A 49,440-nucleotide genomic window follows, 5' to 3' on the forward strand; every position below is an offset into this window, starting at 1 on the left:
GTTGCCGAAGTGGTCGAGGCTCCACTCCAGCCGGTTAGGCGAATACTGGTTGAAATACATCATGCTGCCGTCGCGCAGCGTCAGCAGGTAGCCGTGGCCGCGCGAGGTGCCCTGGGTGATGGTCGCACCGGCATACCCGGAGACCGAGCCGGTCTGCTGCCATTGCCCAGCTATGTATGAACCGTACACACGTGCAAACGTCACCGGCATGCCGCCAGGCAGCACCAGTTGCAAGTGGTTGTAATCCGTGGTAGAGCACTGACCGCCGCCAGGACACCCATGCTGCAAATTGGTCTGAGGCACGTAGAGCGTGTAACTGAAATTGGCCGCCGTGCCGATCCCGAAGTCCTGCTTGTAGGGGTCGCGCGGGCGATAGGAGCGCGTCACTACCAACGGTGACAGGCCCGGCACCACCGCGTCGGTCTCGGTATAGGAAAATTCTCCGGTGTACAGGTCGATCGGATCGCCCGCCGTCGCGCCGCCACCGCCAGCCTCCTTGCCGCAGCCATCGCTGCAGTGCGGCGTGTCCGGCTCCGGTGGCGGGATGCCGCTGCTGATGCTGTAGCTGGCGCCCATGGTCTTGTACAGCGCCACCCCGCCTTCCGGGGCGATACGCGTGCCGTCGCTGGTCACCCGTCCCTGCCCGTACACCCGCCAGCCATCGGACGGGTCGTAGATCCAGAAATTGGCCCGCGTGCCGGTAGCCAGCGTGTCGTAGTTCGGGTATAGGATCTTGATCCCCTGTGCCGCCTGCGGCGTCAGCGCCTGCACCGTGGCTCCGCCCGGTTCCAGGGTGAAGTACATCGGGTAGTTGCTCGCCACCGGGAACGGCGCCCGGTTGACCGGCGTGGGCACGATGGAGAGTTGGTGCACCAGCGCGCCCTTGCGGTCGCGGATCACCGTGCCGGCCGGAATGTGGATCTGCAGGCCCGGCATATCCGGATGGGTAAGCACCACATCCTGCTTCAGCGGCGAGGCGATGGCGGTGGTGTCGCGGGCGCTGATCCGTGGCAGGTACATCGTGTAGGGCAGCCGGGTGAGCTGCCCGGCCTGCAGATCGACGCCGACCACGAACTCGCCGTACTGACGCCCGGCGGCATTGGCCGCGCTGCCGTCCACGTACAGTTCCTGGTGGCCGGTGGGCAGGCCGGACAGGACGAACCGACCGGTAGGATCGGTGTGCGTGATTTGCTTGCCCACGCTGACCGCCACCCCGGCGATGGGCTGACCATCCACCAACAGCACCTGACCGCTGACGCTGGTGCGCTGGCTCGCCATCGCCACCGCCTCCAACGCGCTCAGCGCCGGCTGCGCCGGTTGTGCGCCGGGCGCCCGCCAGCGCGCATCGGTGTTGTCCTGGCCGGGACGCCAGGTGCCATCGGCCAGCAGCGCATGCGCGCGGCACGGCAACGGGTGCGATTGGCCGCAGCCCAACAGCGTCGCCGATGGCCGTGCGGCCACGCCAGGCGCCTGCACGGTAGGCGCCGCCGCGCTCGCTGCAGTCTTCCACTCGATCACCGACAGCGGCAGCGCCGCGCCATCCAGCCCATGTAGGCCGTCCACCATCACCGTGTAATCCGTGCCGGGGAACAGCAACGCATCGGGTTGCACGAACACCAGACGCCCGCCTTCGGCCGTCATCACCCGCGCCTCGACCGGACCCGCTGGACCCATCAGGGCCACGGTGGAGCCGTTCACCTCGCTGCTGCGTACCGGGCGCGTGAAGCGCAGCGCGATGCGCGTAGCTGGATCGACCTGCGCGTCCTGATCCTTCGGCGAGGCCGCGGCCACCGCCAGCGGCGTGCCGAACGCCGCGCCCACCGGGCCCGCCGAGGCGAAGATTCCCGTGGCCGGATCGAACACCACATCCTGCGACGCCGGTTGACCACGGCCATCCGTGCCACCCGACAGGCGCACCTTGCCATCGGCCTGGAGCGTGGCAGTCTGACCCACCCGCGCCGGCATGGCGATCTCCGTCACCTGCTGCGTGCGCGGGTCCCATAGCTGCGCATGATCGGGAGCGCCCTTGCCGCCTGCCACCAGCAGGCGGCCATCGCTCAACACCGTGGCGCTATGGGCGGCGCGCGGATGTACCCCGTCCAGTGCCGTCGGCACCCAGCCGTCCTGCTGCGGATCGATCAGCACGCCGGTCTTGCGCAGCGCTCCATCGGCGCCAGCGCCGCCCCACAGCAACACCCGACCATCGGCAAGGCGGGTCAGGCTGGCACCCTGGCGTGGTTCCAGCATCTGCCAGCTGCGCAGGGGATGCGGGCTATCCGCGGCCATCAAGACCAGTGTTTGACCCGTGGCATCAAGCCGCAGCAGCCGACCGCCTTCCAGCACCACGCGCGGTGGCGTGGACGCCATTACCGACGCAGCGGACGCCGACGTCGATACGGCACGCGGCGCGCCGGCACCCTGCTGCGCCCAGCCGGTGGGCACACTCGCCAAGGCCGCGACCATCCCCAGGCCGACGCTGCATATCCATCCTTTCAATGCGATCTTAGGGGTTGGCATGGGAGATTTCCTTGGCTTGAGAGCGACTGCCGGTTCCCACCAGCAGTTGTGAACTGACCGTCTCACCGTAGTGCGGATCGACGAGGACCGTGTACGTGCCGGTGGTCGGAAGTTTGGTCAGGTTCAACGACCCGCTCGCACTCACCGAGACCGTATTCAAGAGCGTTCCATCCGGCGCATAGACCGTGTAATCGACCGCGCGACTGGCCGGCACCGTGGTTTGCGCCGAGACCCGCAGCACCAACCCTTGCCCCGCCGTGCCGCTGAAACTCAGGCGGCTGTTCTGCCCGCGGCGCGTCAGGCTCACTGCCTTGGCCGTACCCAGCACCAAGCGATCGGTGAGATCCGTGGACAGCGTGGAAGTGAATTTCATGGTCTGGTCGCCGTCTGGCGGTGGCGACAGCACCACGCTGTAAGTCCCCGCCTTCAGGTTGGATAGGTTCACCTGGCAACCGTTATTGGCTGCCGCACAGGTCTGGCTGCCCACTGCGTTGCCAGTGGGATCGGCAATTTGCAGGGACATGGTCGACGTCGTGTTCGACGTCACCAGGTCGCTCAGTGCAAAGCCCAGGTTTTGCCCAGCAGTGGCGGTGAAACTCAAGTACACCTTCTGCCCGGGTACCGTGGTGGCGGAACTGCCCGGCGTGCCATTGACCGTCATCGTGCCGGTGACGGCCGACGCAAGCAGGACGCTGGCGCTGGCCGTCTCGCCATAATGCGGATCGACGAAGACGGTGTACGTGCCGGTCGTTGGCAACTTGGACAGGTTCAAGGTCCCGTTCGTCGCCACCGACTGGGTGTTCAATTGCGATCCATCCGGCGCGTAAACCGTGTAATCGACCGTGCGACTGGCCGGCACCGTACTCTGCCCCGAAACCCGCAGCGCCAGCCCCTGCTGACCCGCTGTGCCGCTGAAGCTCAGGCGGCTGTTCTGCCCGCGGCGCGTGAGACTCACTGCCTTGGCCGTGCCTGACACCAGACTATCGGTGAGGTCGGTGGACAGCGTGGCGGTGAACTTCATGGTCTGGTCACCGTTTGAAGGCGGCGACACCACCACGCTGTACGTCCCCGCCTTCAGGCTGGACAGATTCACCTGACAGCCGTTATTGGCTGCCGCGCAGGTCTGGCTACCCACCGCGTTGCCGGCGGAATCAGCGATTTGCAAGGACAGGTTCGACGTCGTGTTCGACGTGACGATATCGCTCAGTGCAAAGCCCAGGTTCTGCCCGGCGGTGGCGGTGAAACTCAACGCTACCTTCTGCCCAGGCACCGTGGTGGCATAGCTCCCCGGCGTGCCATTGACCGGCACCGTGCCGGTGATGGCCGAGGAGGAAGAGGAGAGCAACAGGCTGGCGCTGGCCGTTTCGCCGTAACCAGGATCGACAAAGACCATATACGTGCCGGTCGTAGGCAGCTTGGACAGGTTCAAACTGCCACTGCCAGTGATCGACGCGCTGTTCAATTGCGATCCGTCCGGTGCATAGACCGTGTAATAGACACCGCGCCCCGTCGGCACCGTGGTTTGCCCGGAAATACCGAGCACCAGCGACTGCTGCCCTGCCGTGCCGCTGAAGCTCAGACGGGCGTTTTGGCCGCGCCGCGTCAGGCTCACCGATTTGGCCGTGCCAAGCACCAGACTGTCGGTGAGATCGCTGGAGAGCATGGCGGTGAACTTCATCGTTTGGTCACCGGTTGTCGGCGGCGACACCACGGCGCTGTACGTGCCCGCCTTCAGGCTGGACAGATTCACCTGACAGCCGTTATTGGCCGCCGCACAGGTCTGACTGCCCACCACGTTGCCGGCGGAATCGGCGATTTGCAGGGACAGATTCGACGTGGTGTTCGGCGTGACGATATCGCTCAGCGCAAACCCCAGGTTCTGCCCGGCAGTGGCGGTGAAACTCAGCGCCACCTTCTGCCCGGACATGGTGGTGGTGTAGCTCCCCGACGTACCGTCGACCGGCACCGTGCCGGTGATGGCCGAGGAGGACGAGAGCAACAGGCTGGCGCTGGCGGTTTCGCCATAACCAGGATCGACAAAGACCATATACGTGCCGGTGGCCGGCAACTTGGGCAGGCTCACGCTGCCACTGGCCGTAATCGACGCACTGTTCAATTGCGACCCATCCGGCGCATAGACCGTGTAATAGACACCGCGCGCCGTCGGCACCGTGCTTTGCCCGGACACATTGAGCGCCAGCGACTGCTGTCCCGCCGTGCCGTTGAAGCTCAGACGCGCATTCTGGCCGCGCCGTGTCAAGCTCACCGATTTGGCTGTGCCAAGCACCAGACTGCCGGTGAGATCCGTGGACAGCGTGGAGGTGAACTTCATGGTTTGGTCGCCATCCGATGGTGGCGACACCACCACGCTATACGTACCCCCAATCAGGTTAGGCAAATTCACTTGGCAGCCGTTATTGGCTGCGAAGCAGGATTGGCTGATCATCGTATTACCGATGAAATCGAAGACTTGCAGTGACATGCTCGACGTCGTATTCGGCGTCACGATGTCACTCAGCGCGAACCCCAGGTTCTGCCCGTTGCTGGTGACGTCAAAACTCAGATAGACGCTCTGTCCAGGCACCGTGGTGGAATAGCTGCCTGGCGTACCATCGACCGACGCCGTGCCGGTGATCACCGACGAGAGCAGCACCGTCGCGTTGGCTGTCTCACCGTAAAAAGGATCGACGAAGAGCATGTACGTCCCGTCCGACGGCAGCGCGGGCAGGCTCATGGCGCCACTGCCACTCGTACTACTGACCCACAGGCTGTTCACTTGCGATCCATCAGGTGCGTAGACGGTGTATTGGACATCGCGCCCGACTGGCACAGTGGTCTCCCCCGAAACGCGCAACGCCAATGTCTGGCCTACCTTGCCATTGAAGCTCAAACGAGCATTTTGGCCACGACGCGTCAGGCTCACCGCTTTGGCGGTGCCAGGCGTCAAGCTGTCGGTGAGATCCGTAGACAGCGTGGCGGTGAATTTCATTTTCCGATCACCGTCTAACGGCGGCGACACCACCACCGTATAGGTTCCTCCCACCATACTGCGGAGATTCAATGCACAACCGTCCTTGGCTGTACATCCTTCGCTGTTCACGCTGTTGCCGGAGGGATCGAACAAATTCAATCCCAAATTTGACGTCACATCCGACGTCACGATGTCGCTCAGCGCAAACCCCAGGTTCTGCCCGGCCGTCGCGTTGAAACTGAGATACACCTTCTGCCCCGGCACCGTGGTGACATAACTACCCGGCGTACCGTCGACCGGCAACGTACCAGTGATCGCCGACGAGAGCAGTAGCGTCGCGCTGGCCGTCTCACCGTAGCTAGGATCGACAAACACCGTATACGTCCCTGTGGCAGGCAGCGTGCCCAGATTCAACGTCCCATCCGTTCGCAACGCTATGCTATTCAATTGCGACCCATCTGGACCGTAGACAACATAGTAAACAACACTATTGGCCGGCCCTGTGGTCTGCCCCGAGATGCCAAGCGTCACTGCCGGCTGTCCCGCCGTACCATTAAAACTCAGACGAGCGTTCTGGCCAAGACGCGTAATACTCACAGACTTGGCTGTACCCGGCGTCAGTTGATCGGTGAGATCGGTCGAGAGCGTGGCCTTGAACTGCATCGTTTTGTCGCCATCAAATGGCGGTGACACTAACGCTGTATAGGTGCCTCCCGCCAAGTTGGATAGGTTCACCTGACAACCATTATCGGTTGCATAGCAGTATTGGCTGTTTAGCACCTTGCCCGCGGGATCGAAGACTTGCAGAGAGATATTCGTCACCGCGTTCGGCGTCACGATATCGCTCAACCCCAATCCCAGGTTCTGTCCAGCCGTGGCGGTAAAACTCAAGTAGACGTTCTGCCCAGGCACGGTGGTGGCGTATATGCCAGTCGTCCCGTCGACGGGTATGGTGCCGGTCATCGGCGAGGATATCTGCACGGTCGCATTGGCCGTCTCACCGGAGGCAGGATCGACGAAAACCGTGTACGTGCCTGTCATCTGCAGCTTTGGCAGATTCAAGATGCCACTCGTAGTGATCTGCGTGTTGTTCACCGTGCTGTTCACTTGCGACCCATCCGGCGCGTAAACGGTGTAGTCGACATACCCATTGGCTGGCACCGTACTCTGCCCCAAGACGCTCAACGCAAGCCCCTGCTGTCCTGCTGTGCCGCTGAAGCTCAAGCGGGCATTCTGGCCCCGACGTGTCAGGCTTATCGTCTTGGCCGTGTTCAACGGCAGGCTGTCAGCGAGATCGGCCGAGAGCGTGGCCGTGAACTGCATCGTCTGGTCGCCATCCGACGGCGGCGACACCACCACGGTATACGTCCCGCCCGCCAGGTTGGGCAGGTTCACCTGACAGCCGTTTTTCATCACATAGCAATACTTGCCGACCACAAAAGTGCCGGCGGAATCGCTCACTTGCAAAAGGATGGACGACGCCGCATTCGGTGTCACGATGTCGCTCAGTGCAAAGCCGAGGTTCTGCCCCGCCGTGGCGGTGAAACTCAGATAGACGTTCTGCCCAGGCAGTGTCGTGGCATAGCTGCCCGGCTTGCCGTCAGCCGGCGTGGTGCCGTTGATCGGCGCCAAGAGCAGCACGGTCACATTCGCCGTCTCGCCGTAATACGGGTCGACAAAAACCGTGTACGTCCCATCCGAAGGCAACTTGGACAGGTTCAAGGTTCCGCCCCCACTCAATCCCACCAGCATGCTAGTCAATATCGACCCATCCGGCGCATAGATGGTGTAATAGACATAGGCATTGGCTGGCACCGTGCTCTGCCCCGAGACTTGCAGTGCCAGTCCCTGTTGCCCAGCTTTACCGCTGAAGCGCAGGCGAGCGTTTTGGCCACGCCGTGTCAGGCTCATCGGCTTGGCTGCGTTCAACGGCAGGCTGTCGACGAAATCGGCCGATAGGGTGGCCTTGAATTGCATCGTTTGGTCCCCGTCCGACGGCGGCGACACCTCCACGGTATACTTGCCTCCCGCCAAGTTGGACAGGTTCGCCTGGCAGCCGTTATTCGCAACGTCGCATTCACTGCTTGCCACAACTATGCCAGCAGAATCGCTCACTTGCATATAGATTGGTGACGTCGCATTCGGCGTCACAATGTCGCTCAGCGCAAATCCAAGGTTCTGCCCTGCCGTGGCGGTGAAACTCAGATATACGTACTGCCCAGGCTCGGTGGTGGCGTAACTCCGCGGTGTGCCATCAACCGGCGCTCTGTCTGCAAGATCGGCCGAGAGCGTGGCCGTGAACTGCATGGTCTGGTCGCCGTCTGACGGCGGCGACACCACCGCAGTATAAGTGTAAGGGCATTTCACCGTATTATACGTGCAAGGGCGTTTCGTTATGTCGGGCAGGGTGGACAGGTTCACCTCACAGCCTTGCTTATGCGCATAGCAATGATTTAAGGCCACAAAACTGCCGTCAGAATCGAACACTTGCAAATATATGCTCGATTTCGCGTTCGGCGTCACGACCTCACTCAGGCCAGCGCATAGATGGTGTAATAGACATAGGCATTGGCTGGCACCGTGCTCTGCCCCGAGACTTGCAGTGCCAGTCCCTGTTGCCCAGCTTTACCGCTGAAGCGCAGGCGAGCGTTTTGGCCACGCCGTGTCAGGCTCATCGGCTTGGCTGCGTTCAACGGCAGGCTGTCGACGAAATCGGCCGATAGGGTGGCCTTGAATTGCATCGTTTGGTCCCCGTCCGACGGCGGCGACACCTCCACGGTATACTTGCCTCCCGCCAAGTTGGACAGGTTCGCCTGGCAGCCGTTATTCGCAACGTCGCATTCACTGCTTGCCACAACTATGCCAGCAGAATCGCTCACTTGCATATAGATTGGTGACGTCGCATTCGGCGTCACAATGTCGCTCAGCGCAAATCCAAGGTTCTGCCCTGCCGTGGCGGTGAAACTCAGATATACGTACTGCCCAGGCTCGGTGGTGGCGTAACTCCGCGGTGTGCCATCAACCGGCGCTCTGTCTGCAAGATCGGCCGAGAGCGTGGCCGTGAACTGCATGGTCTGGTCGCCGTCTGACGGCGGCGACACCACCGCAGTATAAGTGTAAGGGCATTTCACCGTATTATACGTGCAAGGGCGTTTCGTTATGTCGGGCAGGGTGGACAGGTTCACCTCACAGCCTTGCTTATGCGCATAGCAATGATTTAAGGCCACAAAACTGCCGTCAGAATCGAACACTTGCAAATATATGCTCGATTTCGCGTTCGGCGTCACGACCTCACTCAGGCCAAGGTCAAGATTCTGGCCTGATGGCTGCATTGAAGACGAATCGTTTACTTTGCGCGGTGCCGATGATGGGTTGCGTCAACGGCGCGCCGTTGACATTCAGTGGCGTGGCCTTCTCGACGGCAAGTTGCCACGTCGCAGGCGCCTGGGACGGCGTCAAAAGCACCAGATAAGTGCCGCTGGTGGTCGCTCTGGGCAGATGCGCGCTCGCAGCGCTGGCGCTTACCGAGTCAGAGGCAAGCTTGGCATTCGTCGGACCGTAAAGGGTGTAGCTGACCGACACCGCACCGAGCCCACTGAACTGCAGGCTTGGATAATCGCCAGCCGTCAGATCGTAGAGCACCGCCAGCGAATTTCCCGCTGCAGTGACACTCATGGCTTGCGGCGCGGCACCAATGGTCAGGCGTTTGATCGATTCGATCTGCGTCTTGTCGATCCCCGCAGGAACAACCACCACATCCTGCGCGCTTGTCGCAGAACCGTATGGCGTGGTGACGGTGACCTTGCCGCTGCCAACGTTGGCTGGTGCCGGGAAGACAATCGTGGTGTTCGACAATGTCGTCGGCGATACCGCGCGTGCATTGAGAAACGTCGAGGTCTGCCCCTGCGCAGGCAAAAATCCTTTACCCGTGCTGGTGACCGATTCGCCGATCGCCAGCAAGTTGGGCGCGACCGTGTCGATGGTCGGACTCGTCGCAGCTGGGTCCACAATGAAGTTCACGGCACTGCTGGCCGTGGCGCTGCCAACGGTGATCGCAATGGGGCCGGTGGTGGCGCCGGAGGGCACGACCACGGTCAGTTGGGTGCTGCTGGCAGCCGATACCGTCGCCGCCACCCCGTTGAACTGGACCGCGTTCTGGCTGGCGGTCGCGCTGAAGCCCTGACCCTTGATCGTGACCGGTGTGCCTGGCGCGCCACGCCCTGGACTGAACGCGAAGATCGCCAGTTGGCCAGCGATCGTATCGACCGCAACCAAGTTGCCGATATTGTCGTAACTGTAGCGAGCGCTACCGCCAGTATCGTTGCTGGTCGCAACCAGCCGCCCGCTCGCGTCGTACACGTAGGACGTCGCCAACGCGCACAGCGAACACAGTAATAAGCCGATCAATACACCCAGCGGACCTGCGACACGCCACCGAATACGCTGGGCCCCCTTACCAACCGATAGAACACGCTCCCTCAATCGCCTTTCCATGCGACATCTTCCCCTATGAACTATCAATTGGCAGCCGCTCGCAAGCGGAATGATTCTGGCCCCCCGGCTCCTTTATACTAGATAACTCCCGAGAACATTTCCACCTCTATATGCGACGGATCGTCTGGCTCGGCCTGCTTGCAGGGACCGCACTCACCATCGGGGCTGCGGCCTATGCGCTCACCTCCCTGCAGCAGCGGGAAAAACATCAGGCCGCTGTGGCCACCTCCGCGCTGGGCAGTGCGCTGTTCCATGACACCTCGTTGAGTGCGACCGGCACACTGGCCTGCGCAACGTGCCATCGTGCGGATTATGCTTTCACCCAACCCGAGGCGGTTCCGCATCTGGACGGCGGCCGTGTCGGCACACGTAATGCGCCCAGCCTGCTGGACTTGCCGTATTTCCAGCATTACTTCTGGGATGGGCGGGAAAATCATATTGAGCGCGTGGCGGTCGCCGCTTTCACCAACCGGGCGGAAATGGCGCAGCCGAACATGACCGCAGTAGTCGACCTACTGCGCCGCCAACCAGCCTATCGGCAGCGCTTCCAAGCATCCTTCGGCGATGACAATATCGATGAGGCGCGCATTTCGCGCGCGATCCTGGCCTATCTCCATTCTGTCGGCAACGGGCATAGTCGCTACGATGCCTATGCCGCCGGCGACACCAGCGCGCTGACAGAATCAGAACGTCGCGGCCTGGCGATCTTCCGTGATAAAGCCGACTGCGCGGCGTGCCATCGGCTCGACGGCACGCCAGCAAGTTTCACCGATAATCGCTTTCATCACTCCAATGTCGGCTTGGAACAACTGGCAGGCCACGTAAAAACCACCATCGCGACCTTTCAAGCCAAACGGCAGCAGGGAATTCCGCTTGCAGAATTGGTGCTCTCGGATCCGGAGATGGCGGCGCTAGGGCGTTTCGCCGTGGACGGCCAAGGCGAAAACCTGTCGGCCTACCGCACACCCACGCTGCGCAATGTCACCCGCACCGCGCCTTATATGCACGATGGCAGTGTGCCGTCGCTGGATGCGGCAATACAACGGGAAATCTATTACCGCAGCCTCACGCGCGGCACCCCGATCACGCTGACGACGCAGGAGCAAAGCGACCTGCGCGCCTTCCTATCCGCACTTGAGGACGCTACAGCGCGGAGCGCTCACACACCCGGCGCGGAGTGACCACCCGCCATTTCCGGCACGACATCGAATTCCCGCTGAAAGACTTTGCCTGCCTGGCCCAGGCGAGCCTCCAGCAGATGTCGGCCCGACGTCCAGGATTGCGCTGGTTTGAACTCGAAACGCGCCGACTCCGCCCCTGCCGCGATGACGGCATGTTGTTCGCCAACCGTCTTGCCGTTGGACACATCAATCAGGCGCAGCGAGAGAGGCTGAGGCTCGCGCGCGGCAGCATTCAACGCGACAGTGGCGACAACCGTGGTCTGCGGCGTAACCGGCTTGGGTGGCTGACCCGCGTTGAGCGTGCCGCTTTCCCCGCCCAGCAGGATCTGCCGAATTGCCACCGGTCCCTGCGTCTGCGCGGCAGACGCCTGCGCCGCAGCGCCAGCGCCCGAACCTGCGCCCGTGCAACCGCACAACGCGACGGCCACCATCAGCATACTTGCATACAACGGCTTACTCATTTTCCACTCCTTATTTATGTATCAGGTTCGGCGCGATTCTATCAATAATCCGCCGTCCAAATGGCATCGTGCTTGCCGTTGCATCGCGTTTGCACCGCGCCACCGTCTGGCTTTCCCGCAAGCGAATCGAAATGCCCTACTGCAACGCATACTTCTATCCGGACTTTAATCGCATCCATACCAGTCGCTCGCGAACTCACGGTGCGCACTTTGACATGGCCTGCTTCGAGGGAGCCATCGTCATTGGATTCAACGCGCGATAGCAGTGCCGAGACGTTGCGGCTCGAACAGATACCACTTGCCGCTCAAAGTGCAAGTCCACTGCAACACCAGCGGATCGTCGCCCAGCTTTCGGGAAATCTATTACCGCAGCCTCACGCGCGGCACCCCGATCACGCTGACGACGCAGGAGCAAAGCGACCTGCGCGCCTTCCTATCCGCACTTGAGGACGCTACAGCGCGGAGCGCTCACACACCCGGCGCGGAGTGACCACCCGCCATTTCCGGCACGACATCGAATTCCCGCTGAAAGACTTTGCCTGCCTGGCCCAGGCGAGCCTCCAGCAGATGTCGGCCCGACGTCCAGGATTGCGCTGGTTTGAACTCGAAACGCGCCGACTCCGCCCCTGCCGCGATGACGGCATGTTGTTCGCCAACCGTCTTGCCGTTGGACACATCAATCAGGCGCAGCGAGAGAGGCTGAGGCTCGCGCGCGGCAGCATTCAACGCGACAGTGGCGACAACCGTGGTCTGCGGCGTAACCGGCTTGGGTGGCTGACCCGCGTTGAGCGTGCCGCTTTCCCCGCCCAGCAGGATCTGCCGAATTGCCACCGGTCCCTGCGTCTGCGCGGCAGACGCCTGCGCCGCAGCGCCAGCGCCCGAACCTGCGCCCGTGCAACCGCACAACGCGACGGCCACCATCAGCATACTTGCATACAACGGCTTACTCATTTTCCACTCCTTATTTATGTATCAGGTTCGGCGCGATTCTATCAATAATCCGCCGTCCAAATGGCATCGTGCTTGCCGTTGCATCGCGTTTGCACCGCGCCACCGTCTGGCTTTCCCGCAAGCGAATCGAAATGCCCTACTGCAACGCATACTTCTATCCGGACTTTAATCGCATCCATACCAGTCGCTCGCGAACTCACGGTGCGCACTTTGACATGGCCTGCTTCGAGGGAGCCATCGTCATTGGATTCAACGCGCGATAGCAGTGCCGAGACGTTGCGGCTCGAACAGATACCACTTGCCGCTCAAAGTGCAAGTCCACTGCAACACCAGCGGATCGTCGCCCAGCTTTTGCCGTCGCCACGACAACGTTAGATCGATACCACGCCATCCATGGGCCACAGCGTTTTCATTGCACGCAGCCAATCACCACCTTTTATTCGTGGCTCCGTCATATTCCGCTGCACAGCGCCAGCATGGACATATTCAGCTTCAGCGCCACAAGCACAGCACAACCGTGCCTGACGTCAGGCCGCAGACGCGGTGAGCGGCTCGATCCGAATGGCCAGGACTTCTCCACCGCCGCTCAAAGCAAAGCGTTGTCGCGCATCGGCAGCCAACCATGCGCTGTCGCCAGCTTCTAGCGGCGGCAATCCACTGGCATCGTCGAAGTGTGCCTGCCCTGCCAGTAAGTAAACGGCCCAGGCAACTCCTGGTTCGGCAAAGAACAGCATTGACCCAACCAGAGGCCGGTGCAGCACCTGCGTGCGCACGCGGTCGCGACGCCACATGACGTTGAAATCGTGGGTCGGGCCTGCGAGTAGTTCGCCACGCAATGGACGCTCGCCTGCAAAGCGCAAGCGTGCGCAAGGTTGCTGCAACACGTGCTGGACACCATCCTCGAAACACAGGCGCACACCTTCGCCGTGCAGTAGGACCAGCTCGCGATCGATTCCTGGAAAAACCGAAAACGCGGCGTCCTGCTCGATCTCGGCGATCGACAGGCGCAACACCCACTGCTCGCCGGACATCGGTAAGCGGAGGATTTCCCGGGTCCAACCGAGTCCGTTGCGCCAGCGTTCGCGGCGATAACTGTTGGCGGGAATCACCCGCGCAGGGAGGTTGCACCAATCCATGAGTGCATTCTGCACGATTCCAAGCGCCATACCTGCATCGTGCCGCGCATGCACGAATTGCACCACACCGTCTTTCATCGCAGCGCCCACATCATTTTGGTGATGGGGATTCACAACGTCGGCAAACCACTCGCCAAAAAACATCGCCCGGCTGCACGTCAATGTGCACCACCGGGCGATGATGTACTTCCATGTCGGCGTCCTGCCATCCCCCAAGCATCCTGCTCAGCAAGGTCGTGGCCGCGCATCCAGCGCCAACCCTATCCTCTCTTTGAAATCCCTTTACTGCCTTTTCACCGGCTTGGCGGCTACCGTCTTGGCTGCCGTCGGCGTAGCGGCCTTCATGGCCCCCACATCAATCCGGTCGTGGTTCCGTTCGACCGTTTTGAGCCCGATCCCCTTCACATGCGCCAGTTCCTCGGCACTTTTGAAGGGCCCGTGTGCCTGTCGGTAATCGACGATCGCCTGGGCCTTGGAAGCCCCAACGTTCATCAATACGCGGTCGATTTCCGCCGCACCAGCGGAGTTGATGTTGACTTTTTCCGCAGCAAATGCGGAACCGGACAACAACAAAGCAACGACCAGAGACTTCAGCACTACGATAAAAGACTGCATGGCAACACTCCTTGTGACTTAGATGAGGACTTCGCCGGGGCGTTCCTTACCGGCGTGATCAGCATCGCTCTCCACATGGGGACATCCTATCGCGACAACACTCAGGAAAAAGCAGGTAAACGACGCGTCGTAGTGTAGGAAAACCCCTACACGCAACTCCAAGCGTAGAATGGATGGATATCTGGATAAAAACTGCTGGAGTACTCCCATGGACAACGCCAAGATAGAGCGTTTCCTCAGCGAAAAATGGGACGACGACATCGTCCCGCAGTTGGTCGAGTACATCCGCATTCCCAACAAATCGCCCATGTTCGACCCCGACTGGGTCGCGCACGGCTATATGGCCGATGCAGTGGAACTGATGCAACGGTGGGCGAAGGCGCAAGCGATCCCCGGATTGCAGGTGGAGGTCGTGCAACTACAGGGACGCACGCCGTTGCTCTACCTGGAGGTGCCGGCAAGCCGCGACGCCACCGGCCACGATACCGTGCTGTTGTATGGCCACCTGGACAAGCAGCCGGAAATGACCGGGTGGGATGCGGACCTGGGGCCGTGGACCCCCGTGCTCAAGGGCGAGCGCCTGTACGGCCGTGGCGGCGCCGACGATGGCTATGCGCTGTTCGGTTCGCTGGCGGCGATCCAGGCGTTGCAGGATCAGGGCATCGCGCATGCGCGATGCGTCGTGTTGATCGAGGCGTGCGAGGAATCGGGCAGCTACGATACGACCTGCCTGCCTATGTCGATCACTTGGCGGGGCGCATCGGCAATCCATCGCTGGTGGTGTGCCTGGACTCGGGCTGCGGTAACTACGAGCAACTGTGGTGCACTACCTCCCTGCGCGGTTTGGCCAGCGGCAATCTCAGCGTCAAGGTGCTGAGTGAGGGCGTGCATTCGGGCGATGCCTCCGGGGTGGTGCCGTCCAGCTTCCGGATCCTGCGCCATTTACTGTCGCGACTGGAGGACGAGGCCACCGGCCAGATCCAGATCGCGGGCCTGCACGTGGACATTCCTGCCGAGCGGCGGCGGCAGGCACGCAAGGCCGCCGAGGTGCTCGGCGATACGGTCTACGACAAGTTCCCATTTCTGGCGGGCATGCAGCCCATGCACGAAGACCTGGCCGAGTTGGTGCTCAACCGCACGTGGCGCCCGGCACTGTCGGTCACCGGTGTCGATGGGATGCCAACACTTGCATCGGCGGGCAATGTGCTGCGCCCGCAGACGGCGGTCAAACTATCGCTGCGGCTGCCGCCAACGCTGAGCGGCAAGCACGCCGGCACGTTGCTCGAGGACGTGTTGCTGCGCGATCCACCCTGCGGCGCGCAAGTGTCGCTGGCGTTGGAAAAGTCCTCCTCCGGCTGGAACGCGCCGACGCAGGCGCCGTGGCTGAGCGAAGCAATCGCATCCGCCTCGCAGGCCACATTCGGCAAGCCGGCGATGTACATGGGCGAAGGCGGCTCGATCCCGTTCATGGGCATGCTCGGCGAGAAGTTCCCCGATGCGCAGTTCATGATCACCGGCGTGCTCGGCCCGCATTCCAACGCGCACGGACCGAACGAGTTCCTGGATATTCCGATGGGCAAGCGGGTGACCGCCTGTGTCTCACGAGTGATCGCCGCCCATCACGCCGCCAGCCTGCGCGGTGAGACCACCGGCAGCGCGGTGATGGCCGGTGGCGAACAACATGGCGGACACGGCTGCTGCTGAGGCTCACCAGCAAGGCCGGGCGAGCGGCAGCGCAACTGCACCGTTCCTGAAAGACCTGACGCCCGGCCACCCGGCATCGACGCCGTCAGCGCACCCGATCTGGCAGGATCCGGCCTCACTTCCCATGTTCGGAACGCTTCCATGCACACGTTGTTCGACAGCGATAGCTGGCTCTACATCATCCTGGCCGGCTTCGTGGTCGGCCTACTGGCACGTATCCTCGGCCCCAGCAGCGGTCGCTCCGGCTGTCTGTTCACCATCCTGCTCGGCATCGCCGGCGCCTTGCTGGCGGGCTGGTTCGGACACTACATGGGCTGGTACAGACGCGGCGAGCCGGCGGGTTTCCTTGGCGCGGTGCTCGGTGCCATCGCCGTGCTCGCACTGCTGCGGCTGTTTTCGAGCAAACGCTGAGCGGCGGGTAGCGCTCGCCAGGCCGGTGCCGCGCGTTTACGCTGTGCCACCGATGTCCACCACAGCCCGCCGATGAGTGCCAATTCCGCTGTTCCCGACGCCACCGCGACACGTGCCGCGCACCGCCTGAGCTGGGCACGGGCGGTATTGCACGATCCGCAGGCAACGCTGCAACGCGCTTCGGTCGATGCCGGCCAGCGTAGCTACTGGCGCAGCGAAGGCGCGGGGGAAAGCCGCATCGTGATGGACTCACCGCCGGATCTGGAAGACGTGCGGCCGTGGTTGCGGATGCACACGCTGTTGCACAGCGGCGACGTCCGCGTGCCCGCGATCCTGGCGCAGGAGATCGATGCCGGCTTCCTGCTGCTGGAAGACCTGGGCCAGCCGACCCTGGCGCAGATCCTCGATGCAAGCACCGCCGATGCGCAATTCGATGCCGCATTGGGCCAGTTACTCCGCTTGCAGGCCATCGCACCACCGACGGATCTGGGTGTCTTCGGCGAAGCGCTGTTGCAGCGCGACGCTGGCCTGTTCGAGGAATGGTTCCTGCAACGTCACCTGCAACTGACCCTGGACGCCGCAGACAGCGCCGCCTTGCGCGGCGTGCAACGGCAACTGATGGACAACGCGCTGGCGCAACCGCAGGTGCTGGTACATCGCGACTTCATGCCGCGCAACCTGATGCCGGCGATTGACGGTCCGGCGGTACTGGACTTCCAGGACTGTGTGCGTGGGCCGGTGGCCTACGATCCGATCAGTCTGTTCAAGGACACCACGGTGAGCTGGCCACTGGCGCAGGTGGACGCATGGCTGACGCGCTATCACGCGCGCGCCTTGCACGTTGGAATTACGCTGCCGCCGCTGGCGCAGTTCCTGCGCGACGCGGACTGGATGGGCGTGCAGCGTCATTTGAAGAATCTCGGCATCTTCGCGCGACTGAACTACCGCGACGGCAAAGCCTGGTACCTGGACAACGTACCGCGCTTCATCGGCTATCTCGACGAGGTGCTACCACGACATCCCACGCTGCAGCCGCTGCAGGAGTTGTTGGATACGCGGATCAAGCCCGCACTGGCACAGCGCGCGGAATCCGGCACATGAAGGCACTGATCTTCGCCGCCGGTTTCGGCGAACGGATGCGCCCACTGACCGAACGCACGCCCAAGCCACTGCTGTGCGTCGGCGACACGCCATTGATCGTCTGGCACCTGCGCAAGCTCGCCGCGCTGGGCATCGACGAGGCGATCATCAATACCTCGTGGCTGGCCGAACAATTCCCGCGCACGCTCGGCGATGGCAGCGCGTTCGGGCTGCGCATCGTCTATTCCCACGAAGGCGCTACGCCACTGGAAACCGGCGGCGGCATGCTGCATGCCTTGCCGTTGCTCGGCGATGCACCGTTTTTACTAGTGAACGGCGACATCTGGAGCGATTTCGATTTCACACAACTCAGTGCAGAGCCGCCTGCTTTAGCGCAACTGGTGCTGGTCGATCCACCGGCTTATGCCGCGCACGGCGACTTCGCACTATTGCCGGATGCGCGCGTGCGCAGCGACGGCGCGCCGCTGTTGACCTACGCCGGCATCGGCGTTTATCGACCCGCCGTGCTGCGCGAGTGGCAGGCGGCTTTCGATCCGTCCAGCGACCACGGTACGCCGCCACGCTTCCCACTGGCGCCGATCCTGCGCGCACACATGCACGCGGACCGTATCCACGGGTTGCATCATCGCGGCCGTTGGACCGATGTGGGTACGCCACAACGGTTGGCCGAACTGAATACCGCGTTGAAACTCGGGACACAGGGCTGCTGAAACGCTGCGCCCCTGGTGCCGCTACCAGAGCCACCACGGCATTTACCCGTTTGCATGTTCAGGCCCCTGACCTGCCCCGGATGCAGAGCGCTGCAATACCCGGCGCAGGAACGGCAGCGTCACCCTGCGCTGTGCCGCCAGCGATTCGCGGTCAAGACGCTCCAGCAAACCGATCAAACCGGCCAGATCGCGTCCGACATGCGTCAGCAACCAGTCGATCGCCGCATCCTCCAGCACCAGACCGCGCCGCTGCGCACGCTCGCGCAGCACCGCCGCACGATCAGCATCCTCCAGCGGCGGCAACGCGATGCGCGTGCACTGCGCCAGACGCGAATGCAGATCGGGCAGGCACAAGGCCAAACCGTCGGGCATCGCCTGCGCGGTGTACAGCAAGGTCACCCCAGCGCTACGCGCGCGGTTGTGGAAATCGAACAGTGCTACTTCGTCCTCGCGCTGGCCGGCGACAGCCTCCAATCCGTCCAGCGCGACCAAGTCACGCCCTTCCAGCGCTTCCAGTGCATCGCGCAAACGGCCTGTGGCGGCCTGCAAGGGCAGGTAGGCGGCGCTGCGTCCGGCCTGCTCGGCGGCGGCGCACAGCGCCAACGCCAGATGGGTCTTGCCGGTGCCGGTGGGGCCTGACAGGTAAACCCAGTCGGCCGCGACACCGGCCGCGACCGCATGTAAGTGCGCCAGCAACCCCGCAGGCGCACCGATATAACGATCCAGGCGCTGTTCCGGTGGATAGCGCAAGGCCAACGGCAGTTGCGGCACGCTCACAGCTTTGCGGGGATGTGCAAGAGCAACGCAAGGAACGTCGAAGTCTCGCCAGCGTACAACCCGCTCTGCCGATCCTGCGCATGCAGATCATGCAACAACGCCTTGCGCACCGCAGCCACCGGCAGCGCCAGCAATGTCCCACACAAGCTCGGCAGCGCCAGGGCCATTGGCGTCAGCATCGGTGCAAGCCGCGATACTCCCCACAAGCCTGCGACAACGCCTGCCAGCCCTTGCAACCCGCGCAGAAACAACACGACCTCAACTTGCGAAAACAACGTCATTTGAGACGGTACTCGGTCGGCTCGGTGTTGAGGACGACCGGCCCTTCGACCGGAGTCGTGATCGGTTGCAAGTCACTGTCGGCGCCGAGCATGCGGTTCAGTCCGGGAATGCCGCTGAGCAGATCCAGATCCAATTCCAGGCGGTCGCCTTCGGCATGGATCGGCACGATGCGCCGGACAACCGACACGTTCTGCAGTGCTGCGGACGCACGCAGGTAATCGTCGGCGTTACGGATGCCGGTGATCACCACACGATAAATCCCGGCCGGGCCGGTGCTGACGGTCCTGGCATAGTGCTTGACCAGCACATCGGCGGCGCCATCGGCACCACTGGCCATGGCGCGGCGCGCGTCGGCGTCGCTGCTGGACCACGTCGCCAGCACTTTGCCGCCATCCACGAAGGTCCAGTCCGCAGTCCAGCCGCCGGCATTGCCGCGGTACAGCTTGCCGATCAGTTGCATTGGCGGGCTGTAGCGCGCGGACGCGTTGGCCACGGCGGCGGTATCCTGACGCCAGATCGCGCCGGCCAGCGCCTGTTCGGCAGCGGTACCACTGGGCAACCCGAGCCGGTAGCCGCGCTCGATGGCCCGATCGAGCAGGCTACGCGCAGCGTTGGCCTGCTGGATGGCGACCAGACGCGGGCCGCTGCCATCGTCGATCGCCAGCCATACCACCGGCTTGGGCCGCGGCTGCGGCCAGATCGGCAGACCCAGCGCCTCGGCCAGGCTGTCCACCTCTTCGGGACGGAAGCGCGCGACCAACATGGTGCGGAAGCTCGGCGCGCCACTGGGCGAGGTGCCCTGGTCCTGGCGATAGTCGAAGCTGTCCACGACGTTCTTGGCATTGCGCAGCGCCTGGGTCACTCCGGGCCGCGACATCACGGCCCGGTCACCGGAGATCTTGCCCAGTACGACACCCAGCGCGCGCGCCAGCGCTCCGCTGCGGTCGGCATCGCTCTGGCTGTTGACCGGCACCTCGGCTTCGTAAGGACTGTGTGCACTGGCGACATCGCCCTCGGTGCGCAGATCGGCCTGGGCCAGAGCGGTCATGGCAGGCAGGCACAGCGCGAAAGACAAGAGAAAAGCAAGGCTGCGGCGCATCGAAGGGTCCAGTGCTCGGCGTATCCGGGGCGAATTGTTGCGCGAATGCAGCCGTAGCGCCAACGTGGCCTGTTAAAATCGCCATCTTTCCGCCGAACCCACCGCCCGTGACCACTCCCCCGCCTTCCGCCGCCGCCCCGTTGACCTACCGCGACGCTGGTGTCGATATCGATGCCGGCAATGCCGTCGTCGAACGCATCAAACCCTTGGTCAAACGCAGCTTCCGACCCGAAGTGATGGGCGGATTGGGCGGCTTCGGCGCGCTGTTCGACCTGTCCGGCAAGTACCGCGAGCCGGTCCTGGTCTCCGGCACCGATGGCGTCGGCACCAAGCTGAAGCTGGCGCAGCAGTTGGGACGGCACGACAGCATCGGCATCGACCTGGTCGGCATGTGCGTCAACGACGTGCTGGTGCAAGGCGCCGAACCGCTGTTCTTCCTGGATTATTTCGCCACCGGCAAGCTCGACGTGGAGACCACCGTGGCGGTGGTCGGTGGTATCGCCCGCGGTTGCGAACTGGCCGGCTGTGCGCTGATCGGCGGTGAGACCGCGGAAATGCCGGACATGTACCCGCCCGGCGAATACGACCTGGCCGGCTTCACCGTGGGCGCGGTGGAAAAGTCGCAGTTGCTCGACGGTGCCAAGGTACGCCAGGGCGATGTCTTGATCGGCATCGCCTCGTCCGGCCCGCATTCGAACGGTTATTCGCTGATCCGCCGCATCTACGACCGCGCCGGACGCCCGGCCGATCTGCAGGTCGGCGGCGTCGCCCTGGCCGATGCACTGATGCTGCCGACCGCGCTGTACGTCAAGCCGATCCTGGCACTGCTACGCGCGCACGGCGAGGCGATCCATGCGATGGCGCATATCACCGGGGGCGGCCTGAGCGAGAACATCATCCGGGTGATCCCCGACGGCCTGGGCCTGGACATCCGCGCCAGCGCATGGTCCCTGCCGCCGGTGTTCGAGTGGCTGCAGCGCGAAGGCGCGGTGGCCGACAACGAAATGTGGCGCACCTTCAACTGCGGCATTGGCTTCGTCTTGGTGGCCGCGCCCGACCAGGTCGCCGCGCTGGAACGCAGCCTGGACGCCCATGGCCTGGCCCACTGGCAAATTGGCGCAGTCGTGACGGCCAGCGGGGACGCGCGTGTCCACATCGGCTGACGCCATCGTCGGCGCGCCGAACCAGGACGCCGAGCATCTGCGCATGCTCGGCATCGGCCATTACGTGATCGGCGGGTTGACCGGCGTGTTCGCGCTGATCCCGGTGCTGCATCTGAGCATCGGCCTGATGATGCTCAACGGCCGCCTGCCTATGACTGCAACCAACGCGGCGCAGATGCGTCTGGCAGAGCAGGCACATCTGGTCGCCTGGATCTTCGTGGTGATCGCCAGCCTGCTCATCGTGACCGGGCTCAGCCTGGCCGCGGCGATGCTCTATGCCGGGCGCTGTCTCGGCGCGCGCCGCCGCCACACCTACTGCGTGATCGTCGCGGGCCTGTCCTGCGTGATGATGCCGTTCGGCACCGTGCTCGGCGTGTTTACCCTGCTGGTGCTGACACGGCCTTCGGTCAAGCAGTTGTTCGCCCAATCGGCGTGAGGATGCGCATGGCGAACATGACCACCGCACCCGCCGACCTGTTGCGGGAGCCGGGACGATGACCATCCGACTGGCCGTCCTGGTGTCGGGCCGCGGCTCCAATTTGCAAGCTATTCTCGACGCGATCACGGCGGGCACACTGGACGCCGAGGTGGTCGGTGTGTTCAGCGACCGTCCCGAGGCGCCGGCCTTGACCAAAGTGGCGCCGGCGCAGCGCTGGTCGGCCACGCCCAAAGCCTTCGCCGAACGTGCCGCGTTCGATCACGCCTTGGGCGAGGCGATCGCCGCGACACGCCCGGACTGGATCGTCTGCGCCGGCTACATGCGCATCCTGGGTACCAGCATCGTGCATCGCTTCGCCGGACGCCTGCTCAACATCCATCCCTCGCTGCTACCCAAGTACCGTGGCCTGCATACGCATGCGCAAGCACTGGCCGCTGGCGACACGGAACACGGTGCCAGCGTGCATTTCGTGATTCCGGAACTGGATGCCGGCGCGGTGATCGCGCAGGTGCGAGTGCCGGTGCAACCCGGCGACCAAGCGGACGACCTCGCGCAACGGCTACTGCCACGCGAACACCGGCTGCTGTGCGCGGTTCTGCAACTGGCCGCCGCCGGACGTCTGACTGAACGCGACGGCAGGGCCTGGCTCGACGGTCAGTGCCGGTTTAGTCCGCTGCGCCTAGATTGCCAGGACATCCTGCAGCCGTGAGCGTACTGTCGCGCCACCGCGATGGCGACCATGCCGCCCCTCCCTCCCGACTAGGCCAGCCGATCCAATGAAGCTCGCTTCGCGTCCGTTCGCTCTCCTCGTCGCATCCAGCCTGTGTCTGTCGGTGTCCATCGTCGACGCACAAACGCTGCACGACCATGCGGCGCCAACAACGAATACGCCAATCCAGGCTGCACCCGTCGCACCGGCTCCGCCTGCGGGAGAAGCGCCAACAACCGAGGCATGGACGCCACCACCACTGCAGCCCTTCGTCGCGACCTACGAAGCACGCTACAAGGGCCGGCCAGCAGGCGATGCGCGGATGGATGTGGCGCATACCGACGGCCAACAGTGGCGCGTGGACCTGGACGTGCATGGGCGCAGCGGCTTTGCCAGCATCCTCGGTTTGAACATCGAGCAGAGTACGGTGTTTACCGTCCACGACGACCACTACATTCCACAAAGCCAGAGCACGGTCAAGAAAGCGCTCTTTTTCGGCAAGAAAGCCACCGGCACCTACGATTGGAACCAAGGCGTGGCACGTTGGGACGGCGACCTGAAGGAAGACCGTCGGGCACCGATCCGGCTGGAGCCCGGCGACCAGAGCGCACTGCTGATCAACCTGTCGCTGATGCGCGATGCGCAACCGGGCAAGACCATGCGCTACCGCTTCGTCGACGTTGGCCGTGTCCGCGAACACATCTACCGCGCCGCAGACCACACCGAAACCGTACAGGTCGGCGACCTTAGCTACGACGCGCTGCGCGTTTGGCGAACCAATGGCGGCAAAAATGAGACCATCCTGTGGATCGCCAACGGCGTGCCGACGCCGGTGCGCATCCTGCAACGCGAAGACGGTCAAGATCGCATCGATCTGCGCCTGACCGAATATCAAGGAGCCTGAACATGACACGTATCGCTCGACCACTATCCGCGCTCGCCGCCGCTCTACTGGCACTGGCCAGTCTGCCGGCGTTGGCGCTGGAACCGTTCACTGCCGATTACCAGGCCAGTTACATGGGGATGCAAGCCAACGGCGTGATGACCCTGAGCAAAGAAAGCGGCAATCGCTGGCGCTACAGTTTGGCAATCAAGAATCAGATTGCCGACCTGAGCCAGGTCACCGTATTCGAAGACAAGGGCGGCCAGTTGCGCCCGCTCAGTAGCGAAGACCGTTCGATGTTCCTGATCAAGAAGAAGACGGTGACCGCCAAGTACGATTGGAGCAGCGGACAGGCCACCTGGGCGGGCGACCTCAAGCCGGATCGCCAGGGCCCGGTGAAGCTGCAGCCCGGCGACATGGATGCGCTGCTGATCGACCTGGCGATCGCGCGCGACGTCAACGCCGGCAAAACCCCGAGCTACCGCATGGTCGAAGAGGGTCGCGCAAAATCGATGACCTACCACGTCGTGGGCAAGGAAGCGATCACCGTCAACGGTAAAACCGAACAGGCGACCAAAGTCAGCCGTAGCGACGGCTCCAAGGAAATCGTGGCCTGGGTCGTGCCGAACATGCCAGTACCGGCGCGCATTCTGCAACGCGAAAACGGCCAGGATGCCCTGGACCTGACGATCAAGTCGCTGCACTGAGCGGCGCGGCAACATCGCACGACATCAACGAATGAAAGCGGGCACACTCGCCCGCCTTGCATCGGCGCAACCGCCCCGCGCAGGTTGGTTGCGCCGCTGGTATGCCACTCGGCCGCCTCACGCATTACTGCCGCGCATGATCGCGGCATGTCCTTCATCCAAATGCCGGCGCCCAAACTCCGCGGTTAATCCAGGGAAAGTCTACACACGCCCATTCCCTGGTCTTTTGCGTGGCCAACCCATTGCGTCAAAAGTCGCCGATCTCAAATTCCTGACTTTTTCAGGCCATGCCTAGAACCTGTCATCAATTGAGTAAAACGCGGGATGCGACCCAATAGATCGCGCCGAGGAAGTCGCAGGCAGTCTTGTCGTATCGTGTGGCAATGGCCGGAGACTGTTTGAGTTTGACAAAGAAATTCTCGATCAGCTGTCTATCCTTGTACAACGTCCGATCATAGTCACGCCGCACGTGACGCCCTGGTTGGGAGAGGATAACGATATATATCCCCTTTCGCTGCATCGGCTCGATGACCCTCATGCTGGCGTCATAGGCTCGGCCAGCAAGCAAGGCGCCGACCGATAGAAGCGGCAACAAGCATCGGCACCTTTCAGATCCGACGCCTGGCCTGAGATCAGATGAAACGCCACCGGACGCACTAATCATCCCGCAGGGCGTAGCGACTTGCCATTGCAAGCTGATGCCGAAAGAGACGACAAGCATTGGCCTGTCCGGGCGATTGATGACAGACCACTAGACGGCGGCGCAACAATGTCGTTCGTCGCTCTTAACCAATCCTTACAAGCGACTCGCATGGGCCGGTGATCGTCAGCGACAGCGGCGTGACGCTGCGCTGGCCATCACGCTGCAGCGGACGAACACGGCATACCTTTCATAAAGGTCCACGCACCGACCCATCGGGTTATCGAGCCCGATGAGATGCTCTTCAAAGATTTCTTTATTCATCACCCTGTCTCCATCAGGCAACGAATGCCAGGAGCCAAGGCGAATTAAGTCAGCCATGCGCGGTTACTGAACACAGATTGCATCGCCATCAGAAAATAAAAATGCGCACCATCACTTTTCGAAAAGTTTTATATTTTTTTTACAAAAAATTAAGTTGACATCAGAATGTCCCGATAGCATTTTCACCCTGCCGCCAAAATGGCATTTCACCAATTAAATGTTAATTCATAATATTTAATACGCGACTTGTCATGCATCTCACTGATTGATTGGCGGCGGAAAAAACTCTATGCAGCTCGTTAATGGTGTACCGACATCGGCGTGCAGGCTACACGCATGAATACAGCCGATGACCGTATCGATCTGTCTTAATCAATGCACCGAGGAATCTAAACATGACATGCATCTCACGTTCTCTCTCCGCCATCGCCGCAGCGGTGTTGAGCATGGCAAGCTTGTCGGCTATGGCAATCCAACCCTTCCAAGCTAAATATCAAGCCAATTACATGGGCACGCAAGCCAATGCCACAATGACCCTGACGCAGGGCGGCTCTAATCAGTGGGTCTATAATTTAGATGTCAAAAGTTTGCTGGCAGAACTCAACCAGACCACTGTATTCGATACAACCACTGGCCATTTGCGCCCGCTCACCACCGACAATGTATTGAAGACCTTGCTCAATAAGACCGAAGTGCTTGGCAACTACGACTGGAACAGCCTGCAAGCGACCTGGTCTGGCAACGTCACCTCCGATCAAACCGGCCCAGTGGCGCTGACGGCTGGCGACCTGAGTCCGCTGCTGATCAATCTGGCGGTCGTCAGTGACGTCAACGCGGGCAATCCTCTGAGTTACCACATCGTGGATCTGGGTAGAGCTGAACAGACGACCTATCAGGTGATCGACACGGAAGCGGTCAGCTTCAACGGCAAGACCGAGAATGCGACCAAAGTCAGCTATACAAACGCTGACGGTACGAAGCAGACCCTGGCATGGATCGTGCCCGACGCACCAGCTCCGGTACGGATTCAGCAAATCGAAAACGGCAAACAAACAGTGCTTCTGGTCATGAAGTCACTCAACTGAATAGAAGGCGTCATGAACAAGGCGGGCTGCACGGCCTGCCTTGTTCCTCCCCACTGCAGCGACAAGACCACGCCACACCCGCTAGCGCGATGCGCTGGCGACACCAAGGTGATGATGGCATCGCTTATGGTGTCTTCTTTGCGTCCCCATTGCCCACCGGCGCGAAGCTGGTACGGCAATCCACCCGAATCTGCGCACCGCTGCTACGCCAATAGAACGTGCTGCACTGGCGTGCGCCCTGCTGGGTTTTAGTCACGCCGACAGCGTAGAACGCCTGCCAGATTTCCTCGCGACTGACATGACCATCACCATTCCAATCCATGTCGCGCTCTCTTCGATGCCCTGGGTGATGGCGATCCCTGCATACCAGGCATAGCCGACCCACGCCAGCAGTAGCGCCATGATCGCCAGCAACAACTTGCGGCGACGGCTGAAGCGGCCACTGAGGATCATGCGACCCGCCGGATCGACGCACCCAGCGCCCCCAGCTTTTCCTCGATGTTTTCGTACCCCCGATCCAGGTGGTAGATCCGGTCGATGGTGGTGTCGCCGTCGGCGACCAGGCCAGCCAGAATCAGCGAGGCCGATGCACGCAGATCGGTCGCCATCACCGGGGCGCCACTGAGCCGCTCGCTGCCGCGCACGATCGCGGTATGCCCTTCGATCTGAATGTCCGCGCCCAGGCGCAGCAACTCGTTGACGTGCATGAAACGGTTCTCGAAGATCGTCTCATTGATGACGCCGACACCATCGGCCACGCAGTTGAGCGCCATGAACTGCGCTTGCATGTCGGTCGGGAAAGCCGGATACGGCGCAGTGGTGAGGTTGACCGCACGCGGACGCTTGCCGTGCATGTCCAGGCGGATGAAGTCCACGCCAGTCTCGATGCTGGCGCCGGCCTCGGTGAGCTTGTCGAGCACCGCATCGAGCGTGTCGGCGCGCGCACGGCGCACGGTGACGCTGCCACCGGTCATCGCCGCGGCCACCAGAAACGTGCCGGTCTCGATGCGATCGGGCAACACCGCGTGACGGCCGCCGGACAAGCGCTCCACGCCCTGCACGACGATCCGCGATGTACCGGCACCTTCGATGCGGGCACCAAGCGCGATCAGACAATCGGCCAGGTCGCTGACCTCCGGCTCCATCGCCGCATTCTCCAGCACCGTGGTGCCCTCGGCCAGGGTTGCGGCCATCAGCACGTTCTCGGTGCCGGTGACGCTGACCATATCAAACACATAGCGCCCGCCCTTGAGCCGACCATGGCTGCTGGCCTTGATATAGCCATTCTCGACGCTGATGTCCGCGCCCAGCGCCTGCAATCCCTTGATGTGTTGATCCACCGGCCGCGAACCAATCGCACAGCCGCCGGGCAGCGAGACTTCCGCCTCGCCGAACTTGGCCAGCAAGGGGCCAAGCACCAGAATCGAAGCCCGCATGGTGCGCACCAATTCATAGGGCGCGACGTGTTGATTGACCTTGCGCGGATCCACGGTGATCGCACTGCCACGCGCCAACGCGCCTTCATCGATAGTGACTTCCGCGCCCAATTCGCCGAGCAATTTCACCGTGGTGATCACATCGTGCAATTGCGGCACGTTGGTGATCTCCACCGGCGCATCGGCCAGCAGGGTCGCACACAGAATCGGCAGCACCGCGTTCTTGGCGCCGGAAATATTCACTTCACCGTGCAGGGCATTGCCGCCGGTCACTACGATTTTGGCCATGGGTCTCGTGGAAAATGGAGAAAATGAAAATGCGATAGACGGTCGCTCAACGCGCCGGATGCTCAGCCTGCTCGGGGGTCAGCGTGGTCAGCGCCAGCGCGTGGATGGCGCCCCCCATCAATTGGCCCAATGTGGCATAGACCATGCGGTGACGCGCCAGCGGCAGTTTGCCTGCGAAGGCCGCGCTGACCACGGTGGCCTCGAAGTGCACGCCGTCGTCGCCGTGCACCTGCACGTGCGCGTCTGGCAGGCCCGCCTGGATCAGTTTACGGATGGTTTCGGCGTCCACCGGGCTTTCCTCCTAAAATGGGCGTTCATTCTACCCTCCGACCGGCACCCGCATGGATGTATCGACCCTGTCTCCCACCGCGCACGGCGATGTTGGCCTGATCGCCAGCGGTCGCCGCGTGGTCGAGATCGAACAAGCCGCGCTGGCGGCGGTGGGTGGCCGCATCGGTGCCGCCTTCGCCGCCGCGTGCCAGCTGATCCTGGCCTCGCACGGCCGCGTGGTCGCCACCGGCATGGGTAAGTCCGGACACGTGGCGCGCAAGATCGCCGCCACCCTCGCCTCGACCGGAACCCCCGCGTTCTTCGTTCACCCCGGGGAAGCCGGGCATGGCGACCTGGGCATGATCACCGACGCCGACGTCGTTCTGGCGTTGTCCTATTCCGGCGAATCGGACGAGATCCTGATGCTGTTGCCGGTGCTCAAGCGCCAGGGCAATGCGGTGATCGCGATGACCGGCCGCGCCCAGTCCACCCTGGCACGCGAAGCGGATCTGCACCTGGATGTGAGCGTGCCGGCCGAGGCTTGCCCGCTCGACCTGGCGCCGACCTCGAGCACGACCGCCTCGCTGGCCTTGGGCGATGCGCTGGCAGTCGCGCTGCTGGATGCGCGCGGTTTTCGATGCCCTGGGTGATGGCGATCCCTGCATACCAGGCATAGCCGACCCACGCCAGCAGTAGCGCCATGATCGCCAGCAACAACTTGCGGCGACGGCTGAAGCGGCCACTGAGGATCATGCGACCCGCCGGATCGACGCACCCAGCGCCCCCAGCTTTTCCTCGATGTTTTCGTACCCCCGATCCAGGTGGTAGATCCGGTCGATGGTGGTGTCGCCGTCGGCGACCAGGCCAGCCAGAATCAGCGAGGCCGATGCACGCAGATCGGTCGCCATCACCGGGGCGCCACTGAGCCGCTCGCTGCCGCGCACGATCGCGGTATGCCCTTCGATCTGAATGTCCGCGCCCAGGCGCAGCAACTCGTTGACGTGCATGAAACGGTTCTCGAAGATCGTCTCATTGATGACGCCGACACCATCGGCCACGCAGTTGAGCGCCATGAACTGCGCTTGCATGTCGGTCGGGAAAGCCGGATACGGCGCAGTGGTGAGGTTGACCGCACGCGGACGCTTGCCGTGCATGTCCAGGCGGATGAAGTCCACGCCAGTCTCGATGCTGGCGCCGGCCTCGGTGAGCTTGTCGAGCACCGCATCGAGCGTGTCGGCGCGCGCACGGCGCACGGTGACGCTGCCACCGGTCATCGCCGCGGCCACCAGAAACGTGCCGGTCTCGATGCGATCGGGCAACACCGCGTGACGGCCGCCGGACAAGCGCTCCACGCCCTGCACGACGATCCGCGATGTACCGGCACCTTCGATGCGGGCACCAAGCGCGATCAGACAATCGGCCAGGTCGCTGACCTCCGGCTCCATCGCCGCATTCTCCAGCACCGTGGTGCCCTCGGCCAGGGTTGCGGCCATCAGCACGTTCTCGGTGCCGGTGACGCTGACCATATCAAACACATAGCGCCCGCCCTTGAGCCGACCATGGCTGCTGGCCTTGATATAGCCATTCTCGACGCTGATGTCCGCGCCCAGCGCCTGCAATCCCTTGATGTGTTGATCCACCGGCCGCGAACCAATCGCACAGCCGCCGGGCAGCGAGACTTCCGCCTCGCCGAACTTGGCCAGCAAGGGGCCAAGCACCAGAATCGAAGCCCGCATGGTGCGCACCAATTCATAGGGCGCGACGTGTTGATTGACCTTGCGCGGATCCACGGTGATCGCACTGCCACGCGCCAACGCGCCTTCATCGATAGTGACTTCCGCGCCCAATTCGCCGAGCAATTTCACCGTGGTGATCACATCGTGCAATTGCGGCACGTTGGTGATCTCCACCGGCGCATCGGCCAGCAGGGTCGCACACAGAATCGGCAGCACCGCGTTCTTGGCGCCGGAAATATTCACTTCACCGTGCAGGGCATTGCCGCCGGTCACTACGATTTTGGCCATGGGTCTCGTGGAAAATGGAGAAAATGAAAATGCGATAGACGGTCGCTCAACGCGCCGGATGCTCAGCCTGCTCGGGGGTCAGCGTGGTCAGCGCCAGCGCGTGGATGGCGCCCCCCATCAATTGGCCCAATGTGGCATAGACCATGCGGTGACGCGCCAGCGGCAGTTTGCCTGCGAAGGCCGCGCTGACCACGGTGGCCTCGAAGTGCACGCCGTCGTCGCCGTGCACCTGCACGTGCGCGTCTGGCAGGCCCGCCTGGATCAGTTTACGGATGGTTTCGGCGTCCACCGGGCTTTCCTCCTAAAATGGGCGTTCATTCTACCCTCCGACCGGCACCCGCATGGATGTATCGACCCTGTCTCCCACCGCGCACGGCGATGTTGGCCTGATCGCCAGCGGTCGCCGCGTGGTCGAGATCGAACAAGCCGCGCTGGCGGCGGTGGGTGGCCGCATCGGTGCCGCCTTCGCCGCCGCGTGCCAGCTGATCCTGGCCTCGCACGGCCGCGTGGTCGCCACCGGCATGGGTAAGTCCGGACACGTGGCGCGCAAGATCGCCGCCACCCTCGCCTCGACCGGAACCCCCGCGTTCTTCGTTCACCCCGGGGAAGCCGGGCATGGCGACCTGGGCATGATCACCGACGCCGACGTCGTTCTGGCGTTGTCCTATTCCGGCGAATCGGACGAGATCCTGATGCTGTTGCCGGTGCTCAAGCGCCAGGGCAATGCGGTGATCGCGATGACCGGCCGCGCCCAGTCCACCCTGGCACGCGAAGCGGATCTGCACCTGGATGTGAGCGTGCCGGCCGAGGCTTGCCCGCTCGACCTGGCGCCGACCTCGAGCACGACCGCCTCGCTGGCCTTGGGCGATGCGCTGGCAGTCGCGCTGCTGGATGCGCGCGGTTTTACCGCCGATGACTTCGCCCGCTCGCACCCGGCCGGCAGCCTTGGCCGGCGCTTGCTGCTGCACATCACCGACATCATGCACAGCGGCGAAGAACTGCCGAAGGTGCGCGAAGACGCCAGCCTCAGCGAGGCACTGGTGGAGATGAGCCGCAAGCGTCTGGGCATGACCGCCGTGGTCGATGCCGATGATCGCCTGCTGGGACTGTTTACCGATGGCGATCTACGCCGCGCTCTGGACAGCGCGCTGGACGTGCGCCAAACCCGTATCGCCGAGGTGATGACCCGGCAACCGCGCACGATCGGCACCGACCAGCTTGCCGCCGAGGCCGCGCGGATGATGGAAACCCACCAGATCAACGGCCTGATCGTGGTCGATGCAGCCGGCCACGCAGTCGGTGCGCTCAACATTCACGACCTGTTGCGCGCTCGAGTGGTTTAACAGGCTGAAGCCATTCACCTTCCGTCCGGAACCAGATTCCTTGAGATCCAGCCGCTGGAAACCCAGCCTCCTCGCCCCGATATCGCCCTCATGCCCTACTCCCCGCTGGCCGACCTCTCCGCCGACCTGATCGATCGCGCCGCGCGCATCCGTCTGGCGTGCTTCGATGTGGATGGCACGCTCACCGACGGCCGCCTGTACTACGACCGCGACGGCAACGAAAGCAAAGCCTTCCACGTGCTGGACGGCCAGGGTCTGGTGCAATTGCGCAAGCACGGGATCGAAGTCGCGCTGATCACCGCACGCCACAGTTTGGCCGCAGAGAAGCGCGGCCAGGAGCTGGGCCTGCGGGTGCAGATCGGGGTCAAGGACAAGCGTGCCGGCGTGCAGGCACTGTGCGCAGAACGCGGACTGAGCCTGGAGCAGGTCTGCTTCATGGGCGATGACTTGCCCGACGTGATCGCGCTGCGCGCGGTCGGTCTGGCGGTCGCCCCGGCCAACGCGCATCCGTGGACCGCCGAGCACGCGCACTGGATCACCCGTGCCCGCGGCGGCGAAGGCGCAGCACGCGAACTGTGCGACGTGCTACTCGCTGCGCAAGGCCACCTTCCCTCGCTGCTGCAGGAGCATGGCGCATGAACTGGCGCCGCACCCTCGGCAGCATCCTCCTGGTCACTGCGGTCATCAGTGGCTGGTCGGCCTGGAACCAGCGCAGCAGGCCAACCCTGGCCACCACAGCCGAGGCACGTTCTGACTATATCGCCCGCGATTTCGAGATCGTCAGCCTGAACAAGCAAGGCAAGGAAGCGATGACCCTACGCGCACCGGAGATGGAACGCAGCCGTGCCGACCAGACGCTATCGATCGTCACCCCGTTGTTCCTGCTCCCGGACGCCAACGACCAGCATTGGGAAATGCGCAGCAAGACCGGCTGGGTCAGCGCCGACGGCAAGGAACTGCGCCTGCGCGGCGACGTCGCTGGCGACAGCCCCAAAGTCCCCAGCATCCCGCCCACCACCTTCCGCACCCAGAGTCTGGACGTCTTCCCGCAAACCAACAGCGCCCGCACCACCGCACCCGTCACCATGGCGCGGCCCGGTATGATGCAGACCGGCGTCGGCCTGGAAGTCGATTTGAAATCCCGGCAGTACAAGCTCCTTTCACAGGTCAAGACCCGTTATGAACCGAATGCTGCCCGCTAAGCTCGCGCTGCTCGCGTTGCTGTTTCCCGCCATCGCGCTGGCCAAGTCGACCGACCGCAATCAGCTAGTAGACGTCAACTCCGACTCCAACAACTGCAATCTGACCGACGACAACGGCAAGTGCCGCTTTTCCGGCCATGTGGTCATTGTGCAGGGAACGCTGGAAGCGCATGCCGATACCGCCGACATCTTCCGCAAGAACGGCCAAATCGATCGCGTGCTGCTCAACGGCAAACAGGCAACGTTCAAGCAGGAAATGGACGATGGCTCCATGGTCAATGGCATCGCCGACACCATCGACTACACCGTCACCAACGACAGCGTGATTCTGACCGGCAACTACAAAATGACCTCGCCGAAAGGCACCAACGCCGGCCAACGCATGGTCTACAACACCAAGACCGGCGACATGCAGGGCGGCGGCGACGGCACCCGCGTGCATACGGTGATCCAACCGAAGAACGCCGCGGCGGCCAGCCCACCGGCAAACGGCGCCAAACCCGCCGCCGCGACCAAACCCGCGACGACACCCACCAAGTCCGCCAAGCAAGGAGGCCAGTGATGCTACTCGCCGAGGGCCTGCGCAAGCGTTACAAGCAGCGTGAAGTGGTGCGCGATTTCGGCCTGACCCTGGACGCGGGCGAAGTGGTCGGCCTGCTCGGCCCCAACGGTGCCGGCAAGACCACCTGTTTCTACATGATCGTCGGCCTGGTCGAGGCCGATGCCGGGCGTATCGTGCTCGACGGCAGCGATATCACCGCGCTGCCGATGTACAAACGCGCCAAACTCGGCGTCGGCTACTTGCCACAGGAGCCATCGGTGTTCCGCAAGCTCAGCGTCGCCGACAACATCCGCCTGGTACTGGAATTGCGCGAGGATCTCGACGAAGCCGGACAGGAACGCGAACTGCTCTCGCTGCTGGACGAACTGCAGATCGGCCACGTCGCCGAGCAACTCGGTGCCAGCCTGTCCGGTGGCGAACGCCGCCGCTGCGAGATCGCCCGCGCGCTGGCGGCCAAACCGCGAATGATGCTGCTCGACGAACCCTTTGCCGGCGTCGACCCGATCTCGGTCGGCGAGATCCAACGCATCGTGACCCACCTCAAACAACGCGGCATCGGCGTGCTGATCACCGACCACAACGTGCGCGAAACCCTGGGAATCTGCGACCGGGCCTATATTCTCAACGAAGGCGGCGTGCTGGCGCAGGGAGCACCGGAGGCCCTGTTGGCCAACAGCGACGTGCGCCGCGTGTACCTCGGAGAAACCTTCCGGCTCTGAGCGCGCCTCCTTTTACGCTCTTTCCGCGCTGAGCACACGCATGAAAGCACGGCTGCAGACATCGCTGGGACAGCATCTGGTCATGACGCCGCAGTTGCGCCAGGCGATCAAGCTATTGCAGATGTCCAGCGCCGAGCTGGAGGTGGAAATCGCCGCAGCGGTGGAGAGTAACCCGCTGCTGGAGTGGTCCGAGGACGCCGGCCTCACGTTCGAGCGCGGCGATGGTCGCGAGGCGAGCAGCACCGCTGCCGATCGCGACACCCTCGCTCCTGCCGGCGACGCCCATGACGAAACGTCGCCGGCCGACAGCGGAGAAGACTGGACAGCAACCGACCCGGCCTGGAGTCACGGCAGCGGCGGTGGGTTCGACGACGACGACACGGGCAGCCTCGCCGAACGCGTGGCTGAGCCGGAAACGTTGATCGATCATCTGCTGTGGCAATTGCACCTCTCGCCCCTGTCCGCACGCGACCGCAGTATCGGTGTCGCGTTGATCGACGCGCTCGACAGCGACGGCTACCTGCGTGAGCCGCTGGCTGCGATCGCCGACACACTGCGCCCGAACATCATCGCCGACGAGGACGAAATCCTCACCGTGCTGCACCAAATCCAGCGCTTCGACCCGACCGGCATCGCCGCGCGCAGCCTGGAGGAATGCCTGACCCTGCAACTGGACATGCTGCCCAAGGCCACTCCCGGACTGGAACTGGCGCGCACGATCGTCAACGGATCATTGGAAAAACTCCCGCGCAGCGGCATCGCCGGCCTGGCTCACGCGCTCAAACACCCGGTTGCGGACGTGGACACGGCAGTCGCGTTGCTGCGCTCGCTGGACCCACGTCCAGGCAAACAGATCGGCGAACTCGGTAGCGACACCTATGTCGTGCCCGACTGTATCGTCTGGCGCCAACGCGGGGTCTGGCACGCGGCCCTGTCCGCACACGCCCAACCCAAGGTCACCATCCATCGCGGCTACGAACGGCTGATCCGCCAATGTGGCGAAAGCGACGCCGGCTACCTGCGCGGACAATTGCAGGAAGCGCGCTGGCTGCTCAAGAGCGTGGAGGCCCGTGGCGAGACCCTGCTCAAGGTGACCCGCTGCTTACTGCGACAACAAGCCGGTTTCCTGGAATTCGGCGAACAAGCCCTGCGTCCGCTGACCCTGCGCGAGATCGCCGGCGAGCTGGGTCTGCACGAAAGCACCATCTCCCGTGCCATTGCCCGCAAATACGTGCGCACACCGCGTGGCACCATCCCGCTACGCGCCTTCTTCGCCTCCGGCATCGACACCGGCAGTGGCGGGGAGGCATCGAGCACCGCCATTCAAGCGATGATCCGGCGTCTGATCGAGGCGGAGAACCCACGCAAGCCGCTTTCTGACGCCAAGCTGGCCGACCTGCTGAAAAATACCGGCGTACCGGTAGCGCGCCGCACCGTGGCCAAGTATCGTGAGGCCATGAACATTCCCGCCTCCCACGAACGCGTGCGTATCGGCTAACGGCGGCAATCGTTCATAGGTGAATCCCGAACCAAGGAGTATCCGATGCGTATCGAGACCTACGGCCACCAGATTGAAGTCACCCCCGCCCTGCGCGAATACGTGGAGACCAAGCTGCAACGGCTGAAGCGACACTACGAAGAAACCATCGAGGTCCGCGCCCAATTGGCGCTGCGCAAGCCCGACCATCACGTCGAAGCCACGATCAACGTCCCCGGTCGCACCCTGCACGCCGACGCCACAGCGCAGACCATGTACGCGGCGATCGACCTGCTCGCCGACAAGCTCGACCGCTTGATCATCAAGCACAAAGAAAAGAAACAGGACCACCATGCGGCCGAGGTACGCGACAATCTCGCCTGACTCCTCGCAGATAGTGCGCCGCCATGCCCTTTGACCGATCTGATCGCGACCGACAGCACCCAGGCGCTGTCGGTCGCTGGTCGCACCATCTTGTTGCACACCGTCTCCCGCCTGAGCAAGAAAACACGGCACGGCAGCACCGCCAGCACACATGGCTTGGCCTTCACCCACGGCCATACTCGGCGTCTGGATGCCTCGTGCGGTGGCGGCAATCGATCAATTCCGATGACTGCCGCACGCCGGTCGATCAGAGCGTCGCCATGACGGTGCGAACACACGATCCCCAGCAATGGATGGCGAAATCGCCGCACGATCGACCATGCGGCATCGATCATGCCAACCGGACACTCCGCCACGCACCCAATACCACCGCGGCTTACTCGCGGCAGGGTGACGACACCCAGACCCGCGCCGCATGAACACCAGCATCGACGCCCGCGAACTGTTCGATCAACAGCGCGACCGGCTCGGCCTGCGCTGGCTGGCTGGCCACAAGGGCGAACACCGCATCCTGGAGGCGGGCAACACAGTCTCTCGACGCCCGTCCCTGGCTGGCTATCTCAACACCATCTATCCCAACAAAGTCCAGATTCTCGGTAGCGAAGAACTGGCATGGCTGGATTCGTTGGACGCACGCCAGCGCTGGGAGACCATCGAGAAAATCGTCGATGTCCGGCCACTGGCGCTGGTCATCACCAAGAACCAGTCGTGCCCGGAAGATCTACGGGCAGCCGCCGAAGAGTCCGACACCCCGCTGTGGGTCTCGCCCAAACGTGGCCATGAGTTGCTCAATCACCTCTCCTACCACTTGGCGCGCACGCTGGCGCCACGCATCATCCTGCACGGCGTGTTCATGGAGATCTATTCGATCGGCGTCTTGATCACCGGCGATGCAGGCTCGGGCAAGAGCGAACTGGCGCTGGAATTGCTCAGTCGCGGCCACCGTCTGGTTGCCGACGACGCCCCCGAGTTCACTCAGATCGCCCCGGATGTACTCGACGGCACCTGTCCGGAACTGCTGCAGGACCTGCTGGAAGTCCGCGGGCTGGGCGTGCTGAATGTACGCGACATGTTCGGCGACACGGCTGTCAAGAAGAACAAGTATCTTCGCTTGATCGTGCATCTGACCCGCCCCATGACCGAACCCACCCCCCATGGCTACGAACGCCTCACCGGCGATTCGGGAACCCGCCACGTCCTGGACCTGGACGTCCCACTGATCACCCTGCCGGTGATGCCAGGCCGTAACCTGGCGGTCCTGACCGAAGCCGCCACGCGCCTGCACATCCTGCGCACCAAGGGTATCGACCCCGCAGCGATGTTCATCGCACGCCATAGCAATATGCTGGAGCGACGCGGCCCATGAATACCATGGCGAACACCTCCACCCTGGTGGTCGTCAGCGGCCTGTCCGGCTCCGGCAAATCGGTGGCGCTGAAAACCTTCGAGGACCTGGACTACTACTGCGTGGACAACCTGCCGGTGGAATTGCTGCCGGCTTTCGTCAAGAGCCTGGTGCGCGAAGATGGCGGCCCCAGCAAGCTCGCTGTCGGCATCGATGTGCGCAACCGCCACAGTGACCTCACCCAATTCCCGCGCTGGCGCGAAGTGGTGGCGCAGTTCGGCCTGGACGCGCGGCTGCTGTTTTTCGACGCCAACGACGACGCGTTGATCAAGCGCTATGCCGATACGCGTCGGCGCCATCCGCTCTCGCACCAGGGCCTGTCGCTGCCGGAAGCGATCGAGCGCGAGCGCGGGCTGACCATGCCGTTGCGCCACGAAGCCGATGCGGTGATCGACACCAGCACGCTCAACGTCCATCAGCTACGCAGGCGCGTGACCACCGAATTCGCGCTTGCCGCCGAAAACACCCTCTCTTTACTGTTCGAATCCTTTGCCTACAAGCGCGGTGTGCCGGTCGAGGCCGACTTCGTCTTCGACGCGCGCATGCTGCCCAATCCGCACTGGGATCCGGAACTGCGTCCGCTGGGCGGCCGCGACGGCGCTGTGCGCGACTACCTGGACGCCCAGCCGGAAGTGCAGCGCTATACCGCACAGTTGATCGACTTCCTCGACACCTGGCTACCACGGCTACGTAACGATACCCGCAGCTACGTCACCATCGCCTTCGGCTGCACCGGTGGCAAGCACCGCTCGGTGTACCTGGCCGAACGCATGGCCCGACACGCCCGCGAGCAGGGCTGGCAGGAAGTGGCGACCTTTCATCGCGAACAGGATTGAATGCAGCAACGCCGCGCTGTCCGCACCCACCCGACAGCGACTGGCGACGTTTTGTTGACCACTCTGACTGCGAGCGCGCGCATCGCGTTTACAGCATCGCCACCACTTGATTGAGGCAATGACCAGACCATGTCGGCCCCCAAGCAGGCATACATCGCAACCATTCTTCGAATCAGCAGCACCCATTGGGGCGTCAAACGCCCATTCCCTGCCCCCTGCCCGACCTGTTAACGTTGACCCATGGCCTGTGGCATTCTCCTCATCACTCATCCTGGCATCGGCGCGGCGCTGTTGAGCGTGGCGACCGGACTGTTGCAGCAATTGCCGCTGAAGACCGAAGCCTTCGAAGTCCCATTGGATGCCGACCTCGACGCACTGTTACCGAAGGCATCGGCAGCGCTACGCCGGGTCGACGATGGCGATGGCGTGCTGGTGCTCACCGACTTATACGGTGCCAGCCCAAGCAATCTGGCGATACGCTTGGCGCGGCTGGGTACCCCGGTGCGACGCGTCTCCGCACTCAGTCTGCCGATGCTGCTGCGGATCATGAACTATCCAGAACAGAGCCTGGAGCAACTGCCGGCAACGGCTGCCGCCGGCTCGCGCAACGGCGTGGTGATCGACGATGCTTGAACGCGAACTCATGGTGACCAACCGCCTGGGGTTACATGCCCGGGCAACCGCCAAACTGGTGCAGACGCTCTCTTCGTTTCGTTGCAACGCCACGCTGGCGGCCAAAGGACGCGAGGTCAACGCCAAAAGCATCATGGGAGTGATGCTGCTGGCTGCCTCAAAAGGCACACCGGTGACCGTGCGGGTAGACGGCGCCGATGAGGCCGAAGCACTCCAAGCCGCGATCGACCTGTTCGCGCGGCGCTTCGACGAGGATAGCTAAACATGCGCCGCAGGCGGCCGCAGAGGACGACGCGGTGCCGCCATGGGCGCGTGCGGTGAGCATGCGTATCGCCGGTCACGGCGCGTCGCGCGGCAATGCACTTGGCCGGGCACGGGTGCGCCTGCCGCACGCGCTGGATGTCGCCGAACAGCGTATCAACGCGGCGCAAATTCCCGACGAACTCCACCGCCTGCATCGTGCCGTGGATGCGGCACGCGCAGAAATGCACGGACTGCGCCTGCGTCTGCATGGTGCGCTCGCCAAGGAAGTCGGCGAATTCCTCGACCTGCACGCGTTATTGCTCGACGATCCCGAACTGCTGTTCGGTCTGGACGAGTTGATCCGCACCGGCCGCTACAGCGCCGACTATGCACTGCGCTTGCAACGCGACCGCCTGGCGACCGTGTTCGACAACATGGAAGACGCCTATCTGAAAAGCCGCATGGACGATCTGGACCATGTGATTGGGCGAATCCATGCGTTCTTGCACAAGCGCCAGCCGGACAACGAAGGCCTGGCCGGCGAGATCCTGGTCTGTGAAAACGTGGCCCCATCGGAACTGGCGCAGTTGCAGACGCAAGGTGTGGTCGGCATCGTCACCAGTGCCGGCAGCACCCTGTCGCACAGCGCGATTCTGGCGCGCAGCCTGCACCTGCCCCTGGTGGTGGGCGTCGCCGACGCACTACAGAAAATCAACGACGGCGACGTCCTGATCATCGATGGCACCCAGGGCGCGGTGCTACTGGATCCGACTCCGCAGGACCTGCAAAACTACCGCGTGCGTGTGCGCGAGCAGGCCAAGTTGCAGCGCGGCCTCGGCAAGCTGCGCTCCAAGCCAAGCCGCACTCGCGACGGCGTGGACATTACGCTGCTGGCCAACGCCGAATCGCGCGAGGACGTGGCCCGCGCGCATGCGCTCGGCGTCGACGGCCTGGGCCTGTATCGCACCGAGTTCCTGTTCCTGCAACGCGAAGCGCTGCCGGACGAGGAGGAGCAGTTCCACACCTACCGCGATGCGGTGCTGGGCATGAGCGGACGACCGGTGACGATTCGCACCCTGGATCTGGGCGCGGACAAGGCCGACCGCACCGGCCTGACCCTGAGCAACGAACAGAACCCGGCGTTGGGGCTGCGCGGCGTGCGCCTGTCGCTGGCCAGACCCAGGATATCCAACACCCAGTTGCGCGCGATCCTGCGCGCCTCCGCCTACGGGCCGATGCGTGTGCTGCTGCCGATGATCGGCGCGCGCGAGGAAATCATGGCGATGCGCCGGCACCTCAAGCGCATCGCCACGCAGTTGCGCCGTGACGGCCACGCGATTGCCGAACATGTCCAACTCGGCGCGATGATCGAGGTGCCCGCGGCGGCGATCGCGCTGGACAGCTTCATCGACGCCGTGGACTTCCTGTCGATCGGCACCAACGATCTGGTGCAGTATCTCCTGGCCGCCGACCGCAACAACGAGGCACTGGGCGAACTGTACTCGCCACTGCATCCGGCGGTCCTGCGGCTGATCGCGCAGGTCATCGCCACCGGCCAGGCCCACGCCAAGCCGGTGGCCGTATGCGGCGAAATTGCCGGCGACCCGGCTCTGACCCCAATGCTGCTGGCGTTGGGACTGCGCGAGTTCAGCCTGCATCCGGCGACGCTGCTGGAAGTGCGTCGGGTGATCCGCGACAGCGACCTGGCAACGCTGCGCGCCCGTGCAGCGAAACTGCTGGCCGCCCGGGATCGGCGTGGCATCGAGCGCTGGTTGGGCTGAGCCGTTCGCGACACCTACACGCTGCGCTAGGCAGATGCGCTCGCGTCATCGCACAAGAGTGGACTGTATTTCGCGCACTGCATTTGGATGTCGCTACGAACGCCTGCCGACATCCAAGTTTGTGTTGTCCAGGTCTCACCAGGCCGTTGCTCGCAACGCAATGGCGCAGAGAGTGTGCTTGTAGCAGAGCGCTGACGCGCACGGGCGAAAATCCCGAACCACTCGCTGCTGCGACCACTGACGCCGCGCATCACCGCACGATGCAGGCGATAATGTCGACATGAACACCTGACCGCCCGCGCTGCTTCGGCGCGCGACCACGACCAGAGGGAGCAGCGCATGGCCGATGCCGTCCGCCACGAGAAGACCGCGCGACAACTGCGCCTGCTCAGCGATGCGTTGGACAGCCGGCGCCTGGGCCCGGTACGCCGGCTGGTCAATACGCTGACGCCAGCGGAGATCGGCAATCTGTTGGAATCGCTGCCGCCGGGCAAGCGTGAGGTGGTGTGGGGCCTGGTCGATCCGGAAGACGATGGCGAGGTGTTGCTGCACGTCGGTGAGGAAGTCCGCGAGAACCTGCTCGCGCACATGGACCCGGACGAAATCGTCGCCGCGGTCGAAGACCTCGACATCGACGACCTGGCCAATCTGGTCGAGGATCTGCCGGACACCGTCATCGACGAAGTCCTCAAGTCGATGGATCGCGAGAACCGCGAACGGCTGGAGCAGGTGCTGTCCTATCCCGAGAACAGCGCCGGCCGCCTGATGAATCCGGACGTGGTCACGGTGCGCGCCGACGTCAACCTGGACATGGTGCTGCGCTACCTGCGCCTGCGCGGCGAACTGCCCGACCACACCGACCATTTATTCGTGGTGAGCCGCCGTCACCAGTACCTGGGACGGGTATCGCTGGCGGCATTGGTCACCCACGAGGACTCCACCCCGATCAACCGGCTGATCGACGACGAGCAACCGGCCATCGACGTCAACGCAAGCGCCGACGAAGTCGCACGGCGGTTCTCCGACCACGACTGGATCTCCGCACCGGTCGTGGACGACAACAACATCCTGCTCGGTCGCATCACCATCGACGACGTGGTCGACATCATCCGCGACCAGGCCGAGCACCAGGCAATGAGCGCCGCCGGCCTGGACGAAGACGAGGATCTGTTCAGCCCGGTACGACGCGCGTTCCGGCGGCGCTTGCTGTGGCTGACCATCAATCTCGGCACCGCATTCATCGCCTCCAGCGTGGTCAGCCAATTCGAGCACACCATCGCCAAACTAGTGGCGCTGGCCGCATTGATGCCGATCGTGGCCGGGATGGGCGGCAATGCCGGCACCCAAGTGCTGGCACTGATGGTGCGCGGCCTGGCGTTGGGCCAGATCGGCGCGTCCAACGTGATCGTGCTGCTGCGCAAGGAACTCTCGGTGGCACTGATCAACGGCTTGGCACTGGGCATCGGCCTGGGCCTGATCGTGCTGGTGTGGTTAGGGCAACCGCTGCTGTCGCTGGTGATCGGCTCGGCGCTGACCATCAACCTGCTCACCGCCGCGCTCGGCGGCGTCCTGGTGCCGTTGACGCTCAAACGCCTGGGGTTCGATCCGGCGCTAGCCGGTGGCGTGATCCTGACCACACTGACCGACGTGATGGGATTTCTCAGCTTCCTCGGTCTGGCCACCCTGATGCTGTTGTAAGTCACGCCTGACTGGCGCATGTCCGCCGCGTGCCGGTGGATTGTCGTTGGGATGCCAGGGCCACGATACTGCGAACCTACGATCCGAGATCCCATCATGTCCGTGCGTGCGCTGCTGCTTGTGCTGTGTCTCTCGATGGTGGGATGCAGTAGCTTGCCCAGCGATCCGGCCACCGGCCATTTCGTCAGCCGCCAGCTCAACCTCGATGGGCGCGTGTACCGTTACCAAGTGTTCGTACCAGCGCCGGCGTATCGCCAAGGATTGATGCCCATCGTGTTGTTCCTGCATGGCTCGGGCGAGCGCGGCAACAATAACCTCGATCAGGTCGACACCGGCCTGGGGCCGTATCTGCGCCGCCATCTGGGCGATTTCCCTGCATTGGTGGTGCTGCCGCAAGTGCCCGACGGCGAAGAGTGGAACGGCATCAATGCGACCATGGCGCTGCAAGCGTTGGACGAGGCCAGCGCGGAATTCAACGGCGACCCGCAACGCACTTACCTGACCGGGATGTCGATGGGCGGTTACGGCACCTGGGAGATCGCGCTGCAGCAGCCACAGCGTTTCGCCGCATTGGTGCCGATCTGCGGAGCGATTCTGTCCCCGCACGAAGATCGCGAATATCTGGTGGTCACACCAGTGGCCTATCTATCCGACCCCTACACGGCCCTGGCGCAACGCCTGCAGCACATCCCGGTGTGGATCTTCCACGGCGCTCAGGACGATCTGGTGCTGCCTCACGACGACCGCAAGATTTTTCGCGCGTTCAATAACCTCAACGCCGACGTGCACTACACCGAATACCCGCACGGCAATCACAACGCGTGGGATGCCACCTATCGCGATCCGAAGATGTGGCAGTGGCTGTTCGCACAAAAACGCGTTGACACCGGCACAAAGAGCACAACCGACGACTGAACCGCACCGCATCGGCAACCATGCAAACGCCGCGATGCGATGCGATGGCGCATGCACTGGCTCTCTCGATGCACGCAACCTCGGCACTTCCAATAGCGCTTGCTCCAAGCCCCACCCCGACCACTGCTATCCTTACCGCCCCCATTGCTGCCTGCATCGACCACACTCATGCCTGCCGCCAGTGACACCACACGTCCCCGCTTCGCCTGTGCCATCGTGCAGCCGACCCACGCCGTCGTGCGCGTGCTGCATCCGGCGGCAGCGGCATGATGCACATGCTCGACACGCACACCGCTCATCTGGTCACCTGGGGCATCTGCGCACTGGCCACCGCCGCAGTGATCGTGCGGCCGTTCAAATTACCCGAGGCGTGCTGGGCGGTCGGTGGCGCGCTACTGCTGATGGCGCTGGGGCTGATGCCAGGCGGTGAAGCGTGGCGGGCGGTGCTCAAAGGTATGGACGTGTATCTGTTCCTGATCGGCATGATGCTGCTGTCGGAAACCGCACGCGCCGAAGGCCTGTTCGACTGGGTCGCCATGCACGCGGTGAACCTGGCCGGTGGCGCGACTCCACGCCTGTTCGCGCTTGTATTCGGCGTTGGCATCGTCGTCACCGCATTTCTGTCCAACGATGCCACTGCGGTCGTCCTGACCCCGGCGGTATACGCCGCCGCCCGCAAGGCCGGAGCCAAGCCGCTGCCGCTGCTGTTCGCCTGCGCGCTGATCGCCAACGCGGGCAGCTTCGTGTTGCCGATCTCCAACCCCGCCAATCTGGTGATGTACGGCGGACAGATGCCGACCCTGGGCGCCTGGATGTCCGCATTCGCGCTGCCATCGGTGCTGGCAATCGGCGTGACCTTCTGCATGCTGCGCTGGGCCGAACGCAAGGACCTGTCCGGGCGCTGCGCCGAGCGCGTGGATACCGTGCCATTGACCCGTGGCGGCACGTTCGCACTGATCGGCATTCTCGCCACCGCCGCACTATTGGTGGGCGTCTCCGCGCTGGGCCTGGACCTGGGGCTGCCCACCTGTTTGGCCGGCCTGGCCACACTGGGCGTGGTCTGCCTGGGCGGGCGGCAGTCACCACTGCCGATGGTCCGAGCGGTGTCGTGGTCGGTGTTGCCACTGGTCGCGGGCCTGTTCGTCCTGGTCGAAGCGCTATCGCGCACCGGCGTGATCGGCCTGCTCGCACAGCACCTGAGCGCCGCCGCCGCGCACGCGCCGCAGGCCACTGCCGGCATCGCCGGAACCTTGCTGGCATTCGGCTCCAACCTGATGAACAACCTGCCTGCCGGGCTGATCGCCAGCACCACCGTGGCCCAGGCGCAGCCGCCGCAACTGGTGGTGGATGCGCTGCTGATCGGGGTGGACCTTGGCCCGAACCTGTCGATCACCGGCTCGCTGGCGACCATCCTGTGGCTGACCGCGATCCGTCGCGAGGGCGAGGACGTCGGCTTCTGGCGCTTTCTCAAACTCGGCGTACTGGTGATGCCGCCAGCACTGCTATGCGCGCTGGGTGCGCGCTTGCTCCTAAGCTGAGCCGCGTCCTAGCGGGCGCGCCACCGCCGCGCCACACCACTGACCAAGGCGATCGCCGCGGTCATTGCCGCAATCGATAGAAACTGTCCGCGCGTGTCCGGCGACGCCACCAACAGAACGAAAATCAGCGCCAGAATCGCCAACGCCAGCACGCTCAGCAGCGGATAACCGCGCATGCGGAAAGGCAAGCGCGTACCACGACGGTCGGCACGCACGCGCAAAATCAGCTGCGACACCAGCGAAATCGTCCACACCAGCAGGCACGTCGCACCGACGATGTTGAGCAGCACCGGCAATACGCGGTTGGGATACAGCAGCTCCAGCACCACGGCGACGAACCCGAACGACACACTGACCAGTACCGCCAGCCACGGTACCTGCTGGCGACTGGCGAGCGCCAGCAGACGCGGCGCCTCGCCGCGTTGGGCCAGCGAAAAGATCATCCGCGATGCGCCGTACAGATTGGCATTGAGCGCCGACAACAACGCGATCACCGCGATCAAGGTCATGCCGGTCGCCGCGCCGGGAATCCTGGCCACCTGCAGCACTGCGGCGAATGGCGATGCCAGCGCCGCGCTCTGCCAAGGCACCACCGCGACGATGACGCTCAGCGAGCCGATGTAAAACACCAGGATCCGCCAAGCCACGTTGCGGATCGCCCGCGCGATACTGCGCTCCGGGTCAGCGGTCTCGGCCGCCGCCACCGCCACGATTTCGGTGCCACCGAAGGCGAACACCACGACCAACAACGCCGCCGCGATACCGGCGATGCCCCTGGGCGCAAATCCGCCGTTGCCGGTGATATTGGACAAGCCCGGCGCGACCACTCCCGGCAACCAACCGGCCAACAACGCCACGCCAAGCAGAATGAAGGCCAGGATCGCCGCCACCTTGAGGATGGCAAACCAGAACTCGCACTCGCCGAAGTTGCGCACACCCAGCAAATTGATCGCGGTGAGCACGATCATGAACCCGAGTGCGACCAGCGGGACCGACACCGGGCAGAGCGTCGCCAGCAAGCCAGCCGCGCCCACCGCCTCAGCGGCAATCACGATCACCAACTGCAGCCACCACAACCAACCCACGGTTGCACCGATGGTCGGGCCCATCGCGTCGGCGGCATATACCGAGAACGCACCACTGGACGGATTGGCTGCGGCCATTTCGCCGAGCGCATTCATCACGATGATCACCAGGGCACCGGCGACCAGATAGGAGATCAGCACCGCCGGCCCGGCCAGATGCACGCCAACGCCGGAGCCGAGGAACAGACCGGCACCGATCGCGCCGCCCAATCCCATCATGATCAATTGCCGCGGCCTCAACGCATGGCGCAGGGGCACGGTAGTGGCAGGACGGACAGGCGTGGATGGAGGCGGCATCGTGCAATCGGAAGGCCAAACCATGACACGATACAACGTCGCCGGGGCAACGTGCGAGCTGTGGCCTAGAATGCAGAGCGAATCGGAGAGCTGCGCTGGCAAACGCACCTTGCGTTGTCAGCGACGAGGCAAGGCCCGGAAAGCAAACGTCGCTGTCATGCCGATTGCAGACACGGCCAACCGCGCACGGCACGGGGAGCTACCGCCGCGACGCCGCAGGCACAGCGCATGAGAAATCCGTTACAACGTGCTGGATGGCGCCGCGCAGCAGCGCCATCGTTCCACAAGGACGTGGCTTAGAACTCCTGCCAACCCTTCTCCAGCGCTACCGCCGCAACCGGCCGCTCGCTCGCGTCGCGTGGCGGCCACGACCGGCTTGACCACGGACGCCACCGCCGCCTTGCTCTGACGCGGCGGCATCGCCGCAGAGGCATCGAGCTTGAACAACGCCACCGCCTGGCTCAACTCCACCGCCTGGTCGCGTGGCGGCCACGACCGGCTTGACCACGGACGCCACCGCCGCCTTGCTCTGACGCGGCGGCATCGCCGCAGAGGCATCGAGCTTGAACAACGCCACCGCCTGGCTCAACTCCACCGCCTGCTGCTCCATCGAACGCGCCGCAGCCGTGGCTTCTTCCACCAGCGCCGCGTTCTGCTGCGTACTCTCGTCCATCTGCGTCACCGTCTGGTTGACCTGCCTGCTCGATGCCCGCTGACTGCTCCTGCGAAGCCGCAGAAATCTCGCCCATGATGTCGGTCACGCGCTGCACCGAGGACACGATCTCCTGCATCGTCTTGCCCGCCTGATCCACCAACTGCGAACCTTCCGCCACGCGAGTCACCGAGTCGTCGATCAACCCCTTGATCTCCTTGGCCGCATTCGCCGAACGCTGCGCCAACGTCCGCACTTCGCTCGCCACCACCGCAAACCCACGTCCCTGCTCACCGGCGCGCGCCGCTTCCACCGCCGCGTTGAGCGCCAGAATATTGGTCTGGAATCGATGCCCGCTGACTGCTCCTGCGAAGCCGCAGAAATCTCGCCCATGATGTCGGTCACGCGCTGCACCGAGGACACGATCTCCTGCATCGTCTTGCCCGCCTGATCCACCAACTGCGAACCTTCCGCCACGCGAGTCACCGAGTCGTCGATCAACCCCTTGATCTCCTTGGCCGCATTCGCCGAACGCTGCGCCAACGTCCGCACTTCGCTCGCCACCACCGCAAACCCACGTCCCTGCTCACCGGCGCGCGCCGCTTCCACCGCCGCGTTGAGCGCCAGAATATTGGTCTGGAATGCGTGCGATGCCATCGATCACGCTGATGATGTCGGCAATCTTCTTCGAGGCCGCCTCGATGCCGCTCATGGTCTGCACCACTTGATCGACCACCGCACCGCCTTGCGAGGCCACCGACGCGGCGCCGACAGCAAGTTGGTTGGCTTGGCGGGCGCTTTCGGCATTCTGCTTCACCGTGGAGGTCAACTCTTCCATCGAAGCGGCCGTTTCCTCCAGGCTCGCCGCCTGCTGCTCGGTCCGTTGCGACAAGTCATCGTTACCCGTGGCGATTTCACTGGCGGCGGCGTTGATCGAACTGGCCGACTGCTTGATTCGCCCCACGATACTGGCCAGTTGCTCGGCCGTGGCATTGGCATCGTCGCGCATTTGTGCGAACACACCGTGGAACTCGCCATGCATGCGCGCGGTCAGATCGCCCGCCGCNCCTCGATGCCGCTCATGGTCTGCACCACTTGACCGACCACCGCACCACCTTGCGAGGCCACCGACGCGGCGCCGGCAGCAAGTTGATTGGCTTGGCGTGCATTCTCCGCGTTCTGCTTCACCGTGGAGGTCAGCTCTTCCATCGAAGCGGCCGTTTCCTCCAGGCTCGCCGCCTGCTGCTCGGTCCGTTGCGACAAGTCATCGTTACCCGTGGCGATTTCACTGGATGCCATCGATCACGCTGATGATGTCGGCAATCTTCTTCGAGGCCGCCTCGATGCCGCTCATGGTCTGCACCACTTGACCGACCACCGCACCACCTTGCGAGGCCACCGACGCGGCGCCGGCAGCAAGTTGATTGGCTTGGCGTGCATTCTCCGCGTTCTGCTTCACCGTGGAGGTCAGCTCTTCCATCGAAGCGGCCGTTTCCTCCAGGCTCGCCGCCTGCTGCTCGGTCCGTTGCGACAAGTCATCGTTACCCGTGGCGATTTCACTGGCGGCCGGCGGCGTTGATCGAACCGGCCGACTGCTTGATTCGCCCCACGATACTGGCCAGTTGCTCGGCCGTGGCATTGGCATCGTCGCGCATTTGCGCGAACACACCGTGGAACTCGCCATGCATGCGCGCGGTCAGATCGCCCGCCGCAATCGCCTGCAGCAGCGCCGACAAGGACTGTAGATTGCCCGACTGCTTGATTCGCCCCACGATACTGGCCAGTTGCTCGGCCGTGGCATTGGCATCGTCGCGCATTTGCGCGAACACACCGTGGAACTCGCCATGCATGCGCGCGGTCAGATCGCCCGCCGCAATCGCCTGCAGCAGCGCCGACAAGGACTGTAGATTGCCATCGATCGGCCGTGGACATCAGTTGATTGAGGCTCTCCACCATCAACCGGAAGTCGTACTGGAAGCGCTCGGCATCACCGCGCGCGGCGAAGTCGCCATGCGCCGCCGAGTGCGCCAATTGCTTGATCTGCCCATTCATCGCTGACAGGTTCGCCTTCACCTCGTCCATGGTCTTGCTCAATACCGCTTCCTCGCCGGGCAGGCGATCCATGTCCTGACTCAGATCGCCAATCGCATAGCGCCCCATGATCTGCGCCAGCTTGGTCTTGACCGCCAGGTGCGAGGACACCAGTGCATTGGTTTCCGCCGCCATCCGCCCATAATCGCCGGGGAACGTCTGCGCATCGATACGATGACTGACCTCACCGGCATCGTGGCG

The 49,440-nt window shown here is 63.5% G+C and carries 43 protein-coding genes and 8 pseudogenes; 28 read left to right on the plus strand and 23 right to left on the minus strand.

Annotated elements, in window-relative coordinates:
• The 4 genes from XANALMUS060_RS13880 to XANALMUS060_RS22140 form a co-directional block, all read right to left on the minus strand.
• A partial coding sequence (locus XANALMUS060_RS13880) for a DUF6531 domain-containing protein (RefSeq protein WP_200894055.1) occupies positions 1 to 2,517 on the minus strand: 2,517 nt, incomplete at its 3' end.
• Positions 2,504 to 7,465 (minus strand): PPC domain-containing protein, encoded by a 4,962-nt coding sequence (locus XANALMUS060_RS13885; RefSeq protein WP_235430506.1) that lies wholly within the window; start codon positions 7,463 to 7,465, stop codon positions 2,504 to 2,506. The genes XANALMUS060_RS13880 and XANALMUS060_RS13885, both read right to left, overlap by 14 nt.
• Positions 7,466 to 8,019: 554 nt before the next feature.
• Positions 8,020 to 8,820 (minus strand): hypothetical protein, encoded by an 801-nt coding sequence (locus XANALMUS060_RS13890; RefSeq protein ID WP_152640512.1) that lies wholly within the window; start codon positions 8,818 to 8,820, stop codon positions 8,020 to 8,022.
• Entirely contained in the window at positions 8,795 to 9,448 is a 654-nt protein-coding gene (locus tag XANALMUS060_RS22140; protein ID WP_235430507.1) for a hypothetical protein, read from the minus strand. Before XANALMUS060_RS22140 ends, XANALMUS060_RS13890 begins: the two co-directional genes overlap by 26 nt.
• A 49-nt stretch (positions 9,449 to 9,497) precedes the next feature.
• Here XANALMUS060_RS22140 and XANALMUS060_RS22145 point away from each other — a divergent pair, with 49 nt between their 5' ends.
• A complete protein-coding gene (locus tag XANALMUS060_RS22145) occupies positions 9,498 to 9,671 on the plus strand; it encodes a hypothetical protein (RefSeq protein WP_235430509.1) in 174 nt (57 codons plus the stop codon).
• Between the two features lie 421 nt (positions 9,672 to 10,092).
• Positions 10,093 to 11,163 (plus strand): cytochrome c peroxidase, encoded by a 1,071-nt coding sequence (locus XANALMUS060_RS13900; RefSeq protein ID WP_045738944.1) that lies wholly within the window; start codon positions 10,093 to 10,095, stop codon positions 11,161 to 11,163.
• Here the strand turns inward: XANALMUS060_RS13900 and XANALMUS060_RS13905 are convergent.
• The 4 genes from XANALMUS060_RS13905 to XANALMUS060_RS13920 all read right to left on the minus strand — a co-directional run bounded on the left by XANALMUS060_RS13905 (position 11,142) and on the right by XANALMUS060_RS13920 (position 14,326).
• Positions 11,142 to 11,624, minus strand: a complete 483-nt coding sequence (locus XANALMUS060_RS13905; RefSeq protein ID WP_045738945.1) for a hypothetical protein — start codon at positions 11,622 to 11,624, stop codon at positions 11,142 to 11,144. The genes XANALMUS060_RS13900 and XANALMUS060_RS13905 overlap by 22 nt on opposite strands.
• 468 nt (positions 11,625 to 12,092) lie before the next feature.
• Entirely contained in the window at positions 12,093 to 12,575 is a 483-nt protein-coding gene (locus tag XANALMUS060_RS13910) for a hypothetical protein (RefSeq protein ID WP_045738945.1), read from the minus strand.
• A gap of 527 nt (positions 12,576 to 13,102) precedes the next feature.
• Complete coding sequence (locus XANALMUS060_RS13915) at positions 13,103 to 13,711, minus strand: HutD family protein (RefSeq protein ID WP_082065142.1); 609 nt, start codon at positions 13,709 to 13,711, stop codon at positions 13,103 to 13,105.
• A 282-nt stretch (positions 13,712 to 13,993) separates the two neighbouring features.
• Positions 13,994 to 14,326 (minus strand): helix-hairpin-helix domain-containing protein, encoded by a 333-nt coding sequence (locus XANALMUS060_RS13920; protein ID WP_045738946.1) that lies wholly within the window; start codon positions 14,324 to 14,326, stop codon positions 13,994 to 13,996.
• A 208-nt stretch (positions 14,327 to 14,534) separates the two neighbouring features.
• Here XANALMUS060_RS13920 and XANALMUS060_RS13925 point away from each other — a divergent pair.
• The 4 genes and pseudogenes from XANALMUS060_RS13925 to murU all read left to right on the plus strand — a co-directional run bounded on the left by XANALMUS060_RS13925 (position 14,535) and on the right by murU (position 18,252).
• Positions 14,535 to 16,030: pseudogene (locus XANALMUS060_RS13925) on the plus strand (M20 family metallopeptidase).
• A gap of 141 nt (positions 16,031 to 16,171) precedes the next feature.
• Positions 16,172 to 16,441 carry a GlsB/YeaQ/YmgE family stress response membrane protein gene (locus XANALMUS060_RS13930; protein ID WP_045727976.1) on the plus strand — a complete coding sequence of 90 codons (270 nt, stop codon included), beginning with the start codon at positions 16,172 to 16,174 and terminating at the stop codon, positions 16,439 to 16,441.
• 72 nt (positions 16,442 to 16,513) lie between these two features.
• Positions 16,514 to 17,542, plus strand: a complete 1,029-nt coding sequence (locus tag XANALMUS060_RS13935) for a phosphotransferase (RefSeq protein WP_045738947.1) — start codon at positions 16,514 to 16,516, stop codon at positions 17,540 to 17,542.
• A complete protein-coding gene (gene murU / locus XANALMUS060_RS13940) occupies positions 17,539 to 18,252 on the plus strand; it encodes an N-acetylmuramate alpha-1-phosphate uridylyltransferase MurU (protein ID WP_045738948.1) in 714 nt (237 codons plus the stop codon). Before XANALMUS060_RS13935 ends, murU begins: the two co-directional genes overlap by 4 nt.
• Positions 18,253 to 18,294: 42 nt before the next feature.
• On the opposite strand, the gene hda is transcribed toward murU, so the two are convergent.
• The 3 genes from hda to XANALMUS060_RS13955 are packed head-to-tail and all read right to left on the minus strand — an operon-like array spanning position 18,295 to position 20,422.
• Positions 18,295 to 19,029 (minus strand): DnaA regulatory inactivator Hda, encoded by a 735-nt coding sequence (gene hda / locus XANALMUS060_RS13945; RefSeq protein ID WP_045738949.1) that lies wholly within the window; start codon positions 19,027 to 19,029, stop codon positions 18,295 to 18,297.
• Positions 19,026 to 19,310, minus strand: a complete 285-nt coding sequence (locus XANALMUS060_RS13950) for a hypothetical protein (RefSeq protein ID WP_152640513.1) — start codon at positions 19,308 to 19,310, stop codon at positions 19,026 to 19,028. The genes hda and XANALMUS060_RS13950 overlap by 4 nt, the downstream gene beginning before the upstream one ends.
• A complete protein-coding gene (locus XANALMUS060_RS13955) occupies positions 19,307 to 20,422 on the minus strand; it encodes a DUF2066 domain-containing protein (RefSeq protein ID WP_045738976.1) in 1,116 nt (371 codons plus the stop codon). The genes XANALMUS060_RS13950 and XANALMUS060_RS13955 overlap by 4 nt, the downstream gene beginning before the upstream one ends.
• 128 nt (positions 20,423 to 20,550) lie before the next feature.
• Between XANALMUS060_RS13955 and purM the strand changes: the two genes are divergently transcribed.
• From purM to XANALMUS060_RS13980, 5 genes are all read left to right on the plus strand, one after another.
• Entirely contained in the window at positions 20,551 to 21,573 is a 1,023-nt protein-coding gene (purM, locus tag XANALMUS060_RS13960) for a phosphoribosylformylglycinamidine cyclo-ligase (protein WP_200894057.1), read from the plus strand.
• A gap of 43 nt (positions 21,574 to 21,616) precedes the next feature.
• Entirely contained in the window at positions 21,617 to 22,009 is a 393-nt protein-coding gene (locus tag XANALMUS060_RS13965) for a hypothetical protein (RefSeq protein ID WP_235430510.1), read from the plus strand.
• Between the two features lie 58 nt (positions 22,010 to 22,067).
• Positions 22,068 to 22,721, plus strand: coding sequence for a phosphoribosylglycinamide formyltransferase (gene purN, locus XANALMUS060_RS13970; protein ID WP_045738953.1), 654 nt, complete (start codon positions 22,068 to 22,070; stop codon positions 22,719 to 22,721).
• Between the two features lie 67 nt (positions 22,722 to 22,788).
• Positions 22,789 to 23,625 carry a DUF3108 domain-containing protein gene (locus XANALMUS060_RS13975; RefSeq protein ID WP_052688171.1) on the plus strand — a complete coding sequence of 279 codons (837 nt, stop codon included), beginning with the start codon at positions 22,789 to 22,791 and terminating at the stop codon, positions 23,623 to 23,625.
• A gap of 2 nt (positions 23,626 to 23,627) precedes the next feature.
• Entirely contained in the window at positions 23,628 to 24,311 is a 684-nt protein-coding gene (locus XANALMUS060_RS13980) for a DUF3108 domain-containing protein (RefSeq protein WP_045738954.1), read from the plus strand.
• 304 nt (positions 24,312 to 24,615) lie between these two features.
• Here XANALMUS060_RS13980 and XANALMUS060_RS13985 read toward each other — a convergent pair.
• Both XANALMUS060_RS13985 and XANALMUS060_RS20610 read right to left on the minus strand, forming a co-directional pair.
• A pseudogene (locus tag XANALMUS060_RS13985) lies at positions 24,616 to 24,962 on the minus strand (IS5/IS1182 family transposase); the annotation flags it as partial.
• A gap of 175 nt (positions 24,963 to 25,137) precedes the next feature.
• Positions 25,138 to 25,275 (minus strand): hypothetical protein, encoded by a 138-nt coding sequence (locus XANALMUS060_RS20610; RefSeq protein ID WP_161795426.1) that lies wholly within the window; start codon positions 25,273 to 25,275, stop codon positions 25,138 to 25,140.
• Positions 25,276 to 25,670: 395 nt separating this feature from the next.
• On the opposite strand from XANALMUS060_RS20610, the gene XANALMUS060_RS13990 reads away from it, so the two are divergent.
• A complete protein-coding gene (locus tag XANALMUS060_RS13990) occupies positions 25,671 to 26,360 on the plus strand; it encodes a DUF3108 domain-containing protein (protein WP_045738955.1) in 690 nt (229 codons plus the stop codon).
• Positions 26,361 to 26,484: 124 nt separating this feature from the next.
• Here XANALMUS060_RS13990 and XANALMUS060_RS13995 read toward each other — a convergent pair.
• The 3 genes and pseudogenes from XANALMUS060_RS13995 to XANALMUS060_RS14005 all read right to left on the minus strand — a co-directional run bounded on the left by XANALMUS060_RS13995 (position 26,485) and on the right by XANALMUS060_RS14005 (position 28,373).
• Positions 26,485 to 26,813: pseudogene (locus XANALMUS060_RS13995) on the minus strand (EF-hand domain-containing protein).
• A complete protein-coding gene (gene murA / locus XANALMUS060_RS14000; RefSeq protein ID WP_045738956.1) occupies positions 26,810 to 28,084 on the minus strand; it encodes a UDP-N-acetylglucosamine 1-carboxyvinyltransferase in 1,275 nt (424 codons plus the stop codon). The pseudogene XANALMUS060_RS13995 and the gene murA (XANALMUS060_RS14000) overlap by 4 nt, the downstream one beginning before the upstream one ends.
• 46 nt (positions 28,085 to 28,130) lie before the next feature.
• Entirely contained in the window at positions 28,131 to 28,373 is a 243-nt protein-coding gene (locus tag XANALMUS060_RS14005; protein ID WP_045738957.1) for a BolA/IbaG family iron-sulfur metabolism protein, read from the minus strand.
• Positions 28,374 to 28,425: 52 nt separating this feature from the next.
• Between XANALMUS060_RS14005 and XANALMUS060_RS14010 the strand changes: the two are divergent.
• Positions 28,426 to 28,989, plus strand: a pseudogene (locus tag XANALMUS060_RS14010) (KpsF/GutQ family sugar-phosphate isomerase); the annotation flags it as partial.
• On the opposite strand, the pseudogene XANALMUS060_RS22150 reads toward XANALMUS060_RS14010, so the two are convergent.
• The 3 genes and pseudogenes from XANALMUS060_RS22150 to XANALMUS060_RS14020 form a co-directional block, all read right to left on the minus strand.
• Positions 28,988 to 29,107 (minus strand): annotated as a pseudogene (locus XANALMUS060_RS22150) (EF-hand domain-containing protein); the annotation flags it as partial. The pseudogenes XANALMUS060_RS14010 and XANALMUS060_RS22150 overlap by 2 nt on opposite strands.
• Positions 29,104 to 30,378, minus strand: a complete 1,275-nt coding sequence (gene murA, locus XANALMUS060_RS14015; protein ID WP_045738956.1) for a UDP-N-acetylglucosamine 1-carboxyvinyltransferase — start codon at positions 30,376 to 30,378, stop codon at positions 29,104 to 29,106. The pseudogene XANALMUS060_RS22150 and the gene murA (XANALMUS060_RS14015), both read right to left, overlap by 4 nt.
• 46 nt (positions 30,379 to 30,424) lie before the next feature.
• Positions 30,425 to 30,667, minus strand: coding sequence for a BolA/IbaG family iron-sulfur metabolism protein (locus tag XANALMUS060_RS14020; protein ID WP_045738957.1), 243 nt, complete (start codon positions 30,665 to 30,667; stop codon positions 30,425 to 30,427).
• A gap of 52 nt (positions 30,668 to 30,719) precedes the next feature.
• Here XANALMUS060_RS14020 and XANALMUS060_RS14025 point away from each other — a divergent pair, with 52 nt between their 5' ends.
• The 15 genes from XANALMUS060_RS14025 to XANALMUS060_RS14100 all read left to right on the plus strand — a co-directional run bounded on the left by XANALMUS060_RS14025 (position 30,720) and on the right by XANALMUS060_RS14100 (position 45,114).
• Complete coding sequence (locus XANALMUS060_RS14025; protein WP_045738958.1) at positions 30,720 to 31,721, plus strand: KpsF/GutQ family sugar-phosphate isomerase; 1,002 nt, start codon at positions 30,720 to 30,722, stop codon at positions 31,719 to 31,721.
• A 90-nt stretch (positions 31,722 to 31,811) separates the two neighbouring features.
• On the plus strand, positions 31,812 to 32,360 hold the full coding sequence (locus XANALMUS060_RS14030) for an HAD hydrolase family protein (RefSeq protein ID WP_045738959.1): 549 nt from the start codon (positions 31,812 to 31,814) through the stop codon (positions 32,358 to 32,360).
• Positions 32,357 to 32,923, plus strand: a complete 567-nt coding sequence (lptC, locus tag XANALMUS060_RS14035; RefSeq protein ID WP_045738960.1) for an LPS export ABC transporter periplasmic protein LptC — start codon at positions 32,357 to 32,359, stop codon at positions 32,921 to 32,923. The genes XANALMUS060_RS14030 and lptC overlap by 4 nt, the downstream gene beginning before the upstream one ends.
• Positions 32,901 to 33,485, plus strand: coding sequence for a lipopolysaccharide transport periplasmic protein LptA (gene lptA, locus XANALMUS060_RS14040; protein WP_045738961.1), 585 nt, complete (start codon positions 32,901 to 32,903; stop codon positions 33,483 to 33,485). The genes lptC and lptA overlap by 23 nt, the downstream gene beginning before the upstream one ends.
• On the plus strand, positions 33,485 to 34,204 hold the full coding sequence (gene lptB, locus XANALMUS060_RS14045) for an LPS export ABC transporter ATP-binding protein (RefSeq protein ID WP_045738962.1): 720 nt from the start codon (positions 33,485 to 33,487) through the stop codon (positions 34,202 to 34,204). Before lptA ends, lptB begins: the two co-directional genes overlap by 1 nt.
• 40 nt (positions 34,205 to 34,244) lie before the next feature.
• Positions 34,245 to 35,702 carry an RNA polymerase factor sigma-54 gene (locus XANALMUS060_RS14050; protein WP_045738963.1) on the plus strand — a complete coding sequence of 486 codons (1,458 nt, stop codon included), beginning with the start codon at positions 34,245 to 34,247 and terminating at the stop codon, positions 35,700 to 35,702.
• A gap of 45 nt (positions 35,703 to 35,747) precedes the next feature.
• Entirely contained in the window at positions 35,748 to 36,065 is a 318-nt protein-coding gene (raiA, locus tag XANALMUS060_RS14055; RefSeq protein WP_045727996.1) for a ribosome-associated translation inhibitor RaiA, read from the plus strand.
• A 415-nt stretch (positions 36,066 to 36,480) separates the two neighbouring features.
• Complete coding sequence (gene hprK, locus XANALMUS060_RS14065) at positions 36,481 to 37,431, plus strand: HPr(Ser) kinase/phosphatase (RefSeq protein WP_045738965.1); 951 nt, start codon at positions 36,481 to 36,483, stop codon at positions 37,429 to 37,431.
• Positions 37,428 to 38,306 (plus strand): RNase adapter RapZ, encoded by an 879-nt coding sequence (gene rapZ / locus XANALMUS060_RS14070; protein WP_045727999.1) that lies wholly within the window; start codon positions 37,428 to 37,430, stop codon positions 38,304 to 38,306. Before hprK ends, rapZ begins: the two co-directional genes overlap by 4 nt.
• 240 nt (positions 38,307 to 38,546) lie before the next feature.
• On the plus strand, positions 38,547 to 38,939 hold the full coding sequence (locus tag XANALMUS060_RS14075) for a PTS fructose IIA component family protein (protein ID WP_045738966.1): 393 nt from the start codon (positions 38,547 to 38,549) through the stop codon (positions 38,937 to 38,939).
• Positions 38,932 to 39,201, plus strand: a complete 270-nt coding sequence (locus XANALMUS060_RS14080; protein WP_045738967.1) for an HPr family phosphocarrier protein — start codon at positions 38,932 to 38,934, stop codon at positions 39,199 to 39,201. The genes XANALMUS060_RS14075 and XANALMUS060_RS14080 overlap by 8 nt, the downstream gene beginning before the upstream one ends.
• 55 nt (positions 39,202 to 39,256) lie before the next feature.
• Complete coding sequence (gene ptsP / locus XANALMUS060_RS14085) at positions 39,257 to 40,963, plus strand: phosphoenolpyruvate--protein phosphotransferase (protein ID WP_045738979.1); 1,707 nt, start codon at positions 39,257 to 39,259, stop codon at positions 40,961 to 40,963.
• 339 nt (positions 40,964 to 41,302) lie between these two features.
• A complete protein-coding gene (mgtE, locus tag XANALMUS060_RS14090; RefSeq protein ID WP_045728002.1) occupies positions 41,303 to 42,661 on the plus strand; it encodes a magnesium transporter in 1,359 nt (452 codons plus the stop codon).
• A gap of 96 nt (positions 42,662 to 42,757) precedes the next feature.
• Positions 42,758 to 43,576 carry a prolyl oligopeptidase family serine peptidase gene (locus tag XANALMUS060_RS14095; RefSeq protein WP_045738968.1) on the plus strand — a complete coding sequence of 273 codons (819 nt, stop codon included), beginning with the start codon at positions 42,758 to 42,760 and terminating at the stop codon, positions 43,574 to 43,576.
• 275 nt (positions 43,577 to 43,851) lie between these two features.
• Entirely contained in the window at positions 43,852 to 45,114 is a 1,263-nt protein-coding gene (locus XANALMUS060_RS14100; protein WP_200894056.1) for an arsenic transporter, read from the plus strand.
• A gap of 8 nt (positions 45,115 to 45,122) precedes the next feature.
• On the opposite strand, the gene XANALMUS060_RS14105 is transcribed toward XANALMUS060_RS14100, so the two are convergent.
• The 4 genes and pseudogenes from XANALMUS060_RS14105 to XANALMUS060_RS21310 form a co-directional block, all read right to left on the minus strand.
• On the minus strand, positions 45,123 to 46,496 hold the full coding sequence (locus XANALMUS060_RS14105; RefSeq protein WP_045738970.1) for an amino acid permease: 1,374 nt from the start codon (positions 46,494 to 46,496) through the stop codon (positions 45,123 to 45,125).
• Positions 46,497 to 47,049: 553 nt separating this feature from the next.
• Positions 47,050 to 47,805: pseudogene (locus XANALMUS060_RS23070) on the minus strand (methyl-accepting chemotaxis protein); the annotation flags it as partial.
• 82 nt (positions 47,806 to 47,887) lie between these two features.
• Positions 47,888 to 48,487: pseudogene (locus XANALMUS060_RS23075) on the minus strand (hypothetical protein); the annotation flags it as partial.
• Positions 48,488 to 48,622: 135 nt separating this feature from the next.
• Positions 48,623 to 49,440, minus strand: a pseudogene (locus XANALMUS060_RS21310) (hypothetical protein); the annotation flags it as partial.

Origin of the sequence: Xanthomonas sp. MUS 060, assembly GCF_000963215.1 — a bacterium.
Taxonomy (GTDB): Bacteria; Pseudomonadota; Gammaproteobacteria; order Xanthomonadales; family Xanthomonadaceae; genus Xanthomonas_A.

Coding starts and splice junctions, on each gene's coding strand:
- lptA (WP_045738961.1), top strand. CDS start 32,901: ATGAACCGAATGCTGCCCGCTAAGCTCGCGCTGCTCGCGTTGCTGTTT.
- murA (WP_045738956.1), bottom strand. CDS start 30,378: ATGGCCAAAATCGTAGTGACCGGCGGCAATGCCCTGCACGGTGAAGTG.
- XANALMUS060_RS14030 (WP_045738959.1), top strand. CDS start 31,812: ATGCCCTACTCCCCGCTGGCCGACCTCTCCGCCGACCTGATCGATCGC.
- raiA (WP_045727996.1), top strand. CDS start 35,748: ATGCGTATCGAGACCTACGGCCACCAGATTGAAGTCACCCCCGCCCTG.
- rapZ (WP_045727999.1), top strand. CDS start 37,428: ATGAATACCATGGCGAACACCTCCACCCTGGTGGTCGTCAGCGGCCTG.
- XANALMUS060_RS13965 (WP_235430510.1), top strand. CDS start 21,617: ATGCTCGGCATCGGCCATTACGTGATCGGCGGGTTGACCGGCGTGTTC.
- XANALMUS060_RS13905 (WP_045738945.1), bottom strand. CDS start 11,624: ATGAGTAAGCCGTTGTATGCAAGTATGCTGATGGTGGCCGTCGCGTTG.
- lptB (WP_045738962.1), top strand. CDS start 33,485: ATGCTACTCGCCGAGGGCCTGCGCAAGCGTTACAAGCAGCGTGAAGTG.
- purN (WP_045738953.1), top strand. CDS start 22,068: ATGACCATCCGACTGGCCGTCCTGGTGTCGGGCCGCGGCTCCAATTTG.
- XANALMUS060_RS22145 (WP_235430509.1), top strand. CDS start 9,498: ATGAAGTTCACGGCACTGCTGGCCGTGGCGCTGCCAACGGTGATCGCA.
- XANALMUS060_RS13920 (WP_045738946.1), bottom strand. CDS start 14,326: ATGCAGTCTTTTATCGTAGTGCTGAAGTCTCTGGTCGTTGCTTTGTTG.
- murA (WP_045738956.1), bottom strand. CDS start 28,084: ATGGCCAAAATCGTAGTGACCGGCGGCAATGCCCTGCACGGTGAAGTG.
- XANALMUS060_RS13885 (WP_235430506.1), bottom strand. CDS start 7,465: ATGCAATTCAAGGCCACCCTATCGGCCGATTTCGTCGACAGCCTGCCG.
- XANALMUS060_RS14075 (WP_045738966.1), top strand. CDS start 38,547: ATGGCCTGTGGCATTCTCCTCATCACTCATCCTGGCATCGGCGCGGCG.
- hprK (WP_045738965.1), top strand. CDS start 36,481: ATGAACACCAGCATCGACGCCCGCGAACTGTTCGATCAACAGCGCGAC.
- XANALMUS060_RS13890 (WP_152640512.1), bottom strand. CDS start 8,820: ATGCAGCCATCAGGCCAGAATCTTGACCTTGGCCTGAGTGAGGTCGTG.
- murU (WP_045738948.1), top strand. CDS start 17,539: ATGAAGGCACTGATCTTCGCCGCCGGTTTCGGCGAACGGATGCGCCCA.
- XANALMUS060_RS13980 (WP_045738954.1), top strand. CDS start 23,628: ATGACACGTATCGCTCGACCACTATCCGCGCTCGCCGCCGCTCTACTG.
- XANALMUS060_RS13935 (WP_045738947.1), top strand. CDS start 16,514: ATGAGTGCCAATTCCGCTGTTCCCGACGCCACCGCGACACGTGCCGCG.
- XANALMUS060_RS14025 (WP_045738958.1), top strand. CDS start 30,720: ATGGATGTATCGACCCTGTCTCCCACCGCGCACGGCGATGTTGGCCTG.
- mgtE (WP_045728002.1), top strand. CDS start 41,303: ATGGCCGATGCCGTCCGCCACGAGAAGACCGCGCGACAACTGCGCCTG.
- lptC (WP_045738960.1), top strand. CDS start 32,357: ATGAACTGGCGCCGCACCCTCGGCAGCATCCTCCTGGTCACTGCGGTC.
- XANALMUS060_RS14105 (WP_045738970.1), bottom strand. CDS start 46,496: ATGCCGCCTCCATCCACGCCTGTCCGTCCTGCCACTACCGTGCCCCTG.
- XANALMUS060_RS13990 (WP_045738955.1), top strand. CDS start 25,671: ATGACATGCATCTCACGTTCTCTCTCCGCCATCGCCGCAGCGGTGTTG.
- XANALMUS060_RS14100 (WP_200894056.1), top strand. CDS start 43,852: ATGCTCGACACGCACACCGCTCATCTGGTCACCTGGGGCATCTGCGCA.
- XANALMUS060_RS14050 (WP_045738963.1), top strand. CDS start 34,245: ATGAAAGCACGGCTGCAGACATCGCTGGGACAGCATCTGGTCATGACG.
- XANALMUS060_RS13910 (WP_045738945.1), bottom strand. CDS start 12,575: ATGAGTAAGCCGTTGTATGCAAGTATGCTGATGGTGGCCGTCGCGTTG.
- XANALMUS060_RS13930 (WP_045727976.1), top strand. CDS start 16,172: ATGCACACGTTGTTCGACAGCGATAGCTGGCTCTACATCATCCTGGCC.
- XANALMUS060_RS13915 (WP_082065142.1), bottom strand. CDS start 13,711: ATGGATTGGTGCAACCTCCCTGCGCGGGTGATTCCCGCCAACAGTTAT.
- XANALMUS060_RS13975 (WP_052688171.1), top strand. CDS start 22,789: ATGAAGCTCGCTTCGCGTCCGTTCGCTCTCCTCGTCGCATCCAGCCTG.
- XANALMUS060_RS14080 (WP_045738967.1), top strand. CDS start 38,932: ATGCTTGAACGCGAACTCATGGTGACCAACCGCCTGGGGTTACATGCC.
- XANALMUS060_RS14095 (WP_045738968.1), top strand. CDS start 42,758: ATGTCCGTGCGTGCGCTGCTGCTTGTGCTGTGTCTCTCGATGGTGGGA.
- XANALMUS060_RS13900 (WP_045738944.1), top strand. CDS start 10,093: ATGCGACGGATCGTCTGGCTCGGCCTGCTTGCAGGGACCGCACTCACC.
- XANALMUS060_RS13950 (WP_152640513.1), bottom strand. CDS start 19,310: ATGACGTTGTTTTCGCAAGTTGAGGTCGTGTTGTTTCTGCGCGGGTTG.
- XANALMUS060_RS20610 (WP_161795426.1), bottom strand. CDS start 25,275: ATGAATAAAGAAATCTTTGAAGAGCATCTCATCGGGCTCGATAACCCG.